This window comes from Bradyrhizobium sp. WBOS07 (genome assembly GCF_024585165.1).
GTDB classification, from domain to species: domain Bacteria; phylum Pseudomonadota; class Alphaproteobacteria; order Rhizobiales; family Xanthobacteraceae; genus Bradyrhizobium; species Bradyrhizobium japonicum_B.
The window spans coordinates 5,905,274-5,962,944 of sequence record NZ_CP029008.1 but is presented as its reverse complement, the minus strand read 5'-3'; the positions used below and the strand labels follow the sequence as shown (position 1 = coordinate 5,962,944).

The following is a 57,671-nucleotide window of genomic DNA, read 5'->3' as shown; positions in this document are numbered from 1 at the left end:
ATCGACCTCATCGGCCTTCCGTCCGCTGGCCCATTCATAGACGCGCCAGGCGTTGGTGGAGCGGGGATTGCCGGCGAAGGGGCTGCCGAGCGTAATCACCTGGCGCACGCGGTCGGGCATCATCTTGGCGAGCTGCCGTGCATAGAGGCCGCCGAGGCTCCAGCCGACCAGGCTGATCTTGCGGCCGTGCGTTTCGCTGAGCTCTTCGACCAGATCGACCATCGCGTTTTGCACGCCGTCGCGCAGGCCGTAATTGCGGCCCTGGCGCCAGCCGCTCACCGCGTAGCCCTTGCTGGTCAGAAACGAACGCAGCGCACGTGTGGACGCGTCCGAGGCCACGAGGCCCGGCAACACCAGCACGGGGTGCCCATCGCCGCGCGGCGCGAGGCTCAGCAGCGGAAGTGCGCCGAGGAATGCGCCGAACTCGTGGATCGCGCGTCCCTCCAGAAACATCAGGGTGCGGGACGGCGGACGCAGCGTCTGGGCAGTAGCGGTCATCAATGTTTCCCCTCGGAAGAACTGATAAAGGACGCCGGGACGAGGCCGGCAAAGCATCTGAATTCCAACCCTCCGGCTTCTTGATCGTTCCGCATTGCAGCATGAATCAGCCGCGCAGCCGGTTCCCGGCATTGAAGCCGGGGCGCGCCCAGGCGACAATAGGCTTGTGTGCTAATGCCGGAAGCCGTGACGCAAAAGTCACAGCCATCGGAGCAGGAATTCTACGGAATAGAGCGCCAGGCCGGCGAGGCCGCCGATCAGCGAGCCGTTGAAGCGGATGTATTGCAGGTCGCGCCCGATGTTGATTTCGATCAGCGAGATCAGCTGCGCCATATCCCACGCCTTGACCTGATCGGAGATGAAGATCGAAACGCCGCTCTTCTGATCGGCAATGAAGCTGCGCAACACCGTCACCAGCCCCTTGTTGATCTCGCCGCGCAGCTCGGCATCCCCGGCGAGCGCTTCGCCTGCCGCGACGAACATGCCGGCGAGATGATGCTGCAGCACTTGCGTTTCGCCGCTCGCGCTGCGCTCGATGAACGAGCGCGTGTTGGCCCAGACCGTGCGCGCAAGATCGGCGAGCTCCGGCCGCGCCAGCAGGTCACGCTTCAATCCGGCGATGCGGTCGATATAGGCCTGATCGGTGCCGAGCCGGTCGACGAAGCTCAGCACCATGCGATCGAACTCGCCGCGGAACGGATGCGTGACATCGCTGCGCACCTCGTTGAAGAACGCGGTGGCGGACGCCACGATCTTGTTCACCAGAAACTTGTCGGCGCGGTAGAGCCTGAGCAGGGTCGGCAATTCCGCGCGCACCTTCTCGCGGATCATCGCCATCGTCTCCTTCTGGTTCAGCGTCTCGTGCATCACCCGCAGGAGATCGTCGAACAGGATCTGGTGGCGTCCTTCCGCCACGAAGCCGCGCAGCGTGCCGGCGGCAAGCGGCGCGAGGTCGATCGCCTGGAGCTGCGATGACATGCGGCGGATGATGAAGGTCATCAAGCCGGAGGTCTCCGTGGCCGAGAAGGCCTCGGGCAACAGGCGTAGCGCGAAGCGAGCAAGATCATCGCTGCGCTTGCGGTCGCGCAGCCAGTCGGCAATGAAGGAGCCGAAATCGATCTCCTTAAGCTTGGCCTCGACGGGACCGGCCTCGAGGAAATGCACCTGGATGAACTCGCCGAGCTTGTCGGCGATACGGGCCTGGTTGCTCTGGATGATCGCGGTATGCGGGATCGGCAGGCCGAGCGGCCGCTTGAACAGCGCAACCACGGCATACCAGTCGGCGAGGCCGCCGATGGTCGCGGCTTCCGCGAAGGCGGCGATGAAGCCGAACAACGGGTGCACCGGCAGGAGCCATTTTGCCACGATGAAGAGCGCAAGCGTCGAGGCCAGCACCAGCGTCGCCAGCGCCTTGACGCGGCGCAACTCGGCCGCGCGTTCAGCATCGCCGGGGGTGTCGAAGGTGAAGGTGGCAGGTGGAGTCATCACTGCGTCACAATACTCGTCATTGCGAGCGAAGCGAAGCAATCCAGAATCTTTCCGCGGAACGACTCTGGATTGCTTCGTCGCAAGGGCTCCTCGCAATGACGGCGGAGACGATGGCGGCTGCTGCGCAAGAAACAAAAGGCCCGCCGAAGCGGGCCTCAAATTTCAGTTTGCACTCAGGGCGCCTGATCAGGCGGTCTTGTTGTAGACCTTGGCAAAATTGTCCTGAGCGGACTTCGCACCGTTGGCAGCGAGCTTGCCGAAATAGTCGGCGGTCGCCTTGGCACGCGAGACGAACACTTCGCCGCGCGAGCGGAGCAGGCCCGACTGGATCTCGACGGCCTCGCTGAACGACTTGGCGGAGGCGAGCTTGTCGATGCTCGAGAGGAACGCCTCGGCGTCCTCGTAGATCGCCTGCTGGATGTTGCGGCTGATCTTGCCGGCTTCCGCGACGGATTCGGTCACCGCGTTCTCGACGGCGGCGGTCACGCGCTCGGAGCCTGCGAAAGCCTCGGCGGCACGGTCCTTGGCGGTGTTGGCAGTCTTCTTGACGAACTCGCGGGCGGCCTCGGGAACTTCCAGATTCTGGATGTTCTTGAAAGCGTCCTTGAAGCCCTCGAAAGCGCTGTTGGTTTCAGTGGTCATGGGGTTCTCTCCATCCTCATTGGTCTGAGCTATGGGCTCACCCCGTCCGCGTTGGCCCGGGGCACGACTTATATGACATAGTTAATTGTGCAATGCAATATAGATATTGCACTGCGATATCACGAACTCGTGATTAGCCTGAACGTGAGGCATCATGATGCCTCTTTGGTCTCACAGCGCCACCGCGCTTTTTGGCGGTCCCTAGTGCTGCACTGCGCCCGGCAGCCCATAGGCCTCCATCTGGGCCTGGACCTGCGCGATGTTGTGACCGAGCACGACAATGTCATGGGTCTTGCCGTCGACGTCCCGAACGTGGTCCCGCAGCAGCGCTTCCGCCTTGAAGCCAAGGCTCTCGAACACGGCGATCGCCGCCTGCTGGTCGACCGTCATCTGAACCGACAGCTTTTCCAGGCCCGCCCCGAGTGCGAGCGCAAAGGTCTGCTGCGACAGCGCCCGCCCCACCCCCTTCCCGCGCACATCGAGCGAGACCACCATCCGGATCTCGCCGACATGGGGCGACCAGGAATGGGGATCGCGCACCAGCGTGCCGCAGCCGACGACCTTGCCGTCCTTGACCGCGAGCAGGCTCGTGATCGCGCCCCGCTCGATCTCCTTGACCCAGGCCGACAGCACTTTCGGCTCGCTGATATTGCGCGGCAGGAACAGCAAATCGTGGGTCGGCAGACCCTTGCCGAAGGCGAGCACCGCGGCCTCGTCCGCGGGCGCCATCAGACGAATCTCGATATCGCCGGCGTCCGTCGTGACGTGACGCGGATAGGAACGCTGCTCGCTCATGTCGATCTCTTTCCCAGCCAGGAATCCAGTTTCGGCCATAGCCGCTTCACGGCGTTGGCGCCCGCGACCAGCGAGACGTGGCCGCCTTTCAGGATCACCTCTTCCTTGTCCGCAGAACCGATCTTCGCGATCAGGTGCTTGGCGGCCTCATACGGCACGATGTGGTCGTGCTCGGCGACCGCATGCAGGATCGGCACCGTGATGTTCTCGAGCTTCGCCGTGCGGCCGCCGACCGACATGGTGTCGTTGAACAGCTTGTTGTCCCACATCAGGTCCTTGGTGATGGTGCGGAAATATTCGCCGGCCAGCGGCAGCGTGTCGGTCGCCCAGCGATCGAACATGCGGTAGGATTTGACGAACTCGTCGTTCCAGATGTTCTCCCAGAGCTGGATCTGGCTCACCGTGCGTGAGGCCGGGCGCAGCATCTCGAACGAAGACAGGATCATCTCCGGCGGCACGTTGCCGACGCTGTCGACGAGACGGTCGACGTCGAAATAGCGGCGGTCGGAGAAGTTCGAGAACAGCTTCATCTCGCGGAAGTCGATCGGCGTGGTGAAGCAGATCAGGTTCTTCATCGGCCCGTCCTTGTGGATGGAGCCGTACAGCAGCGACAGCACGCCGCCGAAGCAATAGCCGATGACCGAGACGTCCTGCTCACCGGAATCGGCCTGCACGCGGCGGACGCAATCCGGGATGAAGTCGAGGACATAGTCCTCCATCCGCAGGCTCTTCTCCTCCGGCCGCGGCGCGCTCCAGTCGAGCATGTAGACGTCGTATCCGCGCTTGAGCAGGAACTCGATGAAGCTCTGCCCGGGGACGAGATCGAGGATGTAGCCGCGATTGGTGGTCGCCATCACGATCAGCACCGGCACGCGGTAGATCTCGTCCGACATCGGCCGGTAATGATAAAGGTTCATGGTGCCGCGCGAATGCAGCACGTCCTTCGGAGTCGAGCCGAGCGAAGGGCCCGAGGTCGAGAAATATTCAACGCCCTTGATGCTGCGCTGGATGGCGCGCTGCACCTCGCTCTGGATCCGCTCCGGGATGGACGCGAGGTCGAGTCCCGCCGGCCCGTTCATGTCGGCTCTCCGGGCTCGGAAGGCGGGCGCTTCGTCCGTGGCGGCCGCGGGGTGCCGTCGTAGCCTTGCGTGATGCCGGAACTCGCCGCCATCCGGCTCAGCATCGCCTTGATCTCGCCGATCTGAGCCTCGACCGACTGGAGCCGTTCCGCAAGACCCGTGACCTGCTCCCGGCTCGGCAGGTTCATCGTGACGAGATATTTCTCCATGAGCTCGCCGAGCTGCTTCTGAGCACCTGCAGCAACTCCACCGGCGCGGTTCATCGCCTGCGAAAATTCCGGCGACGACATGGCCTGGTTGGCGAAAGAGTTGAACCCCTTCTCCATCTCGCCGACCATCTTCTGCCACATGGCAACGGGGTCGTTGGTCTTGTCGGTCATCGGCGTCCTCCTGAAAACGAGAGCTGCGATGCCCTTCTTTTCTCGCCATACCACACCGTTGCGCGATGCCGGTCAACCGGCAAGCGCACGCGCTGCTCGGCACGCCGCTTCTTTGTGGCGGCAAACCGTGCGATACAATACCGGTCAGCAGGAGGGACCCGTGACCACCCATCAGCCGCCCCAGACCGTCCGCGCCAACGGCATCGACATCTGCTATGAGATCTTTGGCAACGACAATGCCGAACCGCTGCTGCTGATCATGGGTCTCGGCGCGCAGATGATCCACTGGGACGATGCGTTCTGCGAGCAGCTTGCCGCGCGGGGTTTCCGCGTGATCCGCTTCGACAATCGCGATATCGGCAAGTCCAGCCATCTCACCGGCGGCAAGCGCCTGACGCCGCTCGAGCTGCTGAAGCTGCGCTTCCTCAGGATTCCCGTCGCCGCGACCTACAAGCTGATCGACATGGCGAAGGACACGGTCGGCTTGATGGATGCGCTCGGCATCAAGTCGGCGCATCTGGTCGGGGCGTCCATGGGCGGCATGATTGCCCAGGAGGTGGCGCTGTCGTTTCCGCACCGCGTCCGTTCGCTGACATCGATCATGTCGACCACGGGCAATCCGCGCATTCCACCGCCTTCGCGCGAGGCCGCCGCAATGCTGATGGCGCCGCCGCCGCGCAGCAAGGAGGAGTTCATCGTCCGCTACGGCCAGACCTGGAAAGTGTTGCGCGCCGGAAATTTTCCGGAGGAGGAAGCGCTCGATCTCGAGCGTGCCGAGCGCGTCTTCGCGCGCGGACTCAATCCGGCCGGCGTCGGCCGTCAGCTCCGCGCCGTGCTGGCGTCCGGCAGCCGCAAGGAGCGTCTGCACGCCGTGCAGGTGCCGACGCTGGTTATTCACGGCACCGTCGATCCGCTGGTCCGTCCCGAAGGCGGCAAGGACACCGCGGCGTCGATCCCGAACGCCAAATTGCTGATGATCGAAGGCATGGGCCACGCGCTGCCGATGCGGTTCTGGCCGGAGATCATCAACGCCATCGACAAGCACGCCCATGGCGCGGCGGCGCAGGCGGCCTGATCGGACTCATCAAGTATCCAGTCGAGCAACGCATATCGTAGGGTGGGCAAAAGCGCGCCCTTTTTGCGCGCTGTGCCCACCACATGCAGATGGTGGGCACGCTTCGCTTTGCCCACCCTACAGTCTTTTCGCGATCCAGATCACGTGGCGCGCGCCGCCGCCTCGCCCGGTGGCGCGGACATTGACTTCGTTGACGTCGAAGCCGGCGGTGCGAAGACGCCTGGTGAAGGCGGGGTTGGGTCCCGACGACCAGACCGCGAGCACGCCGCCCGGGCGCAGCGCCGTCTTCGCTGCCGCGAGCCCGCTCGCGCTATAGAGCGCGTCATTGCCCTTGCGGGTCAGCCCTTCCGGCCCGTTGTCGACGTCAAGCAGGATGGCGTCGAAGGCCGACCGCTGCGGGCGGATGATTTCGCCGACGTCGATTTCCCGGATCTTCACCCTGGCATCATCGAGGCTGTCGCCGAAGACCTCCGCCATCGGACCTCTCGCCCAGGTCACCACCGCCGGCACCAGTTCGGACACCACGATCTTCGCTTTGGGGCCGAGCACCGTGAGCGCAGCACGCAGCGTAAAGCCCATGCCGAGGCCGCCGATCAGGACGACGGGCTTGGCGACCTTCTCGATCTGCTTCGCTGCCAGCGTTGCGAGCGCGGCTTCCGAGCCGGACAGGCGGTTGTTCATCAGCTCGTTGGTGCCGAGCTTGATGGAGAACTCCTTGCCACGCCGCATCAGCCGGAGCTCCTCGTCGGAGCCGGGGATTTTTGCGGTGTCGATCTTTTCCCAGGGAATCATCCCCGGGGTTTAGCACGATCGGGCGAACAATCAGCCACCCGCCCAGACATCCAGCACATAGCGGTTGTTCGTGCCCATCTGCTCGATCCACCGTGCACTGGCGGCCGCGTCACCGCCGCTCTTCTCGCGGTGGATCGCGACCAGCGCCGCCTTCACGTCGGGCTCCATCTTGCCGCCATCGCCGCAGACATAGATGATCGCGCCCTGCTCGATCAGCGGCCAGAGCTTGTCCTTCTGCGCGGCCAGCACGTGCTGCACATAGGTCTTCGGTCCGTCGCTCCGCGAGAACGCCGTGAACAGCTCGGTGATGCCGCTGGCGGCCAGCGCCTTGAGCTCGTCGGCGTAGAGAAAGTCCTGATCGGGATGGCGGCAGCCGAAGAACAGCATGGATGGCCCGAGCACCGCGCCCTTGGCCTTGCGCGCGGCGCGCTCCTGCAGGAAGCCGCGGAACGGCGCGAGGCCCGTGCCCGGGCCGATCATGATAACAGGCACCGACGGATCCTCGGCAAGCCGGAAGCCGGCCTTGGTCTCGCGCACGGTGGCGTAGATCACGTCGCCGACGCGGCGATTGGCGAGATAGTTCGAGCAGATGCCCTTGTAGACCCCGCGCCCTGAGGCGGCCGGCCCTTCAACCACGCCGACCGTGATGCTGCAACGCGCGGGATCGACCGACGGCGAGGACGAGATCGAATAATAGCGCGGTGCCAGCAACGAGAGCATTTCCAGATAGACGTGGAACGGCAGTTCGCAGGCCGGATATTCGAGCAGCAGGTCGAACACCGATTTGCGCTTGGCGAGAATCTCGGCGCGGTAACGCTCGAGCGGCTCGCTCTCCTCACCGACGAAGGCCAGCAGCTTCGGCTTGGTCACGGGGCACCGGGTATGCTCGGCCATGATCTGGATCTGCTTGCGGGTCGCGACCTGCTGCAGCTCGACGAACTCGCTGAGCAGGCGGCCCACCGACACGGCCTCGCCGACCGGCAATTGGGCGCGGCGCCCCTCGGCGACCTGCAGCCTGATCTGGTCGGCGGGCAGGAAACCGAAGCGACGGGCCACCGAATCCACCAGCGTCGGATCATTGCGCGGGACGACGCTGAGGTGATCGCCGACGCGGTAGCTGACATTGGCCGGCAGCTGCACCTCGATGTGCCGCGTCGAACGCTCGGACGGATGGGGCCCGGCCTTGTTCTGAAGCTCGTCGTTGACCAGCACCTTCATCGCGACAGCACCGCCCTGCGCGACGATGGTGTTGACGGCGGTCACCGCGACCGGCTCGATCGCATAGAGCGGATCGTCCTCGGCGGTGCGGGTGAAATTCCAGTCGATGCCGAATTCCTTGGTCGCGACCTGGGCCGCGGCCGGGAACCATTTCTGGAACTGGCCGTCGAGATCGCTGCGTGCATCGCCCTCGCCGCGCGGATAGACCGCACGCGCGCCATGCTTCGACAATTGCTCGTCGATCAGGCGCGGCACCGATTGATAGGTCGCGGCCCAGTCGCTGTTGCCGCAACCGAACACGGCGTAGCGCACGCCGGCAAAGGCATCCTTCGGCAAATCGCCGCCAAGCCATTTGACGAACTGCGTCGCATTGTCAGGCGGCGCGCCGTTGTAGGAGGCGCAGATGATCAGCACGCCGCCCTGCTGCGGCAGCTTGCCGACGTAATCGTCGAGCGGGCCGAGATGCACCGCAAAGCCGTTGATCTCGGCAAGGTCGGCCATGCGCGTCGCCAGCTCCTCGGCGGTGCCGAGATTGGAGCCGTAGAGCACCAGCATCGGCGTGTTGTGGCCGGGCCGGGCCGTCGGCTGGCGCGGCGCCTTCGGCGCCGAACCGGCGGCCGCAATCGGTCCGCCATAGGCACCGCGCTCGCGATCGGCGCGCGGACGCACCTTGATCTTGAAGCCTTCCGGCTTCATCGTCAGCGTCTCCTTCAGATGCATCTGGTAGCGCTGATGGTCGATCAGCTTGAAGCGCTGCAGGATCATGCCGAGCGCGAGCGCGGCCTCGTGCATGGCGAAGCCGCGGCCGATGCAGGCGCGCTGACCGTTGCCGAACGGCTTCCAGGCATTGATCGGCCGCTTCGCTTCCGCCTCGCGGCTGAAATTCTCGGGATCGAAGGCATCGGGATTCGGACCCCAGACGGAGGGATCGCGATGCAGCGCGGTCACCAGGATCGTGGTGAACGTGCCCTTCCGAAGCTTGTACTTGCCGCCGATCGTCTCGTCGTTCAGCGGCGAGATGCCATAGGCCGGCGCCGGCGGCCACAGCCGCAGCGCCTCCTTCAGGATCTGCGTGATGTAGGTGAGCTGCGTCACCTGCTGATAGGTCGGCTTGGCATCGACGTCGGGGCCGAAGACGCGATCGACCTCGTCATAGGCCTTCTTGAGGATCTCGGGGTGCTTGAGCAGCGCATAAAGCGTGTAGGACAACAGGCCACTGGTGGTCTCGTGGCCCGCGATCAGGAACGTGTTGATCTGGTAGCGGATATTGACGTCGTCGAGCTGCTCGCCGGTCGAACGGTCGACGCCGGTCATCATCGCAGCCAGCATGTCCTTCTTGTCGTCGATCCCTTCCGCGCTCTTGCGGCGCTCGGCAATGATCTCGTCGACCATCTTGTTCATGAAGGCGACGTCTTCGACGAGGGTCTTGCGCCGCTTCTGCATCCAGAGCTGCTCGAACGGCAGGCCGCGCGTCATCATGATGGTTTCGAGCGAGCGTACCAACGACTCGACGTAGGGATGATAGTCGCTCCGGTAGAAGGAGTTGAAGCGGTAGTCGAAACCGCATAGCCCGATCGTGTCCAGCGTCAGCGCCGTCATATCATGAACGACGTCGATCTCGTCGTCGGCGTTGAGCCGCTCCCATTTCTGGACGAGTTGCTCGGCGATATCGACCATGCTCGGATGATAGGACTGCATGGCGCGATTGCCGAAGGGCTGAAGCAGGATGTTGTGCGCCTTGCTCCAGTTCGGCTCCCTGGTATCGGCCGTGAACAGGCCGTCGCCGCCGACCGCGCGCACGCGCCGCAGCGCGCCGCGCACCGTCTTGTCGAAGCGCTTCTCGTCGGAGAGCTCGTCGACGAGATCGTGGCCGGAGACGACCACGATCGGCGAGCCCATCATATCGAGCCAGAAGATCGGACCGAGCTCCTTGGCGAGCCGCGTCAGGTGCTGCACGGGCGCAGCCGAATCCAGCGACAGCATGTTGCCGACCACGGGCTTGGTCGGCGGATGCGGGATCGGGTCCAGACGATTCGTGGTAGACATTAAAAGTGCTTCCCCCTGCCTCGATATTCACCGCCGTCATTGCGAGGAGCGAAGCGACGAAGCAATCCAGACTGCCTTCCGCGAATACATTTCTGGATTGCTTCGCTTCGCTCGCAATGACGAGCGCTAGCTAAACCGCCTTCTACGCCATTCGATCAGCTTGGCGCTGACCTCCTCCGGCTTCTCCTGCTGCGTCCAATGGCCGCTGTCCTTCACCAGATACTTTTCGAGATCACCGATCAGATTCTCCATGCCGTCCGCCGCAGAGGGCGGCAGCACCGCGTCGTTCTCCGCCATGATCATCAGCGACGGCACGTGGACGTGGTGGTCCAGGCCCTTCGACCGCTCCCAATTGCGGGTAAAGTTGCGGTACCAGTTGATGCCGCCGGTGAAGCCTGTCTTCGTGAAGGTGTCGACGAACACCTTCTTCTCGTCGGTGGACAGGATCGGCGTGCGCGGGTCGACCTTGGCATCGTAAGCCGCGATCATCTGCGGGAAGGCCAGATTGGTTTTTGCCGCGGCGCCGACGCCTGCGATCGGCGGCTCATCCGGCTTCGCCGCAGGCCGCGCCAGCGGCTTGCGCATGAAGGCGTCGAAAGTCTGCTCGACCCGGTTGCCAAAAATCCTGTCCGGCTCGCGCGCGGGATCCTGGAACTGGACGATATACATCTGGTCGCCATAGCGCTGGCGAAACAGCGCGATGGGATCGATCGGGGCGCGGTCCCAATGCGGGGTGTTGACGCCGACCACACCAGCGACGCGCGAAGGGTGCCGCAAAGGCATCTGCCAAACGACGAAGCCGCCCCAGTCGTGACCGACGAAGATCGCCTTTTCGATTCCGAGATGATCGAGCAGACCGACGAGATCGCCGGTCAAATGCTCCATGTCGTAGTCCTCGACCGGCTCGGGACGGTCGGTCGCGCCATAGCCGCGCTGGTCCGGGGCGATCACGCGGATGCCGGCCTCGCTCAGCGCCTTGATCTGGTGGCGCCAGGAAAAGGCGAGCTCGGGCCAGCCGTGGCACAGCACGACCGGCGGCTTGTCGTCGGCCGGGCCAGCCTCGTAATAGCCCATGCGGATTCCGTTCGTCGACGCGAACTTGAGCGGCGGCATTTCAATCATTGCAACATTCCTACTCAGCGGCACCCTTGATGTCGGCCGCCGGCGGCGCGTAGGCCGCCTCCAGTGCGGCGAACTCCTCCGGCAGCATGTCGCACATCACCTGCACATGCGGAATGATGTTGGCGCCGACGATGAAGCCGAAATCGAGCTGGTCGCGGTAGCTCTGCACGGTGATGTTGAGCGCCTGCCCGTGTGTTGAGATCGACACCGGGAAAATGTGCAGCAGCTCGGCGCCCGCGGCATAGAGCGTCTGCCGCGGTCCCGGCACGTTGGACACCGTGATGTTGGCGGCCGGGGGCAGTACGTCCGACAGATTGGAGCGGCTATAGAGCAGCGCCAGGATCTGCACCATGATCGGCGCGCCCAGCATCGAGATGTTGGAGACCTGCGGCATCAGCGCGCGCAGGGGATGCGACATCTCCTTGGACTTGGTCGACTGCGCGATGATGGCTTCCAGCCGCGCCTTGGGATCGTCGACATTGGTCGCGATCGAGCAGATCATGCCGAACACCTGGTTGTTCGCCTCGGTGTTGCCCTCCTCGCGCAGCGAGATCGGCACCGCGGCCGTCAGCGATTTCGCCGGCAGCGTGCCATACTGCAGCAGATAGCGGCGGACGACGCCAGACGCCAGCGCCAGCACGACGTCGTTGAGCTTGCCGCCGGCCTGTTTGGCCAGCGCCTTGGCCCGCGACAACGGGATCGACACGCCGGCAAAGCTTCGTTCCGAGGAGATGGTCTTGTTGAGCATGGTCGGGGGCGACACCATGCTGGCGAGGCTCTCGCGCGACTTGGGATCGGCGACCTTGCCGAGCACGTCGGACACGCTCTTGAGCACGGTGGGGATGTTGCCGGCGAAGCGCACCGCGCTCTCGATCTGATACATCGCATTGTCGAACAGGATCGAGCCGATGTCGCTCTTGCCGGTGCGCGGCAGCTGAAGGTTCTTCGCAGCCTGCGAAGCATCGAGCGGCTGGCTGAACAGCTGCTGATAGGAATCCAGCAGGTTCGCGGCGATGTCGCGCGGCTCCTGCCCTGGTTTGCTGCCCGCCGTCGGTGGCTCGACCTTCCGCGGGATCGGCGAGATGTCGTAGATCATGTTGGTCAGCGCCGCGCCGGCGCCGCCGTCGATCGCGGCATGATGCATCTTGGAATAGAGCCCGACCTCGTTGTCCTTCATGCCCTCGAACACGTAGAATTCCCAGAGCGGGCGGGCGCGGTTGAGCAGCTTGGCATGCATCCAGCCGACGATGCGTTCAAGCGTGGCGCGGTCGCGCGGCTGCGGCAGGCTGGCGCGGAAGATGTGACGATCGATGTCGAACTGGTCGTCCTCGACCCAGGACGGATGGTCGATGTCGAGCGGCGCCTTCTCCAGCCGCGCCTTCAGGATTGGCGCGATGTGCAGCCGCGAGACGATCATCGCCTTGAAGTCTTCGAAGAAGTCGCCCTTGTAGTCGTCGGGCAGGCGGAAGATCGCCATGCTCCCGACATGCATCGGCATTTCAGGTGTTTCCAGATAGAGAAACGACGCGTCCAGCGACGACAGCTTCTTACCGTCAGCCATAATTCCCTCCCGCAACGATTTGACGGGCGCCTTAGCCGGCGCTTCTCGTCAGGCCGATATTGCCTGTTCCGGCGGGGCATATGCAATGGCAAACGGCCCTGCCCGGTCAAATGGCGAGAACTCCCCCTCCGGTTGGGCCAAACGGTCGGCCACCGCCCACAGCGCCGCAGGATTTACCCCGAGCCCGAGATGGCTCGCCAGGTGCACCTCGATGTTTTCGGCGCGGTCGGAGGGACGCAACAAGCAGGTCCGCCAGTTAACCACACCGTCGGCCCGCGAATAGATCGAGGTTGTCGGAACCGGCAGATCGCCGGCGATCGCCTCGCGCGCTTCCGCAAAATCCTCGACGCGCTCGCCGGACAGCGCCTCGTACAGCCGCGTGGCATTGGTCGCCCGCACGTCATTGGCAAAAGGGCTGCCGAGCGTGATGACGTAGCGAACCATGTCGGGCGCCCAAAGCGAAAGATCGCGGGCATAGACGCCGCCGAGACTCCACCCGACCAGGCTGACCTTGCGCCCGCTCGCGGCATGAATCTCGGCGAGTCGGGCGCGCAGCGCGTCCCGCATCCGCCCCAGCCCGCCGAGATTGCGGCCCATCCGCCAGGCATGCGTCTCGTAGCCGAGCTCGCTGAGATAGCGCCGCATCGGCGCCATCGAGAGGTCGCTGGCGAGAAAGCCCGGCAGCGCCAGCACCGGATGGCCGTCGCCCCTCGGCGCCCGCATCAGCAGCGGCGACAGCAGGAGGCTTGCATTGAGTTCGAGCAGGCCACGGGCTTCTGCGAGCAACAGGGCGAGGCCCGGCGGACGTAGCCGGCCTTTCTCCAGCGCCCCCTCCTGCCCGGACGACACTATTTTTTCTTGTCGCTGCTGCGCGTGCCGCCGAGGCCGGCCATCGTGACGAACATATCCTGAAACCGCTCGGCGATCTTCGGATCGAACGTGAACCAGCTCTGGATCAGCGATTCCGGCGAGACCTTCTCGATGTTGCTGAGCACCTGCTGCTGCAGCTTGTCCATCACCGCCGTCTGCATCGGCCCTACGTCGGGCAGACCGAAGAACTGGCGAGCCTCGAGGGGGGTGCAGTCGATTTCGATGTTTACTTTCATGTCCCCTCCGGATGAGATTCGGGCCGCTTGGCGGAGTATCGCCGCGAGTTGTGCTGCGACGCAAGCGACCTGATGCAGGCGCGGCGTGCCCCGTCCCCCAATCGGGCGGTATGGTCAACCAAAGTCGAAAGAGGCGATCTTCCATGCTGGACGGCATGGACTGCATTGCTGCACAGCGGCGCAACTTGGCGCGTTCCTTGCTGGAATGGCGCTTGCACCGGTCGAGAACTCTGGGCAACATGGATCAATCAGCCCCGCCGAACAATCAAAAATCATCGGCATGGCAGAGTGGAGAGGGTCAAGAATGTCATCAGGTCGAAGTCTGTTTGCGACGACGCTCGCCGGTACGCTTGCGTTGGCGGTCACGCCGGCGTCGAGCCAAACGCTCCGTTATGCCAACCAGGGTGACCTGAAGTCCCTTGATCCCTACACGCTCAACGAGAGCACGACCCACGCGCATCTCGGCCACGTCTACCAGGGCCTCACCGCGCGCGACAAGGACCTCAAGATCATTCCGGCGCTGGCGGAGAGCTGGGAGACTCCCGAGCCGACCCGCTGGCGCTTCCATTTGCGCAAGGGCGTGAAATTCCACAACGGCGACCCCTTCACCGCCGACGACGTCGTGTTCTCGGCCGATCGCGTCCGCAAGAAGGGGTCCAACATGCAGACCCGTCTTGCGCCCGACGTCAAGGTCGTCAAGGTCGACGACTACACCGTCGACTTCGTCCTGCCCTCGCCCAATCCCATCCTGCACAATTCGTGGGATGTCTGGTACATCATGGACAAGAAATGGGCCGAGGCGAACAACGTCGTCGATCCGACGCCGGTGGCGGCGACCACGCCCAGCTACGCCTCGCTGCACGAGAACGGCACCGGCCCCTTCATCATCGAAAGCCATCAACCCGGCGTGAAGACGGTGTTCAAGGCCAATCCCAATTACTGGGGCAAGGTGGAAGGTAACCTGAAGGAGATCGTCTTCACCCCAATTTCCTCCGACGCCACCCGCGTCGCCGCACTCCTCTCCGGCGAAGTCGACGTCATCGAGCCGGTGCCGATCCAGGACATTTCCCGCGTCGATTCCAGCCCGAACGCCCAGGTGCTGAAGGGGCCGGAGCTGCGCACCATCTTCATCGGCTTCGACCAGACGCGCGACGAGCTGCTCTACTCCAACATCAAGGGCAAGAACCCCTTCAAGGACGCCCGGGTTCGCGAAGCCTTCTACAAGGCGATCGACATCGAGTTGATCAAGACGCGCGTGATGCGCGGACTGTCGACGCCGTCGGCGCTGATGATCGCGCCGGAACTGTTTGCGCTGTCCAAGGAGTTCACGCGGCCGAAATTCGACCCTGACGGCGCCAAGAAGCTCCTGACCGAAGCCGGCTATCCCGACGGCTTCGAGGTCACGATGGATTGCCCGAACGATCGCTACGTCAACGACGCCGCGATCTGCCAGGCCGTCGTCGGCATGCTCGCCCGCATCGGCGTCAAGATCAATCTCTTGGCGCAGCCGAAGGCGCAGTACTTCGCAAAGGTGCTCAAGCAAGGCGGCTACCAGACCTCGTTCTACCTCTTGGGCTGGACCCCGAGCACGATGGACTCGCACAACGTGCTGTACGACATCATGGGCTGCCGCGACGATGCGAAATCCTCGCGCGGCGAGGCCAATCTCGGCGGCTATTGCAACAAGGAGTTCGACGCCATCACCGACAAGGTGCTGGTCGAGACCGACACCGCCAAGCGCAACCAGCTGATCAAGCAGGCCTACGACATCAGCATCACGGACTGGGCCTACATTCCGCTGCATCAGCAGGCACTGGCCTGGGGTGTATCGAAGAAGGTCAACCTGCCGCAGCGCGCCGACAATTTGGTCATGTTCCACTGGGCGACCAAGAAGGAATAGCGTCAGTCGAACACGAGGTCCCGGCGCACCAGGCGGCCGGGACCTTTCCTTTTTCCGGCTGACAAAATCGTCGGCCGCACGCACCCAAGGATAGTGGAAGGCATGCTCGCTTTCACGCTTCGCCGCGCGGTTCAGGCCATCGGCGTCATGTTCGCCGTGGGCATCATAGCCTTCTCGATGTTCCGTTTCGCCGGCGACCCCGTCAACCAGATCGTCTCGATCGACACCTCGGCGGCCGAACGCGAAATCGTGCGTAAATCGCTCGGCCTCGACGATCCCGTGCCGGTGCAGTTCGTGCGCTATTTCGCCGACGCCGCGCAGTTCAAATTCGGCGTCTCCTATCAGTTCCGCCAGCCGGTCTCGACTTTGTTGATGGAGCGCATGCCCGCCACGCTGGAACTGGCGATCTGCGCCACCGTCTTTGCAATGGTGTTCGGGATTCTGATGGGGGTCTATTCGGCGCTCAGGCGCGACACCTTGCTTGCCAAGCTGTTCCAGGCGGTTTCGCTTGTCGGCATCTCGTTGCCGACTTTCCTGATCGGCATTCTGCTGATCTACCTGTTCGCCGTGACATTGGGCTGGTTGCCTTCGTTCGGCCGCGGCGAGGTGGTCAAGCTCGGCTGGTGGAGCACGGGCCTGCTCACGCTGTCGGGACTGAAGGCATTGATCATGCCCTCGATCACCCTCGGCCTGTTTCAGATGACCTTGATCATGCGGCTGGTGCGGGCGGAGATGCTGGAGGTGCTGCGAACCGACTATATCCGCTTCGCCCGTGCCCGGGGGTTGACCACCCGCGCCATCCATTTCGGCCACGCGCTGAAGAATACGCTGATTCCCGTGATCACGGTGGCCGGACTCCAGTTTGGCTCGGTTATTGCATTTTCGATCATCACCGAAACCGTATTCCAATGGCCGGGCATGGGACTTCTGTTCGTGCAGGCCGTGCAAAACGTCGACATCCCGATCATGGCCGCCTACCTGCTGATGGTTTCGCTGATCTTCGTCACCATCAACCTGGTGGTCGACATCCTCTACACCGTGGTCGATCCGCGCCTGCGCGCGACCGTCGGCCGCGCCACATAAGGCAGCTCCGCATGTCCGACGCAGCCGCCTCCAATCCCGACGAGCAGAGCACGCCGCCCGCCCATGTCGGCCGCAGCTGGCTGAGCCGCGCGCTCGACAGCGACATCTTCTATTCGTTCCGCCGTTCCAAGCTGACCATGGTGGCGGCGGCCATCACCGTGCTGTTCTTCCTGCTCGCGATCTTTGCATCCGCGCTCGCGGTGCAGAACCCGTTCGATCCGGCGCAGCTCCAGTTGATGAACTCGCGCATCTCGCCGCTCTGGACCGCCGACGGCCAGAGCCCATTCCTGCTCGGCACCGACGAGCAGGGCCGCGACGTATTCTCCGCCATCCTCTATGGGATGCGCATCTCGCTCGCGGTGGGCGTCGCCGGCGTGATCTTCGCCGGCGCGCTCGGCATCGCGCTCGGCCTGATCGCCGGCTATTTCGGCGGCGCGGTCGACGGCGTGATCATGCGGATCGCCGACGTGCAGCTCACCTTTCCCGCCATTCTGATCGCGCTGCTGGTCAACGGCATCGCCAAATCCATCTTCGGCAACCGGCTGGATGCCACCAGCATGCTGGTGGTGCTGGTGATCTCGATCGGTCTGAGTTTCTGGGTGGGGTATGCCCGAACGGTGCGCGGCTCCGTGATGGTCGAGAAGAACAAGGATTACGTGGCTGCCGCGCAGCTGATCGGCCTGCCCGCACCGACGATCATGCTGCGCCACGTGCTGCCCAACACAATGGGCCCGATCCTGGTCATCGCCACCATCAACCTGGCGCTCGCCATCATCACCGAGGCGACGCTGTCCTTCCTCGGCGTCGGCCTGCCCGACACGATGCCTTCGCTCGGCACCTTGATCCGCATCGGCAACAACTACCTGTTCGCCGGCGAATGGTGGATCGTCGCCTTCCCGGGCCTGGCGCTCGCCGGACTGATCCTGTCGATCAATTTGCTGGGCGACTGGCTGCGCGACGCGCTCAATCCGAAACTCCGATGAGCAACATTTCGATGAGTCCGCCTCGCTCATGACCGAACCAATCCTCTCCGTGCGCAACCTCCAGGTGGAGTTCGCCTCCCGCCGCGGCACGCTGCGCGCCATCGACGGCGCCTCCTTCGACATCGCCAAGGGCGAGGTGCTGGGCGTGGTCGGCGAATCCGGCGCCGGCAAATCCGTCACCGGCCTCGCCGTGATCGGCCTGATCGATCCCCCCGGCCGCATCGCCGGCGGCGAGATTCGTCTTGCCGGCCAGCGCATCGACCATCTGCCGCCGGAACAGATGCGCCGCATCCGGGGCAAGCGGATCGGCATGATCTTCCAGGACCCCCTCACCTCGCTCAATCCGCTGTACCGGGTCGGCGACCAGATCGTGGAGACGATCAGGACCCATCTGGACCTGTCCGAATCCGCCGCCCGCCGCCGCGCCATCGACCTGCTCGCCGAGGTCGGCATTCCCGCGCCGGACAGGCGCATCGACGGCTATCCGCACGAATTCTCCGGCGGCATGCGTCAGCGCGTGGTGATCGCGCTCGCGATCTGCGCCGAGCCCGAGCTGATCATCGCCGACGAGCCGACCACCGCGCTCGACGTCTCCGTGCAGGCGCAGATCATCTCGCTGATCAAGCGGCTCGGCCGCGACCACGGCACCGCCGTGATGCTGGTGACGCACGACATGGGCGTGATCGCGGAGACCTCGGACCGCGTCGCGGTGATGTATGCCGGCCGCGTCGCCGAGATCGGTCCGGTGCAGGATGTCGTCAGAAATCCGCTGCACCCCTACGCCAAGGGCTTGATGGGCGCGATTCCGACGCTGGCCGGCGACGACAAGCGCCTCCAGCAGATCCCCGGTTCGATGCCGCGCCTCTCAGCGATCCCGCGCGGCTGTTCGTTCAATCCGCGCTGCGCGTTCGCCTTCGACCGCTGCCGGGTCGAGCGGCCGGAGCCGCTGCCGCGCGGCACGCAATCGGTCGCCTGCCACCTCTACGACAACGTGCCGGCGGAGAGCGCGGCATGAGCACCCCCTTCGTTCAGGCCACAAATCTGCGCCGGGTGTTCGACGTCTCGAAGCCCTGGCTAAACCGCGTGCTCGAGGGCGGGCACCTCGAATATCTCAAGGCGGTCGACCACGTCACCTTCGACATCAGGAAGGGTGAGACGTTTGCGCTGGTCGGCGAGTCCGGCTCGGGCAAGACCACAGTGGCGCGGATGGTCGTCGGGCTGCTGCCGCCGAGCGCCGGCGACGTCCTGATCGACGGCGTCTCGATGACCGATCCGCGGCAGGCGCCGGCGCGGCGGAAGCTGCGCCGCCGCATCCAGATGATCTTCCAGGATCCCTATGCCAGCCTGAACCCGCGCTTCCGCGTCGACGCCATCATCTCCGAGCCGATCCGCGCCTTCGACCTGATCCAGGGCGAGCGCGACATCCGGGCTCGCGTCGCCGAGCTGCTCACGCTGGTCGGCCTGCATCCCGACGACCGGCTGAAGTTTCCGCACGAATTCTCGGGCGGCCAGCGTCAGCGCATCGCGATTGCGCGGGCGCTCGCTTCCGACGCCGAGTTCATCGTCTGCGACGAGCCGACTTCGGCGCTCGACGTCTCGGTGCAGGCGCAGATCCTCAACCTGATGCGCGACCTCCAGGACAAGTTCGGCCTGACCTACATGTTCATCAGCCACAACCTCGCCGTGGTCCGCCACATGGCGAGCCGCGTCGGCGTGATGTATCTCGGCCGCATCGTCGAGATCGCCGAGGGACGAGAGCTGTTCGCCAATCCGCGCATGCCCTACACCAAGATGCTGCTGGGCGCCGTGCCCGACCTTGCCATGAGCGGCCGCCAGCGCATTCCGGTGAAAGGCGAGATCCCGAACCCGATCAACCCGCCCTCCGGCTGCGCATTCAATCCGCGCTGCCCGCTGGCGTTCAATCTCTGCCGCAAGGAGGCTCCGGAACTGATCGGCGGCGTCGCCTGCCATGCGGTCAACACCGCACCGGTCCCGGCGTGACGCGCGCGTGCCATGCAGCCTGCGCATTTGGCGGCGGCCCGTCCCTGTGATCAATTGCGCGCGCCGCAAGTGAGGTAATCGATGGCCAGCAACGTCAACCCAGATCCCTTTACGACGCGCCCCGAGATCGAGGGCACGTTCGGGGTCGTCGCCACCACGCACTGGATCGCGACCGCAATCGGCATGGCCATCCTCGAAAAGGGCGGCAACGCCTTCGACGCCGGCGTCGCCACCGCCTTCACGCTCCAGGTGGTCGAGCCGCATCTGAACGGCCCCGGCGGCGACGTGCCCGTCATCGTGCACGACGTGAAGCGCGGCCGCACCGAGGTGATCTGCGGCCAGGGCCCGGCGCCGGCACGCGCCACCATCGCGCACTACAGGAGCGAGGGCCTCGACATGGTGCCGGGCACGGGCCTGCTCGCCGCCTGCGTCCCCGGCACGTTCGAATCCTGGATGATGCTCTTGCGCGACTACGGCACGATGCGCGTGCGCGACGTGCTGGAGCCGGCGATCTCCTATGCGCGTGATGGCTACCCGCTGGTGGAGCGCGCCTGCGCCACGATCCAGACCGTCGAGCAATTGTTCCGCAAGCATTGGCCGACCTCCGCCGCCGTCTACCTGCCGAACGGCGAGGTGCCGAGGCCCGGCACACTGTTCACCAACAAGACACTGGCCGCGACCTACGCCCGGATCCTGAGCGAAGCGGAAAGCGGTGGCGGTGGCCGCGACGCCGAGATCGAGCGCGCGCGCAAAGCCTGGTCGCAAGGTTTCGTCGCCGAAGCCATCGACAAGTTCTGCCGGACCCAGGAGGTGATGGACGTCAGCGGCTCGCCGCATCGCGGCGTGCTGTCCGCCGACGACATGGCGTGCTGGCAGCCGACCATCGAGGCGCCGCTCACCTACGATTATGGCCGCTACACCGTGTGCAAGGCCGGCGTCTGGAGCCAGGGCCCGGTGACGCTGCAGCAGCTGGCGCTCCTGAAGGGCTTTGCGCTCGACGGGCTCGATCCGACCGGGCCGGAGTTCATCCATCTGCAGATCGAATGCGCCAAGCTCGCCTTCGCCGACCGCGAGAAGTTCTATGGCGATCCGAAATTCAGCGAGATCCCGATCGGGACGCTGCTGTCGGATGCATATAACGACGAGCGCCGCAAGCTCGTGACCGAGAAGGCTTCGCTCGATCTCCGGCCCGGCGCGGTCGAGGGTTTCGGCGGCGAGGTCAAGCTGCGCCGCGCAGAAGGCCAACGCGAGGCCGTTGGCGCTTTAGGCGCCGGCGAGCCGACCGTGGGGCGCTTCGGCGAGGTGCGCGGCGACACCGTGCATTTCGACATCATCGATAAGGCCGGCAACATGGTGTCGTCGACGCCGTCCGGTGGCTGGCTGCAATCCTCGCCCGTCATTCCCGAATTGGGTTTCTGCCTCGGCAGCCGCGCCCAGATGTTCGATCTGGAAGAGAACCAGCCGAGTTCGCTGGCGCCCGGCAAGCGGCCGCGCACGACGCTGTCGCCGAGCATGGCGCTGCGCGACGGCGAGCCTTACCTCGCCTGGGGCTCGCCCGGCGGCGATCAACAGGATCAGTGGATCACCCAGTTCTTCTTGCGCCACGTTCATTGCAATCTCAATCTCCAGGAAGCCATCGACGCGCCGGCCTGGCACTCCGAGCATTTCCCGATCTCGTTCTGGCCGCGCACCGCGCGCCCCGGCGTGCTCGTGGTCGAGAACCGCGTGCCCAAGGCGACGATCGCGAACCTGCGCGAGCGCGGGCACATCGTCGAGGTCGGCCCCGACTGGTCCGAAGGCCGCCTCACCGCGGCCTCGCGTGTCGGACCACGCCGGCGCGCCGCCGCCAATCCGCGCGGCATGCAAGGTTACGCCGCGGGACGCTGATAGGCAGCACATGACCTGGTCGATCATAGCGAAAGATCCTGCCACCGGCCAGTTCGGCATCGCGGTCGCGACCCGGTTCTTCGCCGTCGGCGCCCGCGTGCCCTATATCGCGGCCGGCCTCGGCGCGATCGCGACGCAGGCCTTCGTCAATCCCTATTACGGCATCGACGGGGTCAAGCTGCTGCGCGAGGGTCTCAACGTCCACGACGTGCTCGCAACGCTGCTCGCGGCGGACGAGGGCCGCGAAAGCCGGCAGGTCCACATCATGGATGCGAGCGGCGCAATCGCGGCGCATACCGGCCGCGACTGCGTCGACTGGTGCGGGCATGTCGCGGGCAGCGGATATTCGATCGCCGGCAACATGCTCGCGGGCGCCGACGTGCTCGCCGAGACGGCAAAGACCTATCTCGCCAATGACAGCCTGCCCTTCCCGCGCCGCCTGCTCGCGGCGATGCGCGCAGGGGAAGCCGCCGGCGGCGACAAGCGCGGCAAGCAATCCGCGGCGCTGCTGATTCACGGCGAGGAGGAATGGCCGGCGCTGGACATTCGCGCCGACGATCATCACGACCCGCTCGGCGAGCTCGAACGGCTCGAACGCGTCAGCCACGAGCTCTGGGTGCACTTTCGCGCGTCGATGCCGACGCGAAAGAACCCGGCCGGCAACACCGATCGCAGCGTCATCGACGCCAGCATCGCCGCAAGCCGCGCAAGACTCTCATGAGCGCGAGCCCTCTCATCGAGATCAGGGACCTGCGCATCCGTTTCCACGGCGACGACGGCCGCATCACCCACGCGGTCGACAGCGTCGATCTCAGCGTGGCCAACGGCGCGACGCTGGGCCTCGTCGGCGAATCCGGCTGCGGCAAAAGCGTGACGTCGCTCGCGATCATGGGCCTCTTGCCGAAACAAAGCGCGGAAATAACCGGCGCGATCCGCTTCGACGGCCTCGATCTGCTGCGGACGACGGATCAGACCCTGCGCGATTTGCGCGGCAACCGGCTCGCGATGATCTTCCAGGAGCCGATGACCTCGCTCAATCCGAGCTTCACGATCGGCGACCAGATCATCGAGACCATCTTGCGCCATCGCGGCGGCTCGCGAAAAAGCGCGCGCGAGCGGACGATCGAGCTGTTGCGCCGCGTCCACATCCCCTCGCCCGAAAGGCGCATCGACGAATATCCGCACAAGCTTTCGGGCGGCATGCGCCAGCGCGTGATGATCGCGATGGCGCTGGCCTGCGATCCGCATCTCCTGATCGCGGACGAGCCGACCACGGCGCTCGACGTCACCCTGCAGGCCCAGATCCTGGAGCTGATGCGCGAGCTGAAGGCCGCCAGCGGCGCCGCCATCATCCTGATCACCCACGATCTCGGCGTCGTCGCCGAAGTCTGCGACGAGGTCGCGGTGATGTATGCCGGCGAAATCGTCGAGCGTGCACCGGTGGACGAGCTGTTCTCCGCCCCGCAGCATCCTTACACAGTGGGCCTGCTCGGCTCGATCCCGCGGCTCGACCATCGCGCCGAGCAGCTTGCGACGATCGAAGGCATGGTGCCGAACATGGCGCAGCCGCCAGCCGGCTGCCGTTTCGCGGCACGCTGCCCGTTCGTGCTGGACGCCTGCACCCATACGCCGCCGCCATTGCTCGAAATCAGCCCCGGCCATCTCTCGCGCTGCATCCGCGCGCCGCTCGAACGTCTGGTGGCGTGATGGCGCTGCTCGAGGTCAACGGCCTAGTCAAGCATTTCGTCGCCCAGCGCTCGCTGTTCGGCCGGCCGCTGGCGCACGTCAGGGCGGTCGATGGTGTTTCCTTCTCGCTTCAGGCCGGCAAGACACTGGCGCTGGTCGGCGAATCCGGCTGCGGCAAATCCACGATCAGCCGCCTGGTGCTGCGGCTGATCGAGCCGGATGCCGGCACGATCCGCTTTGACGGCCGCGACCTGCTCGCGCTCGACGCCGGCGGCTTGCGTGCCTTCCGCCGCGAGGCGCAGATCATCTTCCAGGACCCCTATGCCTCGCTCAACCCGCGCATGACGGTCGGCCAGATCCTGACCGAACCGCTGGCGCTGCACGATCTCGTGCCGCCTGCGCAGCGCCGCGCGCGCGTCGCCGAGCTGCTGCGGCTGGTCGGGTTGGAGCCGCGACTGGCCCGGCGCTATCCGCACGAATTCTCCGGCGGCCAGCGCCAGCGCATCGCCATCGCCCGCGCGCTCGCGGTCGAACCGAAGCTGATCATCTGCGACGAGCCGGTCTCGGCGCTCGACGTCTCGATCCGCGCGCAGATCCTGAACCTGCTGCGCGAGCTGCAGGACCGGCTCGGCCTCGCCTACATCTTCGTCTCGCACGACCTCGCCGTGGTCAAGCACATCGCCGACCAGGTGGCGGTGATGAATCTCGGCCAGATCGTCGAGACGGCAGAGGCCGATGCGCTGTTCGCCGCGCCACGTCATCCCTACAGCCGGGCGCTGCTGTCCGCGATCCCGCTGCCACAGCCGAAGGCGAAACGAACGACGGTCCTGCTGGAGGGCGAGATCCCGAGCGCGCTCAATCCGCCGGCCGGCTGCCGTTTCCACACCCGCTGCCCGTTCGTGATCGAGCGTTGCCGCAGCGAGGCGCCGAAGCTCACGGCGGACGGCACCGGCCATGCCGCCGCCTGTCACCGAACGGCAGAGCTGCCGTCTGCCGATGCCATTCTGCCGGTAGCGGGCGGATTTTCGCCGGCGCTTGCAAGATTGGTCGCGGCTTTCAGCCAAAAGACGGAAGGCCGGAGCTCCGCCGGGGTTGGTATACAAGACACTGCGTCCACAACGAAATAGCCGAAGCAATGGGGATTGTCCGATGAAGATGTTTCGCCTGGCCGCAACGGCCGCCGCTCTCCTGTTGTCGATCGGAGCCGTGCAGGCTCAGACCACGCTTCGCATAGGCCTCGCCGAGGACCCCGATATCCTCGATCCCACGATGGCGCGCACCTATGTCGGCCGCATCGTGTTCTCCGCCTTCTGCGACAAGCTGTTCGACATCGACGAGAAGCTCAACATCGTGCCGCAGCTCGCGCTGTCGAGCGAGACCGTCGACGACGGCAAGGGCCTCGTCATCAAGTTGCGCCCCGGCGTGAAATTCCACGACGGCGAGCCGCTCGATGCCGAGGCCGTCAAGTTCTCGCTGGAACGCCATCTGACGTTCACCGGCTCGTTCCGCAAGCCGGAGCTGGCCTCGGTCGATCACATCGAGGTGGTCGATCCCCTCACCGTCAAGCTGGTGCTGAAGTCGCCGTTCTCGCCGCTGCTCGCCCAGCTCACCGACCGTGCCGGCATGATAATGTCGCCGAAGGCCGCGAAAGAGGCCGGCGACAAGTTCGGCCTGCGCCCGGTCTGCGCCGGCCCCTACAAATTCGTCGAGCGGGTGCAGCAGGACCGCATCGTGTTCGAGAAGTTCGCCGACTACTGGAATAAGGACAACGTCTTCATCGACAAGATCGTGTTCCAGCCAATCGTCGATGCCACCGTGCGGCTCGCGAACCTGAAATCCGGCGGGCTCGACCTGATCGAGCGCGTGCTCGCCACGGATCTGAAGGACGTGCGCGCGGATTCGCGGCTGAAGGTCGCGACCGCCATCGAGCTCGGCTATCAGGGCATCACGCTCAACATCGGCAAGGACAAGGCCAAGGGACCGCTCAGCCAGTCCGCCAAGGTGCGGCAGGCGCTCGACCTCGCCATCGACCGCGAGGCGATCAACCAGGTCGTGTTCAACGGCGAGTTCAAACCAGGCAACCAATGGGTCAATCCGGATCACCCCTATTATCAGGGTGCATTTCCCATCCGCAGCCGTGATGTCGCCAAGGCCAAGGCGCTGCTCAAGGAAGCCGGCGTGACGCCGCCAGTCAGCGTCGACTTTCTGGTGCCGAAGGGTGCCGAAACCGAAGCCGTGGCCCAAGTGGTGCAATCCATGGCGAGCGAAGCCGGCTTGGATATGAAGATCCGGGTTACCGAGTTCGCAACGTCGCTGAAGCAGGCCGAAACCGGCGACTATCAGGCCTTCATGCTGGCATGGAGCGGACGCATCGACCCCGACGGCAATTCCTACGTGTTCTTGCACAAGGACGCGCCGCAGAACTACAGCGCATGGAACAACCCTCAGGCCGACAAGGCGCTGCAGGACGCGCGGCTGGTCACCGATCCCGCCAAGCGCAAGGCGAGCTATGAGACGCTCGCCAAGCTCGTGCAGGAGGAGGAGCCGCTGCTCTACCTCTATCACCGCCGCATCATCATCGCGCACACGACCAGGCTCGAAGGCTACAAGCAGATGCCCGACGGCCTCGTGCGCGTGATCGGGCTGAAGTTGAAGTGATCGATCTGAAACTCAGTCCGTGTCCCGGACGCGGCGCAGCGCGGAAGCGCTGCTCCGCAGAACCGGGACCCACGGCGACGACGAACCGTGGCAGCCGGGTCCCGGTTCAGCTGTGCAACATTGCATGTTGCGGCGCGCCCCGGACACAGGTGCGACCATGCTGAACTTCCTCGCCCGCCGCCTTGCGCAGATCGTGCCGACGCTGTTCTTCGTCTCGGTGCTGATCTTCTCGCTACAGCAATTGCTGCCGGGCGATCCCGCGCTGGTGATGGCGGGCGAAGAGCGCGATCCGGCCGTGATCGAGCAGATCCGCCGCCAGTACCGGCTCGATCAGCCCGTGCCGGTCCAATACGTCTACTGGATCAAGGGCGTGCTCGCGGGCGATTTCGGCGAGTCGCTGCGCAACAAGATGCCGGTGCGCGAGCTGATCGCGCAGAAGTTGCCGGTGACTCTGCAGCTCGGCTCGATGGCGATCGTGATCGCGTTCCTGATCGGCATTCCCGCCGGCATCGTCGCCGCCGTCAAGAAGGGTTCGGCCTGGGACTATTGCGCGAACCTGTTTGCGCTGTGGGGCATCTCGACGCCGAACTTCTGGCTCGGGATCATGCTGATCTTCCTGTTCTCGATCGAGCTCGGCTGGCTGCCGGCGTCCGGCTACGTGCCGCTCACAGAGAACTGGCGCGCCAGCCTGGCGGTCACCATCATGCCGGCCTTCGTGCTCGGCAATGCGATTGCCGCTGTCCTGATGCGGCATACGCGCAGCGCCATGCTTCAGGTGCTGGAAAGCGACTACGTCCGCACCGCACGCGCCAAGGGCCTGTTGGAGCGCTCGGTGATCCTCAAGCATGCCATGCGCAATGCGCTGACCCCCGTCATCACCCTCGGCGCGCTCGAGCTCGGCACCCTGCTGTCCGGCGCCGTCCTGACCGAGCAGATCTTCTCCATTCCCGGCTTCGGCAAGCTGATCGTGGATGCCGTGTTCAACCGCGATTATGCCGTGGTGCAGGGCGTGGTGCTGGTGACGGCCACGATCTACATCACGCTGAACCTCGTGGCCGACATCGCCTACATCCTCGTCAATCCGCGGCTTCGGGGCTAGATTCATGACCGACGCCGCGCTGCCGAGCCCTCTCACGCATGCCGACGAGCTGGACAGCCCGGCCCGCCGCGCGCGTCGGCGGCTGTTCAAGCGGAAGGCGGCGGTGTTCGGCCTCATCGTGCTCACGATGTTCATGCTGCTCGCCGTGCTAGCCCCGCTCATCGTGCCCTATGATCCCATCGCGACGAGCTGGAGCCTGGTGCGCAAGCCGCCCAATGCGGCGCACTGGTTCGGCACCGACGAGCTCGGCCGCGACATCCTCAGCCGCATCGTCTACGGCGCGCGCGCCTCCCTGCTGGCGGGCCTCATCTCGGTTGCGATCGCGCTCGGCATCGGCGTTCCGCTCGGCCTCCTCGCCGGTTATCGCGGCGGCTTCATCGATGCGCTGATCAGCCGGGTCACCGACGCGATGCTGGCGTGCCCATTCCTGATCCTGGCGATCGCGCTTGCTGCGTTCCTCGGGCCGAGCCTCGGCAATGCCATGATCGCGATCGGCATTTCGGCAACCCCGATCTTCATCCGCCTGACCCGCGGCCAGGTCCTCGTGGTCAAGGCCGAGGACTATGTCGAGGCGGCGCGCGCGCTCGGCAATCCGCCGTGGCGGATCGCGCTCTCGCATATCCTGCCGAACATCCTGCCCGCGTTGCTGGTGCAGGCGACGCTCTCGATCGCCGCCGCCATCATCGCCGAGGCCGCGCTGTCGTTCCTCGGCCTCGGCCAGCAACCGCCGGCACCGTCCTGGGGCAGCATGCTGAACGCCGCGCAACGCTTCCTGACACAGGCGCCGTGGATGGCGATCTGGCCGGGACTTGCGATCTTTCTCGTGGTGCTGTCGCTGAACCTGCTCGGCGACGGCCTGCGCGACGCGCTCGATCCGCGGCAGCGGTAGAAGTTCTTCGTGGTGAGGAGCGCCCCTCGGGCGCTCGAACCATCCTTCGAGACGCGGCCTGCTGGCCGCTCTCAGGATGAGGATCTCAAATCACGACTTCCCGCATCACGCGGCGGCAATCCATCTCGTATTCCAGATCGACCACCGGCGGCCGGGCGAAATGCCAGGTCAGGCCGGAGCGCAGCGCGCCGCGACGAACCAGCTCGTCGGCCAGCGCGTGATGGAAGTCGTGGACAGAATAGGCCTGGACACCGGTCGTGTCCTTCCATCCAAAACCGAACGCCGCCATCCGATTCTCCATCTGCGAGGTGGTGAAGCGCACCTTCTCGCGCAGGCCCTCCGGGCTGAGATCGCGATAGCGCACCGTGCGCTCGACATAGGTCCCGCTGCCCTCGCGCGCCTCGGCGCCGCCGGCGATCACGAAAGACGGCGCCTTGGAGCGGGTCGGCCGCGTGAATGAGAATGCATAGAACGACGGTTCGGACGGCGGGTCGATCTCGGGACAGACATTGCTGCGCGCCACCGGATTGGTGGTGCCGTCGAAGATGCCCCATTCCGACAGCGTCTTGACATAGTGCAGGTTGAACGCGCGAAAGCCCTCCTCGCTGAAGGCCGCCGGCGAACGCAGCTCGCAGGCGCAGAACGCCGTCAGCGGACGCCCTGCTTCCTGGATGAACTTCGCCGCGAGCGCAAAGCCTTCCGCCAATGGGACCAGACGATCGAAGCGGACGCGTTCGATCTCGTAGCCGTCATCCGCGGCGGCTCCCGCTGAATATTGAAACACGGACGGGATGAAGCGGTAGTTGCCGGAGGGGAAATCACGGATCATGACGAACTCCTATTCAAGCTGCATGCGAATGCCCTTGGCACCGTTGAGAAGGCGCTTCAGGTGAAAACCGGCCAGGGAATCGTCGGCATGCGCGCCGACCAGCGCAGCAAAGGCAGGCATGGCCGCGGCGTCGCCGGTCGCCATCCTGGCAAAAGCCTCCGCATACAGCGCGGTTTCCGGCGCCTCGTATTTCGCCGGCGGCAACGGCTCGAACGCGCGCAACGGCTCGCTGCGTCCGCGCAGCATCAGCTCACCCACGGGACGCCCTTGGAAATTCTCAGCCGCCTCGGCAACGCTGGCGCTGACGCAGATGCGCGTCCCCAGATGCTTGTTGGCGGCCTCCAGCCGCGCGGCGATGTTGATCGAATCCCCATACGCGGTGTAGTCGAAATAGCGATTGCCGCCGAAATTGCCGACCAGCGCCGGACCGGCGTGAATGCCGATGCGGGTCGCACCGAAGGTGATGCCCATCGCATGTTGCCGGCCCCGAAACTCCTGCGCCCAGGCATCGAGCGCATGGGCGCAAGCGACCGCGCGCGTGGCATAATCCGGCTGATCCCCGGGCGCGTTGAAGAGCACCTGGATCGCATCGCCAATGATCTTTGCGACCGTCCCCTCATGCGCGAAGACGATCTCGGTCATGCCGCCAACATACTCGTTGAGCAGCTTGCCCAATGCCTCGGGCGGGGCCGTCTCGACCAGCGAGGTGAAGCCCGTAATGTCGGTGAAGATGGTGGCGACATCTCGCCACTGCACCTCGATTCCCTCGCCTTCGCCGCTGGCGGCCAGACGTTTGGCCAGCTCGGGCGAGAAATGACGCGACAGCGCGGCATGGGCGCGCTCGGCTTCCATCTGGCGCCGGCGCACCTCGTGCAGCATCTCGATGTGGCGGATGGTCTTGCCGATCGTGGCTTCCAGATCGGCGAAGTCGATCGGCTTGGTCAGGAAGTCGAACGCCCCGCGGTTCATGGCGGTTCGGATGTTGCTCATGTCGCCATAGGCGGAGACGATGATGGTTGACTTCTTCTCCTCGGCCTCCTGGAGCTTCGCCAGCAGCGACAGCCCGTCCATCCGGGGCATGTTGATGTCGGAAACCACCATGTCGACCTGCGGGTTCTGCTCGAGCGAGGCCAGCGCCTCGAGGCCGTCGCGGGCGAACATGATGGTCACCTCTCCGTCGCGGATCTGCCTGCGGAACTTCTGCAGGACCAGCACCTCGAGATCCGGCTCGTCGTCGACGAAGAGGATGGTCGTGCTCATGCGGCTTGCTCGAGCCTCGTGTCGATCTCCTGTCGCAGCAAGGCAAAGTCGATCGGCTTGGTGAGCAGCCCGACGGCGCCGCGCTCGATCGCCTTTCGCCGCGTCTCGGCATCGCCATAGGCCGTGATCATGATGACGGGAACGTCCGGATGCGCGGCACGCACCTTCGGCAGCATGTCCAGCCCGCTCATGCCGGGCATGTTGATGTCGGACAGGATCAGCGAGGGGGTGCGGACCTCGGCGGCACGCTTGATCGCATCGGGCGCGGAGGTGGCGAACTCCATCTGAAAGCGGCCGGCGCGCAGCTCGCGTCGGAACTGCTGCCGGAACAGCGCCTCGACGTCGGGCTCGTCGTCAACGACCAGGATGTAAGCGTTCACCACTTGCCTCCGGACATGCCGCCTGCCGCCATCGTGCGCGGCAGGGTGATGGTGGATTCGGTAATACACCGGGTTCGGTATCCACGTCGATGGCGCCGCCGTGCTGCTTCACGACGATATCATGGCGTTGAGCGATTGCCGCAGGCCGGAGGTCCACTGCAGCTGCGGCGCCGAATGGCAGATGCCGTGGCACAACGAAAAAGGGCGGCAACGGTCTCGCCGCTGCCGCCCTCTGGTTCGCGTGCGAGCCGTCTCAGGTCGGCCGCAAGGCCTTGCCGCCGAGATCGAGCTCGTTGACCTGCTTGTTCCGCTCGGAATCGGCCGCCGCGCGGTGGTCGGTCGCCAGCACCACGTACACCGCCGGCAGCACGAACAGAGTGAACAGCGTGCCGATCGACATGCCGGCCACGACGACCAGACCGATCGAGAAGCGGCTGGCCGCGCCCGCGCCGGTCGCTGTCAGCAGCGGGATCAGGCCGGTGACCATCGCGGCCGTCGTCATCAGGATCGGCCGCAGGCGGATGCGGGCCGACATTTCGATGGCCGAGCGGCGGTCGAGCCGCTCGTTGACCTGGAGCTCGTTGGCGAATTCCACCATCAGGATGCCGTGCTTGGTGATCAGGCCGACCAGGGTCAGCAGGCCGACCTGGGTGTAGATATTCATGGTCGCGGCGCCGAAGAACAGCGGGATCAGCGCACCGACGATCGCCATAGGCACCGAGATCATGATCACCAGCGGATCGCGCAAGCTCTCGAATTGCGCTGCCAGCACCAGGAAGATGATGATCAGCGCGAAGCCGAAGGTGATCGCGAGCTGGTTGCCTTCCTGAACATATTGCCTGGAGTCCGCCAGATAGTCGTGGCTGAAGCCCTGCGGCAGATTCTTGGCCTCGCTTTCGAGGAAGTCGACCGCCGCGCCGATGGTCACGCCCGGCATCGGCACCGCCGAGAACGTCGCCGAATTGAGCTGGTTGTAGTGCGTCAGCGAGTTCGGGTCGGTCTTGGTCCTGATCGAGACCACGGTCGACAGCGGAAGCTGCTGGCCGGTGTTCGTGGTCACATAATAGCCGCCGAGCGATTCCGGCGAGAGCCGGTTGATGCGCGGCACCTGCGGAATGACCTGGTACGAGCGGCCCTCGAGATTGAAGCGGTTGATGTAGTTGCCGCCGAGCAGGACCGCGAGCGTCGAGCCGAGATTCTGCATGTTGACGCCCAGATCCTGCGCCTTGGTACGATCGATCGTGACTTCGACGTTCGGCTGGTTATAGGCGAGGTCGCTGTCGGAGACGATGAACATGCCGCTCTTGCGCGCCGCGTCCTTCAGCTTTTCCATTTGTTCATAGACCGTCTGGAAGCCGGCCGTGGAGTTGATCACCATCTGCACCGGCAGGCCGCCGGGTCCGCCCGGCAGCGGCGGCAGGTTGAACGCGAAGGCCTGCACGCCCTCGATCTTGGAGAGCTCGGCCTGCACCAGCGGCTTCAAAGCGATCGACGAGCGCTTGCGCTCGTCCCAGGGCTTGAGCAGCATGCCGGCGATGCCGCCCTGCGGACCGTTGATGCCGTTCAGCACGAAGCGAAGATCGGTCTCGGGGAATTTCTGGAACTCCTTGTCGAGCTTCTCGCCGTAGAAATCGACATAATCGATGTTGGCGTATTTCGGCGCCTTGGTCACCGCGAAGACGATGCCCTGGTCTTCCTCCGGTGCAAGCTCCTTCGACGTGTGCATGTAGAGGAAGCCGACAAGCCCGAGGATGGTCACCGCGAACAGGCCGGTGATCGCCTTGTAGTCGAGCGAGCGGTCGAGCCTGCGGCCATACCAGCGCGTCATCGCGCCGAACACCCGGTTCACGAGCTTGGCGAACCGGCCCTCCTCGGTGTTTCTCAGCAGCACCGAGCACATCATCGGCGACAAGGTCAACGCAATCACGCCGGACACGATCACCGAGCCCGCCAGTGTGAAGGCGAATTCGCGGAACAATGAACCGGTGAGGCCACCGAGGAAACCGATCGGCGCGTACACTGCGGCGAGCGTGATCGTCATCGAGATCACGGGACCCACGATCTCACGCGCACCTTGCAACGACGCCTGGACCGGCGTCTTCCCCTCCTCCAGATGGCGATGGATGTTCTCCACCACCACGATGGCGTCGTCGACCACAAGGCCGATCGCCAGCACCATCGCGAGCAGCGTCAACAGGTTGAAGCTGAAGCCCAGCGCCAGCATCAGGGTGCAGACGCCGATCATCGACAAGGGAATCGTGACGACGGGAATGATGACCGATCGCAGCGAGGCCAGGAACAGGAAGATCACCACGATCACGATGATCACGGCTTCGCCCAGCGTTTTCTCCACCTCGTCGATCGAAGACTGGATGAACTTGGTCGAGTCGTAGGCGACCTTCATCTTCATCGACGGCGGCAGGTTGCGTTCGAGCTCGGGGAACAGCGCGCGGACACCCTTGACCAGCGTCAGCGGATTGCCTTGCGGCGTCGCCTGCACACCGATGAAGATCGCGTGCTCGCCGTTGAAGGCGACGCTGGCGTTCGTGCTCTGGGCGGCAAGCTCGACGGTGGCGATGTCCTCCATCCGCACGAAGCCGCCGTCCTTGGCCTTCACGATCATCTTCTTGAACTGATCGACATTGGTCAGATCGGTGTTCGTCGAGACGTTGGAGACGATCAGATAGCCCTTGGTCTGGCCTGCCGCGGATTGGAAGTTGTTGGCCTGGATCGCAGCGGCAACGTCGGTCGCCGAAACGTTGCGGCCGGCCATCTTCACAGGATCGAGCCAGAGCCGCATCGCGAAGGTTTGCCCGCCGAGAATGTCAGCCGACGCGACGCCATCGACGGTCGACAGCACCGGCTGCACCACACGCGTCAGATAATCGGAGATCGCCGAGCCCGAGAGTTCCTCGGACGAAAAGCCGAGATACATCACGGCCGTCGTCTGGCCCGTGGTCTTGGTGACGATCGGGTCGTTGGATTCCTTCGGGATCAGATATTTGACCGAGTTCGTCTTCGCCAGAACCTCGGTGAGCGCCTGGTTCGGGTCGAAATTCAGCTTGATGTAAACCTGGATCGTCGAGGTGCCGAGCACCGACGACGAGGTGATGTAATCGACGCCCTCGGCCGAGGCGACCGCCTGCTCGATTGGCGTCGTGATGAAGCCCTGGATCAGGTCCGCCGACGCGCCGGGATAGACGGTCGTGATGTTGATGACCGTGTTCGACAGCTTGGGATACTGCCGGATCGGCAGCACCATCGCCGCGCGCAGGCCGATCAGCAGGATCAGCAGGCTGACGACGACCGACAGAACCGGGCGCTTGATGAAAATATCGGTAAGGGCCATCGCGGCGATCTCGATTTCTTTGTCTCAAGAGAAGTGATCCGGCCAGGCCGGATCACTCGAGCGTCATGGATCAGTAGCGCGGCGGCTGCGCCGGAATCTGCGGAGCCGGGTCGGTCGAAATCGACACCGCCGCGCCCGATTGCAGCTTGAGCTGGCCGACGGCGACGACCTTGTCGCCCGGCTTCACGCCCTTGAGGATTTCGACGCGACCTTCGACCCGGTTGCCGGTCTGCACGAAGGTGCGCACCGCGGAGAGGCTGGTCTTGCCGTCTTCTTCCTTCTTCTCGGTGATCACGAACACCGAGTCGCCGTACAGCGTGTAGTCGACTGCCGTCTCGGGAACGGTGATCACCGCCGGCTTGTCCGGCAGCACCACCGTGGTCGTCACGAACATGCCGGGCTTGAGGATCTTCTCAGGATTGGCGATCGTCGCCTGCACGCGGATGTTGCGGGTGTCGGCCGAGATCTGCGGCTCGATCGTGGTGATCTTGCCTTCGAAGGTGCGGCCCGGATAGGCGTCGACCTTGAGCCGGACGGGCTGGCCGACCTTGAGGCTACCGGAATCCTTTTCGGTCACCGTGAAGTTGGCCCACAGCTCCGACAGATCGGTCAGCGATACGATCGCCGTACCTGCCGTCAGGTATTGACCGACCTCGACCTTGCGGACGCCGAGATCGCCGGCGAACGGTGCGCGGACCAGCTTCTGCGAGATCAGCGCCTCGGTCTTGGCGATGCCCGCCTGCGCCTGGTCATAGGCAGCCTGCGCGGAATCGACGGTCGCCTGCGGGCCGAACTGGCGCGCCGCCAGCTGCTTGGCACGGTCGAGCGACAGCTGCGCGACGGTCGCCTGGGCCTTGTAATTGGCGAGGTCGCCCTGCTCCGGCGCATCGAACAGCTGCACCAGGGGCGTGCCGGCCTCGACACGCGTGCCCGGCTGGAACTTGATCTCGGTGACGCGGCCGTTGACGTCGGCGCTGACGTCGACCTGGTGCACGGCGACGAGGCTGCCCACCGCGGTGAGCAGGTTCGGCACCACCTCGGACTTCGCCTCCGCCGCGCTGACGGCCGTCGGCGGCGGCTTGTTGTTGGCGAAGAACTGCTTGATCATCTGGCCGCGGAAATAGTTGAACCAGACGAGGCCACCGACCAGCGCGGCGAGCAGCGTGCCGACGATGATGAACCACAGCACCGGCCGGACCGGACGCTTGGGAGCCTTGTTGTCGATCGGTTCGCCCGAAATCTTGTGCTCGGTTACGATGTTCATGTCATGCACTTTCTGCAATCGCCGTCTTGCCTTCATCCGCGGCCAGATCGTGGCCCAGATGCGAAGCAATTGCGGCGTCGTTAAGTCCGATACCCCTCAGGAGAAACTCGCACAGCTGCCGCTCGAGGTCTTCGGCCTTGCCGTAGGCGAGGCAAGGTGTCGTCGACAGCCTGGTCAGCGCGGCCGTCATCACCGTGTGATGCGCAAACCAGAACAAGTTGAGCGGCTCACCGCTGCCGGGCCGCGCGTCACCGCTGGCAACGGCGCGTTCGAGCGAGGCGACGAAGACCGAGCCGATCAACGTCTCGATCTTGGCATACAGCAAACGGGCGAATTCGCCATCGTCCAAATGGCTGGTGGCCATCAGTCGCAGGCGTTGCGCTTCTTCCTGGTCGGGACCGAGGAAGTGCTGAACCATACCGCGGATCAGCTCGACCAGAGTGGCCGTCGACGGCTCCCGCTCCAGCAGTTCGATGAGCGCCGGGTCCGCCTCGCATTCGTCACTGAGGATTTCGGCGTACAGCGCCGCCTTGGACGGGAAATGTTTGAACAGCAGCGCCTCGGAAATGGCAGCGGCGGCCGCCACGCTCTTCGTCGTGGTGCCGTTGTAGCCATGTCGGGCAAAGCAACGCTTCGCGGCTCCGAGGATCAATTGACGCCTCAGGTCGCTCGTCATGCGTAATGAGCTCATGCTGGGTGAGTAAGCACTCACCCACGCTGAAGTCAAGCACTATATTGCAGCGCAACCTGCATGCGACCTGGAATCAATGGAATTTGATCGAGCCTACAGGACCCGCGTGCAGGCGTTCGGCAAGGGATGGACGGACCGCTTAGATCGGCTGGAAGCCGAGGTCGCCGCGCAGCCGGTTGACGATGTAGGTCCCGTCGCGGGTCGGCAAGATCCGCTCCAGGCCGGCGCTGTCGATCTTCACATTGGCAAAGCGCGGCCCGCCCGAGACGTCATGGACGGCTTTGGCGAAGGCCTCGACCTCGGCCATGGTCGTGACAGCCCGGCTGTCGTTGATGCCGCAGGCGCGGGCGACGCCGACCAGGTCGGCGGCGGCCGAGGTGTGGCTGGTTTGGCCACCGGTCTCGCCATAGGCCTCGTTGTCGAGCACCGCGATCGAGAGATTGGACGGCTTCTGCAGGCCGATCGTGGCAAGGCTGCCCATGCCCATCAGCATCTCGCCGTCGCCGGTGATGACCAATACCGGCAGCTTCGGCTGCGCCAATGCGAGGCCGAGGCCGATCATCGCCGCGCCGCCCATGCCGCCCCAGAGGTAAAAGTTGCGGGCATGGTCGCCCGCCGCGCACATGTCGTTGGTGGAGGCACCCAGGCCGCCGATCGCCACGACGTCCTTGCGGTTCGCCAGCAGCGTGGAGACCACCTGACGGCGGTCGAGGAGATTGGCCTTGCTCATTTGGTGAAAACCTTGGCGCCGATCAGGCGCTGCGACAGGAGGACGGCGGTCGGCGTCAGCGCGTTGTAGGCCTGCGATGCAGCGGCCTCCAACACGGCCGGCACCTCAGCCGCGTGCGAGGCACGCAGCACCTGGACGCCCGAGAGCTCGAACACGCCCTGGGTGGTCGATCCCATCGGCACCTGCCACGGATTGAACTCGCCCCACTCGCCGCGCATGGTCACCAGCGTCAGGAAAGGAAAGCGCAGGATCGGGATCAGCGACAGCATGTTGATGCAATTGCCGACGCCGCTCGACTGCATCAGCAAGACGCCGCGCTGTCCGCCGGCCCAGGCGCCCGCAAGCAGCGCCACGCCCTCCTCCTCCGTGGTCAGGGGAATGCCGCGCATCGTGGACGAGGCAAGCACACGGTTGATCAGCTTCGCATGGCCTGCATCGGGCACGTAAGGCACCTGCCGGACGTCGAAGCGTTGCAAGGCCGCGAAAATATCGTCGGGCCAGTTCGGGGCCGTGTCGGCAGCATCGGCGTGGGCGTGCATTTTCCTGTCCGGTCGGCTAGCAAGGTGCCAAGACTAAGCTGCAAGGACTGTAGACGCATGCATGCGTCGATCAGAACAACAAAAACGGCATAACGGCTTTAACCGGCGAGTATAACGGGATGAACGCAGATGCGAAGGAGCTGGCGGCAAGCTTCGACCTCGAGAAGCTGACGCCCGAGTTCTACGACAACCCCTATCCGACCTATCGTGCACTGCGGGAGAACGAACCGGTCAAGCGCCTGCGCAGCGGCACCGTGTTCCTGACCCGCTATGACGATCTCGTCACCACCTACAAGAACACCAAATCGTTCAGCTCGGACAAGAAGCGCGAGTTCTTGCCGAAATACGGCGACACCCCGCTCTACGAGCATCACACCACCAGCCTCGTCTTCAACGATCCGCCGTCGCATACCCGCGTGCGCCGCCTGATCATGGGCGCGCTGTCGCCGCGGGCGATCGCCGGCATGGAGGGCGATCTCATCAAGCTCGTCGACGGTCTGCTCGATGCCATCGCGGCCAAGGGCCGATGCGAGCTGATCGAGGATTTCGCCGCGTCCATCCCGATCGAGGTGATCGGCAATCTGCTCGACGTGCCCCATGACGAGCGCGGGCCGCTGCGCGACTGGTCGCTGGCGATCCTCGGCGCGCTCGAGCCTGTGGTGTCGCCCGGCGCAGCTGCGCGCGGCAACAAGGCCGTGACGGATTTCCTCGCTTATCTCGAAACGCTGGTGGAGCGCCGGCGCGCCAGGCCCGGCAATCCCGAGCGCGACGTGCTGACGCGCCTGATCCAGGGAGAGGAAAACGGCGAGCGGCTGACCGAGAAGGAGCTGCTGCACAATTGCATCTTCCTGCTCAACGCCGGCCACGAGACCACCACCAACCTGATCGGCAACGGCCTCGTCGCGCTGGACCAGCATCCGGACCAGAAGCAGCGGCTGATCGACAATCCCGACATGATCAAGACCGCGGTCGAGGAGATGCTGCGCTATGAGAGCTCGAACCAGCTCGGCAACCGCATGACCACCGAGCGCGTCGAGCTGGGCGGCGTCATGCTGGAGGCCGGCACGTCGGTGACGCTGTGCATCGGCGCGGCCAACCGCGACCCCGCGCAGTTTCCCGACCCTGAACGCTTCGACATCGCGCGCGCGCCGAATCGCCATCTCGCCTTCGCCACCGGCGCGCATCAATGCGCCGGCATGGCGCTGGCGCGTCTGGAAGGGGCGATTGCGATCTCACGCTTCCTGGCGCGCTTCCCGAACTATGCCATGAGCGGCAAGCCGGTGCGGGGCGGGCGGGTGCGGTTTCGCGGGTTTTTGAGCGTGCCCTGCTCGATCGGCTGAGGTAGCACAGCAAAATCTGCGAAAACAACCCCATGCACAGTAGCCAAGCACTTGATATAATTCGACATTCGGCACGGAAACGGCACTGGTAACGGTCTTATAATACCGCTAAACCACCGTCCTGTGTCGCGCGATGCAGGTGCGCAGCACCTCGTCCATGGGCTTGCCCCACCAGTCGTTGGAAAAGATCTCGATCTCGGAATAGCCGGCAAAGCCCTGCGCTTCGACGGCTTGACGCACCGATTTGATGTCGATGACGCCGTCCCCCATCATGCCGCGGTCGTTGAGGATGTCCCTGGTCGGCACCAGCCAGTCGCAGACATGGAAGGCGAGCAGGCGATCCTGGCCGGCGCGCGCGATCTGGCTCATCAGCTCGGGGTCCCACCAGATGTGATAGACGTCGAGCGCGACGCCGAGCATGCCGCTGCGGCCAGGATCGAGCCGGTCGCAGATATCGAGCGCCTGCTTGGTCGTGTTGACGCAGGCGCGGTCGGCCGCATAGGCCGGATGCAGCGGCTCGATCGCCAGCGGCAGGTTCGCCTGCTTGGCGTAGTCGAGCATCTCGGCGAGCGCTTCCTCGACCTGCCCACGCGCCGCAGCGATGTCCTTCGAGGCTGCGCTGCCCGGCCGCGAATATTGCGGCAGGCCGCCGACGACGAGGACGATGCAGGGCGCGCCCAGCGCCTTGGCTTCGTCGACGCAGCGCCGGTTGTCGTCACGCACCTCACCCCGGCGCGAGGCATCGGAGGTGAACATGCCGCCGCGGCAATAGCCTGACAGTTCGAGGCCGGCATCGCGCACCACGCGGGCGGCGCGCTCAAGGCCGACGCTTGCGACCTGGTCGCGCCAGGGATCGATGGCCCGGATGCCGTGCTTCGCACAGGCCTCGATGATGGCGACGAGATCACCCTGCTTGCGGACGGTCGCCGTGTTCAGCGACAGCCAGCGGTGGTCGGACGAAAAGTCGCGCATCAGGATTCGATTCCGCGGGTGGCGAGCACGGTTTTCATCCGCTGCGTCGCGAGTTCAGGATTGGCGAGCAGGCCGGCCTTGTCGGCCAGACGAAACAGCTCGGCCAGATGCAGCGTGGAGCGCGTGCTCTCCTGTCCCCCGACCATGGTGAAATGATCCTGGTGGCCGTTGAGATAGGCCATGAACACGACGCCGGTCTTGTAGAAGCGCGTCGGCGCCTTGAAGATATGACGCGACAGCGGCACGGTCGGGCCGAGCACGTCGTGGAAGCCGGCCTCGTCGCCCGCCGCCAGCCGCGACAGCGCATAGGACGCCGCCGGCGCGATCGCATCGAAGATGCCGAGCAGCGCATGCGAGAAACCCTGTTCGTCGCCGGCGATCAACTCCGCATAGTTGAAGTCGTCTCCGGTATACATCCTGATGCGCTTGTCGAGACGCCTGCGCATGTCGATCTCGCGCTGCTTGTCGAGCAGCGAAACCTTGACGCCGTCGACCTTGGCGGCGTTGCCGTTGATGATGGCGACCGCAATGTCCATCGCCTTGTCCAGGTCTTTGGAACCCCAATAGCCCGCCAGCGCCGGATCGAACATGTCGCCGAGCCAATGGATGATGACGGGCTCGCGGACCTGCGACAGCACGCGGTCGTAGACCTTGGCGTAATCGTCGGCATTGCGGCCGAGCTTCGCCAGCGCGCGCGAGGCCATCAGGATGATGCGGCCGCCGACCTTCTCGACTGCGGAGACCTGCTCCTCATAGGCGCGGATCACGTCGTCGAGGCTCTTGGCATCCTCCACGGCGAGATGATCCGTGCCGGCCCCCGAGAACACCAGCGCGTTGCGGCGTTTGGCGGCGCCGACCGAACGCGTGATCAGCTCCAGCGAGGTCGGCCAGTCCAGCCCCATGCCGCGCTGGGCGGTGTCCATGGCTTCGGCAACGCCGAGGCCGAGATCCCAGACGTGCTCGCGGAAGGCGATGGTCTTGTCCCAATCGACGGCGGCCGACAGCCAGGGATCGTTGTCCGCGAAGGGATCGACGACCGTGTGCACGGCCGAGAAAGCGATGCGATTGAGCGTGCCTTCGAGCTTTGCGGGGAAGGTACGGGAGGTCGCAAGCCGGTAAGTTTCGATCGAGCGATCGGCCTTCGGGAGCTTCAGCGACAGGGACGACATCGGCAGGACGGGCTTGTTCATGACTTCTGACCTCTCCCCGTCATTGCGAGCGAAGCGAAGCAATCCAGAATGCCTCCGCGGCAACGGTCTGGATTGCTTCGTCGCTTCGCTCCTCGCAATGACAGTTCAACATTGAGACTTATCCAATCATCACGCCTTGATCGGGGCGACGTCGATCCAGCGCCGCTCCTTCCAGCTCTTCAGTGCGCATTCGGCGAGCTGCACGCCCTTGGCGCCTTCGAGCAGCGTGAACTTGTAGGGCGCATCCTCGTAGACGTGGCGGATGAACATCTCCCACTGCTCTTTGAAGCCGTTGTCGTAGCTGACATTGTCGGGCACTCTCTGCCAGTCGCCATAGAAATCGTGCAGCCGCTTCTCGTCGGGATTCCACACCGGCCTCGGGGTTGCCTGCCGCGCCTGGATCATGCAGTCGGTGAGGCCCGCGACCGCCGAGCCGAGCGTGCCGTCGACCTGGAAGGTGACGAGGTCGTCGCGATAGACGCGCGTCACCCAGGACATGTTGATGTGGGCGATGATGCCGCCTTCGAGCTGGAAGGTGGCGTAGGCGGAATCGTCCGCCGTCGCCTTGTATTTCGTGCCTTGCTCGTCGAAACGCTCGGGGATGTCGGTGTTGCCGATGCAGCTCACGCTCTGGACGTTGCCGAAGAGGTTGTCGAGCACGTAGCGCCAGTGGCAGACCATGTCGAGGATGATGCCGCCGCCGTCCTCGCTGCGGTAATTCCAGGACGGCCGCTGCGCCTCCTGCCAGCCGCCTTCGAACACCCAATAGCCGAACTCGCCGCGCACCGAGAGGATGCGGCCGAAAAAGCCGGAATCGCGCAGGAAGGCGATCTTCTTCAGGCCGGGCAGGAACAGCTTGTCCTGCACCGTGCCGTGCTTGACGCCCTTGGCGTTCGCAAGCTTCACGACCTCGAGGGCTTCCTCGAAATTGGTCGCGATCGGCTTCTCGCAATAGACGTGCTTGCCGGCGTTGATGGCCTGAGTGAGCAGACCGGGGCGCGCCTGCGTGGTCGCGGCGTCGAAGAACATGGTGTCGTTCTTGTCGGCGAGCGCGGCATCGAGGTCGGTGGTCCAGCGCGTGATGTTGAAGCGCCTGGCGAGCGCCTCGACCTTGTCGGCACTGCGGCCGACCAGGATCGGGTCGGGCATGATTCGGTCGCCGTTCTTCAGGCGAACGCCGCCCTGGTCGCGGATCGCCACGATCGAGCGGATCAGATGCTGGTTGAGCCCCATGCGGCCGGTGACGCCGTTCATGATGAGGCCGAGGCGTTGGGTGGTCATGCCGGATACTCCTGAAGTGATGTCGGCTGTTCGAGCGGGCGGAGCGCCGACCAGTCCGGATGGACCGACGTCGCAAAGCCCGCTGCATGAAGCGATCCCGTCAGGAGATCGCCGTCGTGAATACAGAGCCGGATGCCCTGCCCGGCATCGGCGTAGAGATCGGGATGCGCATGGGCGAAAGCTTGCGCTTCAGCGGCGGGCGTCTCGCCAAAGCCGTCGACATAGTGATGGCCGTTGCGTTCGGCATGGGTGACGCCGAGGAAGGCGCCGAGGGCGAGGTCCTGCTGCACCGCAAGTCCGGCCTGGCAGGTGAGGTCTTCGCCGGTGACGAAGAACCTCTCGCCGTCCACGCTCCATTTCTCGGCGCGCGTCGCGTTGACGACCGACTTGTAGAGGCCCTTGCAGGACTTCGAGGAGATGCCGCGATAGCCGAGCGCCCGCGCTGCCGGGAACGCATCGTAGGAATCGTCCGCTTCGTCGATGATGAAACCGCGATCTGCCAGTGCGCCGAGCGGCGATTGCCGCGTGATGTCGCGCGGCATCGGCTGCTCGACATAGAGCAGGCGCGAAGCAATCGTGCGCAGCGCGTCGTCGTGATCGAGCCGGTCGATCAGCGCTTGCAACGCCGCAAGGTCGGCATACTGCTCGTTGGCGTCGAGCGTCACCTTGTAGTCGTAACCCAGCGTATCGAGTTCCTTGCCGATCCGTGCGAGCCGCGCCGCGTCGGCAGCGGGATCGCCCGACAGCTTGAGCTTGAAGTAGCGTGCACCAACGTTCTCGTGCCGATCGGCAACGCCGCCCTCGCCTTCAACGACATCGTCAAGCCCGACCGTATGCCTGATGGCAACACGCTGCAGCGGCACCCGACCGGAGAGAAACGTCCTGATCTCCCTCTCGCCCAGGTCGGGAGCAAGCCGGGCATCGATGCCGGCGACGTTGGCAGCCATCCCGTCGAAGAAGCTGGTCTCAACGCCGCGCAGCAGCGCATCGAGGATCGCCTTGTCGATCTCCGCCGGGCCGTAGGCCGCGGCAAGCGACGGAATGTTCTGCTTCGCGCAGGTTGCGACCTGGGCCCCGATGCAGGAGGCATGCAGATCGAACGCGGTCTGGTATCCGGTGCGCGCCAGATAGAGCCCGCGCGCGATCTCCAGCGAGCGGCGCAAACCATCGACCGTCTGCGCCGGCGACAGCTCCGGCCGTTTGTCGAACCATTTCGGCACCAGCAGCTCGGCGCTGGCACCGACGGCAACGCCCCTGCCCTCCACCTCGATCTCGACCCGCACGAACAGCTGCGGCGTCGCGTTGATCGTGATCGCGCCGAAACGGAACGGCCGCGCGAATGGCACGGGCCGTTCGAAGAAAGCGATGTCTCGCAGCTTCAGGCGGGGGGACATGGTGCTACAACGATATGAGGTGGACTTGGTGCGAGCAGTATGGCCGCGGTCGACTCGCCTCTCCCGCTTGCGGGAGAGGTCGGCGCGCGAAGCGCGGCGGGTGAGGGTTCTATCCTCTTAGGGAGTCTTGCCAGCGGAGACACCCTCTCCCCAACCCTCCCCCGCAAGCGGGGGAGGGAGCGCACCGCGCTTGATGCGATCATTGAAAATCCCATCGCCCTAATCCAGCGCACCTTGCGAGAAGAAATGCTTGCGGATGCGCTGCACGAGCTCGGTGAAGACAGGATCAGCCATCACGTCGAGCGAGCGCGGGCGCGGCAGCGGCACGTCGTAGATCGCGGCGATCGCGCCGGGACGCTCGGTCATCACAAGCACGCGGTCGGCGAGAAACACGGCCTCCGGAATCGAATGCGTGATCAAGAGCACCGTCTTCCTGGTCTCGCGCTGGATTCGCATCAGCTCGACATTCATGCGTTCGCGCGTCAGCGCATCGAGCGCGCCGAACGGCTCGTCCATCAGCATGATCCTGGGATCATGCACCAGCGCGCGGCAGATCGAAGCGCGCTGCTGCATACCGCCGGAGAGCTGCCAGGGTAGCTTCTTCTCGAAGCCTTCGAGCCCGACCAGTTTCAACAGCTCCTTGGCGCGAGGGAGATATTTGTCCCGCGGCAGCCGCTTCATGTCGATCGGCAGCATCACGTTGCCCAGGATGTTGCGCCAGGGCAGCAGCAGCGCGTTCTGAAACACGATTCCGACATTGCCGTGCGGTGTCGTCACCTTCTCGCCCTCGACCAGGATCTCGCCCGATGTCGGCGGCAGCAATCCCGAGATCAGCTTGAGCAGCGTGGACTTGCCGCAGCCGCTTGGCCCGACCACGACGAAGAACTCGCCGTCGTGGATGTCGAAGTCGAGCGGCCGCAGCGACGGCACGTCGCCGTCGCGCGTGCGGTAGGTCTTGGAGACGCCGGACAGCTTGATGCCGGATGCATCGCCGGCGCGGTCGTTCACCAGGCGCAGATGTGCGGACGGCTGCATGTCGATGGGTTTCGTCGCAGGATTCATCGCAGGCTTCTCCACCCGTCGTCCCTGCGAACGCAGGGACCCATACGCCGTGCCGGCGCGTTCCGGCACGCGGGTAGAGACCTTCCGTAACCATCACAGCCGGGGGCTATGGGTCCCTGCGTTCGCAGGGACGACAGCAGAGATTGATCGCTCACGACCCGCTCTTCGGCAGATAATCGTTGGTGTAGAACGCCTTCGGGTTGTCCTTGGCCTTGGCGTCGAGACCGCCATATTCGACCATCAGATTGACGGAGTCCGTCATGTTCTGGTCGGTGACCTGGAACGGACGCTTGCCCTTGGTCTCCGTGGTCCGATAGAGCGGAATGGTCAGCTCGAAACCTTGCGTCAGCGTGTCGATCTTGCCGCCCTTGGGGTTGGCATCGAGGATCGATTGCGCCGCCGCCTTCGGCTCCTTCTCGGCGGCTTCGACCGCTTTCGTGGTCGCCGACATGAAGCGGCGCACGAGGTCGGCATTGGCCTTCACGTAATCGGTGTTGGCGATGATGCCTGACGACACCATGTTGATGCCGTAGTCGGCGAACTTGATCGGATAGACGTCCTTGCCGGTGGCGTCCTTGATCTTCATCGACTGATCCATGACGTAGCCGAGCAAGAGGTCAGCCTGGCCGTTGATGACGGCGTTGAGCTTGGTCTGGCCGTCGCCGGCAACGGTCTTGAAATCGCTCTCCTTCAGGCCGGTCTTCTTCAGGAACAGCGGCCAGATCTGGGTCATGGAATCCGCCGGCGTGATCGCCACCGTCTTGCCCTTGATGTCTTCCGGCTTCCTGATGTTCTTGTCGGCGAAGCCCATGGCGGACATCGGCGAGGTCTGCAGCAGCACGCCGGTCGCAACCACGGGCGCCCCCTTGATGGCGGCGCGCATCATGGTGGGGACGTCGACATAGCCGAAATCGGCGGTCTTGGCCGCGACGGCCTGGGTGGTGGCGGCCGAGCCGCGGCCTTCCTGGATCTCGAGGTCGATGCCCTCGGCCGCATAGATGCCCTTGGCCTTGCCGTAATAGAACGGCGCGTGCTCGCCATAGACGTACCAGTTCAACATCAGCACGACCTTGTCGGCCGCCTGCGCCGGCATGGCCGCAAGAACCATCAGCACCGCCGAGACAGCCCCAATCAACCGCTTCATCGTTTCTCTCCCTTGCCGTCTGTTACGTCGGCCATTGGTGGCCGTTCGTTGTCTTAGTCAGGATGCAAAGATCACGTCCTCGCGCTGGCTGACATGCCAGGGAATGACCAGCTTCTCGATGCGGTCCACGATCCAGAACAGGACCACGCCGAGCAGCGCGAGGATCACGAGCGCCGCGAACATCGTCGGCAGGTCGAACGTGCCGATCGAGCGCTGCATGACGTAGCCGATGCCGGAATTGGAGCCGACGAACTCGCCGACGACGGCGCCGACCACGGCGAGCGTCACCGAGACCTTGAGGCCAGAAAAAATCGCCGGCAGCGCATGCGGCAGGTTCACCGCGCGAAACACCTGGAAACGGCTGCCCTGCATGGCGCGGGCGAGATCGACCATGTCGGGGTCGACCGATTTGAAGCCCTGCACGGCGGAGACGACCACGGGAAAGAAGCCGAGCAGGAACGCCGAGATCACCTTCGGAATGATGCCGAAGCCGAACCAGACCACGAACAGCGGCGCGATCGCGATCTTCGGCACGGATTGAGAGAACACCAGTAGCGGATAGACGTAGCTCTCCACCGTCTTCGAGCCGGCGATCAGCATCGCGACGGGGATGCCGAACAGCGCCGACAGCAGGAAGCCGCACACGGTCGCGTAGGTGGTCGGCCAGGACTGGCGCAGCAGTTCCGGCCACTCGGTCCGCAGCACGGCAACGACATCGAGCGGCGACGGGATCTGGTAGGCGGGAATCCTGAACAGCCGGATGGCCAGATCCCAGGCGACGACGATGAAGACCAGGAACAAGAACGGCCGAACCCAGGCTGCATTCAGCAGCTTGGAAACAGCGTTTTGCGGCTTCGGCTCGGCCAATTTTCACTCCCGGCAGTCTTCTTCGTTGTGGCGAGAAATTAACCCGTTGGATAAATACTGTCCAGAGCTTTCCCTGTGACGTTTTGTGCGGGGGGTCCGGGGGCTCCTCTCGTGTCCCGGACGCGCTGCAGCGTGCAACGCTGCTGCGCAGAGCCGGGACCCAGAGTCGTCGTGCTCGGCCGTGACATGGGCCCCGGCTCTGCAGCGCACCGCGAAGACGCGCTGCGCTGCGTCCGGGGCACGAGAGCGCCCCACCCTCGCTGTCGCGAAGGCGGGGAATCCAGTACGTGGCGGCTTCGCGCTCAATCACAACCGCTTCTGGAATACTGGATTGCCCGCCTCCGCGGACAATGACAGCGGAGGATCAGGAAACGGGGGATGCCAAATCCGCCGACGCTGGAATGCTTGGCTACGCCGTATGCGCCACGGCAGCGCGCGACTTCGGTGCCTTTGCGATCTCGAACAGGGCCACGGACTGTCCCGTCAGCGCAGCCAGCACGAGGCCCACCATGTGTGCGAGCCGCTCGTCCTTGGCCTTCTTGTCCAAGAGATCGCGGCCGAAGATCACGCTGAGCGTCGCCGAGTTGGAGAGGTAGAAGAAGCTGAGCGCCGCGATCGAGATGTAGAGCTGCACCGGATCGACCGCGACCTGGAAGTCGCCGGATTCGACGCCGCGCCGCACCACGGTGCGGATCATCTCGACGAAGGGCGAATGCATCGACTTGACCTTGGTCGACTTCTTCAGGTGCTTGGCGCGCGCGAGGTTCTCGGTCTGGAGCAGCGACAGGAATTCCGGATTGCGCAGGAAGTAGTTCCAGGTGAACTCGATCAGCCGCCTGATCGCCTCGGGCGGATCGAGATGCTCGAGGTCGAGCCCCCGCTCCTCGCTGCGGATCTTGTCATAGGCGCCTTCGAGCACCGCCAGGTAGAGCTCGTCCTTGTTGCCGACGTGGTAGTACAGCATGCGCTTGTTGGCGCCGGCCTTGGCCGCGATGCGGTCGACCCGCGCGCCGGCAAGACCATGGGCGGAAAACTCCTGCTTGGCGGCTTCGAGAATGCGCAGCCGCATCCCCTCGGGGTCGCGCTGCCATTTCAGAGTTCGCTTTGCCTTCGCCAAACCGGTGCTCGCTGGGTGGTCCATCGCATGTATCATGCGGGCGAGCATTTGAGAACGATCTCGTGCCCGGACGCCGTTTCGTAGGGTGGGCAAAGGCGCACTTGCGCCGTGCCCACGTCTTCTCTCAACAAGCCGCAAAGACGTGGGCACGCTTCGCTTTGCCCACCCTACTGGAGCCTCCTACTCCACCGGCTTCGGCGAGCGCTCCAGCAGCACGGTCTGCACGCCGCAGGTGCCGCTCCGCACCGTCATGATCCGCGTGCCCGGCTTGCGGCCGTTGCGCACCTCGCTGAGGTCGAGGCCGGCCGCGATCAGGCGGGCGCGGGTGGCGTCGATGTCGGCGACGCGCCAGCTCAGGCCCCACAGACGGTCATGCGCGAGGTCGCTGCCGGCGACGGGCCGGCGGACCACCTCGACGATGAGGTCGCCGCAGCGGAAGAACATCAGTTGGCCCCAATCCTGGTGCGAGCGGTCGAGCGCCAGATCGAGGCCGAGCCGCGCGCCGTAGAGTGCGGCGGCCCGTTCGGAATCCTCGGTGGTGACCACGACGTGGTCGAGCGCGTCGATCGGCGCGATGTCGGTCGCCGGGGAAAGCGGACGCTCGTCAGCCAGCTCGAGGAAGAACATGCGCACGCCGCGCGTGAGCTCCGTGGCGGCGCGTGTGCGCTTCCAGTGCAGGACGTTGCCTGTTTCGGTGTCGCTGCTCTCGACCTCGGTGACCGGATCCGGGTTCAAGGCCACCCGCTCCAGCCGGCGGTGCATCCGGCTCATGTCTGCGACACGGAAGCACAGGCTGGCGAGCATCCCCTCCTGGTCATCGAGCAGTGCCCGCATGCGATCCGCCGTCACGCTAAAGCCGCTCGGCGCCATCAACTCGATCGTCATGTTCGCGAGGGTGAACAGCACGCGATCGGCGCCCTCGCCCGCGTTCTGCCAGGCCGGCGCGCGGGCGAGCAGCGTCTGGTAGGCCGCCTTGGCCGCCCCGATGTCCCTCACCAGAACGACGACGTGATCGAGGCCGGTGATCATTTCTTCTTCCTCTGATCGCCCCTTTCATGGCCCTGGAACCCATGGGCCGAAACACGGCGTTTGTCCGGGCTTGGCATTGCCCGGTGATGGTCGTATTCCCTGACCATGCTGACCTCAAGCGCTTCGGGCGGCAGTTTTGCGAATAATTTCAGCGTCCCGCCGGAGCGGAACCGGTGCTACAGTAAGCGCACCGGCCGGGACCACAAGCGCATGACGGACAGGCAATGCAGGCTCTCTTCATCGGACAGACCTATATCGACGTCGTCTTCATCACCGACCACATGCCGAGCGGCGACGAAAAGCACGTCGCCTCGGACTACGCGGTCTCCTTCGGAGGCAACGCCGTGACGGCGGCGTTCTGCTGCGCCAAGCTCGGCATCGTGCCGGATCTCATCGCGACGGTGGCCAATGACTGGCTGGGACGCATGTTCCAGGACATGTGCGCGAAATACGCGATCTCGCTGCACGGGCGGAAGGTCAACCAATCCTCGCTTTCCTTCATCATGCCCAAGGACGGCAAGCGCGCCATCGTCCGCTGCCGCGACGACGAGCACATCCACCCCTTTCCGATGCTCAACCTCGGCGGCTGCCGCGCGCTGCATGTCGACGGCCACCAGCCGGATGCGGCGATCCACTACGCCAAGGTCTGCCGCGAGGCCGGCATCCTGACCTCGCTCGACGGCGGCGGCCTGCGCACCAACACCCACGAGCTCCTGGAATTCATCGACGTCGCCATCGTCGCCGAGCGCCTGTGCGAGCAGATGGACCTGACGCCCGAGAAGATGCTCGACTACCTCAAGAGCCGCGGCTGCAAGATCGGCGGCGTCACCATGGGCGAGAAGGGCCTCTTCTGGTACGACGAGACCGGAACGGTGCAGGTGATGCCGGCGATGCCGATCCCGCGCGAGCGCGTGATCGATACCAACGGCGCCGGCGACGTCTTCCACGGCGCCTATGTGTATTCCTACCTCGCCCATCCCGGCAAAAGCTGGCGCGAGCACTTTGACTTCGCGCGCGCCGCCTCGACCTTCAAGATCCAGCGCCTCGGCAACGAGGCCGGCCTGCCAACGCTGGTCGACATCGCCAAGGTCAGGCACGAGTTCGAGGTCAGGGTCTAGATTGAGATGGGACGCGTCTTCGTTGCGGGCAGCATCAACATGGATGTGGTGGCGACGGCCGATCGCCATCCGAAGGTCGGAGAGACCGTCGCGGGCCGGCAGGTGCTGTACTTTCCGGGCGGAAAAGGCGCCAACCAGGCCGTTGCAGCGTCACGGCTCGGCGCCGGGACGACGTTGATCGGGCGGCTGGGGAAGGATTCGTTCGGGGCCGAGCTGAGGACCTTCCTCGGCGACCAAGGCATCGATCTCGGCTATGTCGTGGAGACGGCCGAGGCGCACACCGGGACCGCGATCATCACGGTGGCGGAGGCCGATAACACCATCGTCGTCGTTCCCGGGGCGAACGGGCTGGTCGGCGCTGAGGACGTCGAGGTGGTGCCGCTGCTGAAGGGCGACGTCGCGGTCAGCCAGTTCGAGATTCCGCTGCCGACGATTGCTGCATTCTTCTGGCGCGCGCGTGAGGCCGGCGCCGTGACTGTCTTGAACCCTGCGCCGGCGCAGAAGATGCCGGGCGAGCTGCTGGCGCTGGTCGACATCCTCGTGCTGAACGAGACCGAGCTCGGTTTCCTCGGGGACAGCGAGCTGTCGGACGACGATGAGGCCGCAAGGATCATCGACGTCGCGCGAAAACTTCAGGCGCGTCAGGATCAGACCATCTGCGTCACGCTCGGCAAGCGCGGCGTGCTTGCGCTTGCCGGGCGCGAGGAGATCACCGTGCCGGGGCGCGCCGTGAAGGCGGTCGACACCACCGGCGCCGGCGACTGCTTTGTCGGCGCGCTCGCCGCAGAGCTCGCTGACGACGTGCCTTTGCGCGCCGCCCTCGCCTTCGCCAATGCCGCCGCCTCGATCAGCGTGCAGCGGATGGGCGCGGGGCCGTCGATGCCGACGGCCGCGGAGGTGAAGGCTGTTCTCGGTGCCTCCTGATTACGCCAGCGCGCTCTTCAGGTCGAAGCTTTCGTCCGCGGCCTGCTGCGGCGTGATCGAGCGGTCCATGGCCTGCAGGCGGCGGCCGAACATGTGATCGCCGGCGCGGTTGATCGATTCGATGCCGAGCAGCCTGTCGCCCTTGTAGCAGAACGCCGAGAACGCCTTGTTCGCGGGGCTACCGCGCAGCACGACGCGGTCATAGCCGGTGGTCAGCCCCGCGATCTGAAGCTTGTCGTCGCCCTGGTCGCTCCAGAACCAGGGATGGCCGTCATAAGGCTTCTTGTCACCGGTCAGCCGCGCCGCGAGACAGCGGGCGTGGTCGGTGGCGTTCTGCACCGATTCCAGTCGCAGCGATCCGCCGAAGCGCGGGCTTGCGAACAGCGCGCAATCGCCGATCGCGGAGATGTCTGGATCGGCCGTCGCAAGATATTCGTCGACGATGATGCCGGCCGCGACCGGCAGCCCCGCCTCCGCCGCGAGCTCGATGTTCGGCAGCACGCCGACGCCGACCACGACGAGGTCGGCGGGCAAATGCCGTCCGTCGCTCAACGACACGCCGGTGACCTTGCCGCCCTCCGCCTCGATCGAGGTCGCCTGGACGCCAAGATGGATGCGGATGCCGGCCTCGCGATGGCGCTCTTGAAAATACTCCGACACCTCCGCCGTCACCGCCCGCGCCATCACGCGCGGGGCGAGCTCGAGCACGTCGACCTCGAGGCCCTTGATCCGCGCGGTGGCGGCGAATTCGAGGCCGATGAAGCCGGCGCCGATGATCACGGCGCGCGTCTTCGAAGGCATGATCGCCCGCAGCGCCTCGCTCTCGTCGAGGATGCGCAGATATTTCACGTCGGGCAGGTTGGCGTTGGGCAGATCCAGCAGCCGGTTGCGCGCGCCGGTCGCCAGCACGAGATGGCCGTAGCCAAGCGCTTCGCCGGAGGCGAGATGCACTTTGTGCCCGGCTCGGTCGATCGAGGCCGCGCGGCCGGCGATCAGCTCGATGTTCTGGTCGTGGTAGAACTTTTCGGGGCGGAACATCAGGCTCTCGGGACCGGCCGAGCCCTTGATGTAAGCCTTTGACAGCGGCGGTCGCTGATAGGGCAGATGCGCCTCGTCGTTGATCAGGCAGACGCGGCCGGAAAAGCCGGCCTGGCGCAGCGATGCCGCGACCTGGTAGCCGCCATGGCCGGCACCAACGATGATCACCGGACCGTCGCTCATTGGACAGCCCATTTCCCGAAGACACGAGCGCGACCCATGCCATCTCCTCTCGCTGATTCTGGTTGCTGACCTTACGAGGAGCCGGCGCTCGTGTCCGTCCCTTGGAAAAGGCTGCCCATTTGAGCCTATCGTTTGGCCCAGTGCAAGAGCAGCAGGCGGGGATTGTCACCCCTCGGCTTCTGCGATTTAGTTGCAGCAATTACCTCATGCCGGGGATTTCAAGAATGCCAGCTCCCGTTTCAAAGCCCGACGATCCTGCCCTGCTCAAGGTCGACGGCCCGATCGCGACCATCACGCTCAACCGCCCTGCCGCATACAACTCGATCAACCTCGCGATTGCGCAGAAGCTCGAGCAGCTCGCGGCCTATATCGAGGGCGACGACGCCATCAAGGTCTTGGTGATCGAAGGCGAAGGCCGCGCCTTCTCGGCCGGCGGCGATCTGCAGACGATCGGGGCGGCCGCCGAGGCCGGCACCGTGACGCCGGTCGTCGGCGAGCTCCTGAAGCACTATCATGCCTTCATCGAGATCATAAGGCGCATGCCGAAGATCTCGCTGTCGAGCGTGCACGGCTCGGCCGCCGGTGCCGGCATGGGCCTCGCCTTCGTCACCGATCTCTGCATCGCCGCCGATGACGCCAAGTTCACGCCGGCCTATGCCAAGATCGGCGTGTCGCCGGACGGCGGCTCCACGGTCGGCATCGTCGGCACGGTCGGCTCGCGCCGCGCGCTGCAGATCTTCCTCTCCGAGGACAATTTCACCGCGCAGCAGGCCCATGAATGGGGCCTGGTCGCCAAGGTCGTCGCCGCCGCGGAGCTGAAGGCGGCGACGCGACAGCTCGCCGAGCGTCTGGCGCAGAACCCGCCGGCTGCGATATCAGGCACCAAGCAGCTGGTCTATCAGGCCGCGACCACGCCGGTGAAGCAGCAGCTCGATGCCGAGGAGCACAAGATCATCATGGCGATGAACACCGAGGACTTCCGCACCGCCGTGAAGAAGTTCACCAGCAAGGGCAAGTAGCGCCGCGCTCGCTCAACCCTTCACGGGGCCAGTCCTCTGCATGAAGTCGAAATCGCAGCCCTCGTCGGCCTGCATGATGGTCTCGTTGAACAGCCAGGCGTAGCCGCGGCGTGCTTCCTCCGGCGCAGCAATCGGCTTCAGGGCGGCGCGGCGGCGCTCGAGCTCGGCCGCATCGACCAGAAGCTCGATGCTGCGCCTGGCGACGTCCAGGCTGATCATGTCGCCGTTCTGCACCAGGGCGAGCGGCCCGCCCACGGCGGATTCCGGGGTGATGTGCAGAACGATGGTGCCGAACGCAGTGCCGCTCATGCGCGCATCCGAGATGCGCACCATATCCTTGGTGCCGCCGCGCGCGAGCTTCTTCGGGATCGGCAGATAGCCGGCCTCGGGCATGCCCGGCGCACCCTTCGGGCCGGCATTGCGCAGCACCAGCACGTCATCGGCGGTGACATCGAGATCGGGATCGTCGACCCGCAAGGTCATGTCCTCGACGGATTCGAACACCACCGCGCGCCCGGTATGCTTGAGCAGCTTCGGGCTCGCCGCCGATTGCTTGATGACCGCGCCGCGCGGCGCGAGGTTGCCGTGCAGCACGGCGAGGCCGCCCTCCTTCTTGATCGGATTGTCGCGCGAACGGATCGCGTCCTGCCCGGGCACGTCCTCGGCATTCGCCACGACATCGCGCAGCGTCTGGCCGGAGATCGTCCTGGCATCGAGATCGACGAGGTCGCCGAGCTGCGCCAGCAGCTTCGGCACGCCGCCGGCGTGATGGAAATGCTCCATATAGTGCTCGCCGGACGGCTTGAGATCGACGAGCACCGGCACCTCGCGTCCGATCCGGTCGAAGACCTCGAGATCGAGCCGGTGCGGCGAGCGATGCGCCATCGCGGTCAGATGGATCAGGCCGTTGGTCGAGCCGCCGATCGCCTGAAGCACCACCTGCGCATTCCTGAACGAGGCCGGCGTCAGCAGCTCGCTCGGCTTCGGCCCCTTCGTCTTGGCCATCTCGGCGGCAACCCGCCCGCTCGCCTCGGCGAGACGGAAGCGCTCGGCATGCGGCGCCGGAATTGTCGCGCTCATCGGCAGCGACAGGCCCATGGCTTCGATCATGGAGGCCATGGTGGAGGCCGTGCCCATCACCATGCAGGTGCCGATCGACGGCGCCAGACGCCCGTTCACCGCCTCGATCTCGGAATCGTCCATCTCGCCGGCGCGATATTTCGCCCAGAGACGGCGGCAATCGGTGCAGGCGCCCAGCACCTCGCCCTTGTGATGGCCGACCACCATGGGGCCGACCGGAATCACCACGGTCGGCAGGTCGGCGCTGATCGCCGCCATCACCTGCGCCGGCAGCGTCTTGTCGCAGCCGCCGATCACGATCACCGCATCCATCGGCTGGGCGCGGATCATCTCCTCGGTATCCATTGCCATCAGGTTGCGCAGATACATCGAGGTCGGATGCGCAAAGCTCTCGGCGATCGAGATCGTCGGAAACACGAACGGCATCGCACCGGACAGCATCACACCGCGCTTGGCGGCTTCGATGATCTGCGGAACGTTGCCGTGGCAGGGATTGTAGTCGCTATAGGTGTTGGTGATGCCGACGATCGGGCGCTCCAGCGCGTCGTCGGAATAGCCCATCGCCTTGATGAACGCCTTGCGCAGGAACAGCGAGAAGCCGGCATCGCCGTAGCTCGTCAGACCCTTGCGCAAGCCACTCGTCATCAGGTCGCTCCCTTCAGCTTTTGTCGTGGTGGTAAGGCCGGCCCCCTGATTGTCAATAACGCGAGTTGCAGGCCTGACGTTTGGTTTCCGGGCGCTTCTGAGCATCGGACGGCCCTGCCGCATTTGGCGGCGCCCGAACGCGCACGGAATCTCCCGCTTTCAGCCTCTCCCGGCGTGGATTTACACCCGCCCCGCGCCCCAATCGAAGTGAATTGAACGCAACTAAGAATGATTAGCAAGTAGTTGCGCGCCCGGCCATTCTGTGGAATCTTTATTGCGAATGACTTGCAATCGCAGGCGCTTCGCGTGAACCAAGCTCCTTGCGTCGATCGGTCCCCTTGGTTCGCGTGGGTTGGTGGATGTCGTGCTGGGAAGATCGAGCTTCAGGGTTGCAATGGCGGCCGCAATTGTCGTCGCCGGTCAGCTGGCGAGTTGCGTTTCCGCCTCTGCCGACGACGGTCCAGGTGGCCTCGCCTATGCAGCTCCCTCCCCTGGCCTCGGCGCCAACAAGCTGGCGGGCGGGTTGCCGTCGGCCCACGCGGAGATCGACACCGAGCACATTTTCGGCTTCAGCATGGGCTCCGATATCGGCAAGACCGGCGATATCGAGATCGAGTTCGAGAATGTCGGCGCGTTCGGAAAACGTTCAGGCACTTACGCAGCCTGGGCCAATCTCAATCAGGTCAAATACACGGTGTCGGATAACTTCCGGATCGCACCCGGATTTTCGCTGAGCGGGCAGCACATCAAGGGCGTGCCGGGACTTGCCGATCATCGGGACATCGCTTTCAGCGGTGGAGCGCTCGAGCTGCGCTACAAGCTGCTCGACCGCACCGTCGCGCCGTTCGGGCTGACCCTCCACGCGCAGCCCGGCTGGAGCCGGATCGACGACGGCAGCGGCATGCATATCGCACAATATGGCGCGGAGTTTGCCGCGCTGTTCGATCGCGAGCTGGTCAAGGACAGGCTGTTTGCGGCCTTCAACGTCTGGTACGGGACCGGCGGAACCCGCGAGATCTCGACCAATCTCTGGCGACACGATTCCGAGATGCAGCTCCAGGCGGCGATCTCGTACGCGGTACAGCCCGAACTCGTGTTCGGCCTCGGCGTACGCTACGCGCGGGCCTATGACGGCGGCGGACTCGACCGTTTCCTCGGCGATGCCGTGTTCGCCGGCCCGACCTTCTCCTACAGCATCTCGAAGGAAGTCGGCATCTCCGGGACATGGCAGATGCAAGTTGCAGGCAAGGCGATCGGCGACAACCGCAGCCTCAACCTGGAGCAGTTCGAACGGCACCAGGCGTTGCTGAGGATCAACCTGCATTTCTGATGTCGGGCTGCGCGAACGGCGTGGACGGTCGCTAGGCAGCGCGTCCGCTCGTTCGGATATCAGCCTCGCGCCGCAAAGCCGCGCATTCGGCCCCGTATTTCCGCGAGCCGAGTTCGCTGGCCAGGAGCTGAGCTGCGTGAATTTCCGCCGAAGCGCCTCGAACGTCATCATGCGCCAATTGCAGCTTCGCGATGCGGAGCCTCAGCCTGACGGCCTGCACTCGCCCGTCGATACTCGACCATAGCTGCCGGGCCAGATGAAGATGCCGCAGCGCAGAGTCGTAATCGTCGCGCGCATGGGCGAGGACCGATTGCGCCTCGTTCGTCAATGCCCGGATCGACGGCATCGGCCACCGGTCGGGACTTCCGGAGAGTTCCTCGATCAGCTCCAATGCCTGCTCACGACGGCCCGTGTGCGCGGCGGCAAGCGCCAGGTGCGCGAACAGAATTCCTCGCCGTTGCAGGGTCCACCAGGTCTTTCCGATCAAACTACGTTCGAGGCTGGCGTAGGCGGCTTCAGCCTCGCCACGTTCCAGCAGCAGCATGGCGCGGCCCGGTTCCGGGCACCAGCCGCGCGCGTAAGCCTTCTCATAGGCTTCGAGCGCGTCGTCGTCGTTACCGATCGCCGCGTGAACGTCGCCAAGCACGCGGTTGGCGTCGCCGATCGCCCAAGGTGCATCGCCGGTGAGCCGTGCCAGCGAGTCCTGAATGCGGGACAAGGCTTCGCCGAGCGAGCCCCTGACGCCGAGAACCTCGGACCGATGAAGCTGGCAGGAACCGGTCAATTCCATCCCGCTCTCGGTGCAGTATTTCTGATAGCCCAGCGTCCACTGGTCGGCCCTCGCCCAATCTCCGAACATCCGCGCCGCCCACAGGATGTTGCAGTAGAGGATGCCTCCGACAATGGGATCGATATCGCCGCTGGAGAGCGCCATCGCAGCGGCGAGGTCCTGGTCCGCCAGTCCTGCGCGTGTATCGCCCAGACACAGCCGGTAGAACCCGCGATAAGCAAGACTCAGCGCCTCGATGCCAACAGCGTCCTTGTGGCGGACCGTGCTGTAGGCGATGTCGGCAAGTGAAAGCGCCTGTTCAGGCTCGCCGTCGAACGCGGCGACCTTCGACTTCATCCAGAGAATTAACGCAGTCGTGGCGGGATCCTCGATCTCGCAGGCCCAATCCTCCGCTTGGGCCAGCCAGCCCTTGGCAATCGCCGCCTGGCCGCGCTCGAAATGCAAACCGGAGAGTGTGACGGCGTCGGTGACGGCGAGCGGCACGTTCCCGGCCCTTGCGTGGACGGCAACTGCACGGGCCAAGAGAGGCAGAGCCGCATCGGCCCTGCCGGTGCACTGCAAGGCCAGCGCCCATTGGCGCAAGTCGGTGCCCTCGAGCGGTTGGACGGTATCGGCCGCCTCGAACAGCGCTGCGGCTTTGTCCCAGGCCTGCGCGGCAACGGCGCGCTGTGCTTGCACCCGCAGGTCCGGGGCTTGCTCTTCGATCGTCCCGGGAGCAGCAACCTGCAGCTGCGATACGCCCTCGATGCAGAAACGATATCCCCTGCCCGGCATGTTCCGGATGACGCTATCCATCCCACCTTTGCGGAGCACGCCACGCAGCATGCTTACTGCCCGTTGCAGGGAATTGTCGGTGACCGTTACGTCAGGCCAGAGGGTATCGAGCAGCTCTTCCTTGGTGACGACTCGGTCCCGGTTACGCGTCAGGTAGACCAGCAGATCGAACACGCGGGGCTGTAACGCGACTTCCCGCTGCGCGTGAAGAAGCGCGCGGCCCGCTTCGTCGAGCTCGAAGGGTCCAAACCTGAGGGTCATATCGGTGTGTCTGGGAGAGACGGAAAAGGTTCAGACAAGGATCAGGCAATGATCAGGCGCCGGTAAGGACGATCAGCGCCGGC

Annotated in this window: 50 protein-coding genes (1 of these 50 cut by a window edge); 18 read left to right on the top strand and 32 right to left on the bottom strand. The window is 64.9% G+C overall.

The window, feature by feature from the left end:
* From DCM79_RS28345 to DCM79_RS28320, 6 genes are all read right to left on the bottom strand, one after another.
* Positions 1–498, bottom strand: the 5' portion of a protein-coding gene (locus DCM79_RS28345; protein ID WP_257177371.1) for a triacylglycerol lipase. Its footprint begins 273 nt before the window's first position; 498 of the gene's 771 nt are visible here — the first part of the coding sequence; it begins with the start codon at positions 496–498; its stop codon lies off the left edge, out of view.
* Between the two features lie 198 nt (positions 499–696).
* Positions 697–1,983, bottom strand: coding sequence for a DUF445 domain-containing protein (locus DCM79_RS28340; RefSeq protein ID WP_257177370.1), 1,287 nt, complete (start codon positions 1,981–1,983; stop codon positions 697–699).
* Between the two features lie 189 nt (positions 1,984–2,172).
* The gene (locus DCM79_RS28335; protein ID WP_257177369.1) at positions 2,173–2,628 is read right to left on the bottom strand and encodes a phasin; all 456 of its coding nucleotides are present in this window, start codon (positions 2,626–2,628) and stop codon (positions 2,173–2,175) included.
* Between the two features lie 201 nt (positions 2,629–2,829).
* A complete protein-coding gene (locus tag DCM79_RS28330; protein WP_257177368.1) occupies positions 2,830–3,423 on the bottom strand; it encodes a GNAT family N-acetyltransferase in 594 nt (197 codons plus the stop codon).
* Positions 3,420–4,502: an alpha/beta hydrolase gene (locus DCM79_RS28325; RefSeq protein WP_257177367.1), complete on the bottom strand. Its 1,083-nt coding sequence runs from the start codon at positions 4,500–4,502 to the stop codon at positions 3,420–3,422. Before DCM79_RS28325 ends, DCM79_RS28330 begins: the two co-directional genes overlap by 4 nt.
* Positions 4,499–4,882 (bottom strand): hypothetical protein, encoded by a 384-nt coding sequence (locus tag DCM79_RS28320; protein ID WP_257177366.1) that lies wholly within the window; start codon positions 4,880–4,882, stop codon positions 4,499–4,501. Before DCM79_RS28320 ends, DCM79_RS28325 begins: the two co-directional genes overlap by 4 nt.
* Positions 4,883–5,042: 160 nt before the next feature.
* Here DCM79_RS28320 and DCM79_RS28315 point away from each other — a divergent pair, with 160 nt between their 5' ends.
* The gene (locus tag DCM79_RS28315; RefSeq protein WP_257177365.1) at positions 5,043–5,957 is read left to right on the top strand and encodes an alpha/beta fold hydrolase; all 915 of its coding nucleotides are present in this window, start codon (positions 5,043–5,045) and stop codon (positions 5,955–5,957) included.
* 117 nt (positions 5,958–6,074) lie between these two features.
* Here the strand turns inward: DCM79_RS28315 and DCM79_RS28310 are convergent, their stop codons facing one another.
* The 6 genes from DCM79_RS28310 to DCM79_RS28285 form a co-directional block, all read right to left on the bottom strand.
* Positions 6,075–6,749: a spermidine synthase gene (locus DCM79_RS28310; protein ID WP_257177364.1), complete on the bottom strand. Its 675-nt coding sequence runs from the start codon at positions 6,747–6,749 to the stop codon at positions 6,075–6,077.
* A gap of 30 nt (positions 6,750–6,779) precedes the next feature.
* The gene (locus tag DCM79_RS28305) at positions 6,780–10,013 is read right to left on the bottom strand and encodes a bifunctional cytochrome P450/NADPH--P450 reductase (protein ID WP_257177363.1); all 3,234 of its coding nucleotides are present in this window, start codon (positions 10,011–10,013) and stop codon (positions 6,780–6,782) included.
* 126 nt (positions 10,014–10,139) lie between these two features.
* A complete protein-coding gene (locus DCM79_RS28300; RefSeq protein ID WP_257177362.1) occupies positions 10,140–11,135 on the bottom strand; it encodes an alpha/beta fold hydrolase in 996 nt (331 codons plus the stop codon).
* A gap of 10 nt (positions 11,136–11,145) precedes the next feature.
* Entirely contained in the window at positions 11,146–12,696 is a 1,551-nt protein-coding gene (locus DCM79_RS28295) for a wax ester/triacylglycerol synthase family O-acyltransferase (RefSeq protein WP_257177361.1), read from the bottom strand.
* 48 nt (positions 12,697–12,744) lie between these two features.
* Complete coding sequence (locus DCM79_RS28290; RefSeq protein ID WP_257177360.1) at positions 12,745–13,545, bottom strand: triacylglycerol lipase; 801 nt, start codon at positions 13,543–13,545, stop codon at positions 12,745–12,747.
* A complete protein-coding gene (locus DCM79_RS28285) occupies positions 13,545–13,802 on the bottom strand; it encodes a DUF6489 family protein (RefSeq protein ID WP_028135213.1) in 258 nt (85 codons plus the stop codon). The genes DCM79_RS28290 and DCM79_RS28285 overlap by 1 nt, the downstream gene beginning before the upstream one ends.
* A gap of 304 nt (positions 13,803–14,106) precedes the next feature.
* Between DCM79_RS28285 and DCM79_RS28280 the strand changes: the two genes are divergently transcribed.
* From DCM79_RS28280 to DCM79_RS28225, 12 genes are all read left to right on the top strand, one after another.
* Entirely contained in the window at positions 14,107–15,702 is a 1,596-nt protein-coding gene (locus DCM79_RS28280; protein WP_257177359.1) for an ABC transporter substrate-binding protein, read from the top strand.
* A gap of 102 nt (positions 15,703–15,804) precedes the next feature.
* Positions 15,805–16,785, top strand: coding sequence for an ABC transporter permease (locus DCM79_RS28275; RefSeq protein WP_257177358.1), 981 nt, complete (start codon positions 15,805–15,807; stop codon positions 16,783–16,785).
* A gap of 11 nt (positions 16,786–16,796) precedes the next feature.
* Positions 16,797–17,768: an ABC transporter permease gene (locus tag DCM79_RS28270; protein ID WP_028135210.1), complete on the top strand. Its 972-nt coding sequence runs from the start codon at positions 16,797–16,799 to the stop codon at positions 17,766–17,768.
* A gap of 28 nt (positions 17,769–17,796) precedes the next feature.
* Positions 17,797–18,783 (top strand): ABC transporter ATP-binding protein, encoded by a 987-nt coding sequence (locus tag DCM79_RS28265; protein ID WP_257177357.1) that lies wholly within the window; start codon positions 17,797–17,799, stop codon positions 18,781–18,783.
* Positions 18,780–19,769 (top strand): ABC transporter ATP-binding protein, encoded by a 990-nt coding sequence (locus DCM79_RS28260; RefSeq protein ID WP_257177356.1) that lies wholly within the window; start codon positions 18,780–18,782, stop codon positions 19,767–19,769. Before DCM79_RS28265 ends, DCM79_RS28260 begins: the two co-directional genes overlap by 4 nt.
* A gap of 81 nt (positions 19,770–19,850) precedes the next feature.
* A complete protein-coding gene (locus tag DCM79_RS28255; protein WP_257177355.1) occupies positions 19,851–21,656 on the top strand; it encodes a gamma-glutamyltransferase family protein in 1,806 nt (601 codons plus the stop codon).
* A 10-nt stretch (positions 21,657–21,666) separates the two neighbouring features.
* The gene (locus DCM79_RS28250; RefSeq protein ID WP_257177354.1) at positions 21,667–22,377 is read left to right on the top strand and encodes a DUF1028 domain-containing protein; all 711 of its coding nucleotides are present in this window, start codon (positions 21,667–21,669) and stop codon (positions 22,375–22,377) included.
* Positions 22,374–23,363, top strand: a complete 990-nt coding sequence (locus tag DCM79_RS28245) for an ABC transporter ATP-binding protein (protein WP_257177353.1) — start codon at positions 22,374–22,376, stop codon at positions 23,361–23,363. The genes DCM79_RS28250 and DCM79_RS28245 overlap by 4 nt, the downstream gene beginning before the upstream one ends.
* Positions 23,363–24,469 carry an ABC transporter ATP-binding protein gene (locus tag DCM79_RS28240; RefSeq protein WP_257177352.1) on the top strand — a complete coding sequence of 369 codons (1,107 nt, stop codon included), beginning with the start codon at positions 23,363–23,365 and terminating at the stop codon, positions 24,467–24,469. The genes DCM79_RS28245 and DCM79_RS28240 overlap by 1 nt, the downstream gene beginning before the upstream one ends.
* A 22-nt stretch (positions 24,470–24,491) precedes the next feature.
* Positions 24,492–26,000, top strand: coding sequence for an ABC transporter substrate-binding protein (locus DCM79_RS28235; RefSeq protein ID WP_257177351.1), 1,509 nt, complete (start codon positions 24,492–24,494; stop codon positions 25,998–26,000).
* Between the two features lie 157 nt (positions 26,001–26,157).
* Positions 26,158–27,099, top strand: coding sequence for an ABC transporter permease (locus tag DCM79_RS28230; protein WP_257177350.1), 942 nt, complete (start codon positions 26,158–26,160; stop codon positions 27,097–27,099).
* A 4-nt stretch (positions 27,100–27,103) separates the two neighbouring features.
* On the top strand, positions 27,104–27,988 hold the full coding sequence (locus tag DCM79_RS28225; protein WP_257177349.1) for an ABC transporter permease: 885 nt from the start codon (positions 27,104–27,106) through the stop codon (positions 27,986–27,988).
* Positions 27,989–28,073: 85 nt separating this feature from the next.
* On the opposite strand, the gene DCM79_RS28220 is transcribed toward DCM79_RS28225, so the two are convergent.
* From DCM79_RS28220 to DCM79_RS28185, 8 genes are all read right to left on the bottom strand, one after another.
* A complete protein-coding gene (locus DCM79_RS28220; protein ID WP_257177348.1) occupies positions 28,074–28,817 on the bottom strand; it encodes a hypothetical protein in 744 nt (247 codons plus the stop codon).
* Between the two features lie 9 nt (positions 28,818–28,826).
* Positions 28,827–30,077, bottom strand: coding sequence for an adenylate/guanylate cyclase domain-containing protein (locus DCM79_RS28215; RefSeq protein ID WP_257177347.1), 1,251 nt, complete (start codon positions 30,075–30,077; stop codon positions 28,827–28,829).
* A complete protein-coding gene (locus DCM79_RS28210; RefSeq protein WP_257177346.1) occupies positions 30,074–30,457 on the bottom strand; it encodes a response regulator in 384 nt (127 codons plus the stop codon). The genes DCM79_RS28215 and DCM79_RS28210 overlap by 4 nt, the downstream gene beginning before the upstream one ends.
* 253 nt (positions 30,458–30,710) lie before the next feature.
* Positions 30,711–33,806, bottom strand: a complete 3,096-nt coding sequence (locus tag DCM79_RS28205) for a MexW/MexI family multidrug efflux RND transporter permease subunit (protein ID WP_257177345.1) — start codon at positions 33,804–33,806, stop codon at positions 30,711–30,713.
* Between the two features lie 70 nt (positions 33,807–33,876).
* The gene (locus tag DCM79_RS28200; RefSeq protein WP_257177344.1) at positions 33,877–35,070 is read right to left on the bottom strand and encodes an efflux RND transporter periplasmic adaptor subunit; all 1,194 of its coding nucleotides are present in this window, start codon (positions 35,068–35,070) and stop codon (positions 33,877–33,879) included.
* 1 nt (position 35,071) lies between these two features.
* Positions 35,072–35,746 carry a TetR/AcrR family transcriptional regulator gene (locus DCM79_RS28195; protein ID WP_257177343.1) on the bottom strand — a complete coding sequence of 225 codons (675 nt, stop codon included), beginning with the start codon at positions 35,744–35,746 and terminating at the stop codon, positions 35,072–35,074.
* A gap of 154 nt (positions 35,747–35,900) precedes the next feature.
* Positions 35,901–36,491, bottom strand: a complete 591-nt coding sequence (locus DCM79_RS28190) for a thiamine pyrophosphate-dependent enzyme (protein WP_257177342.1) — start codon at positions 36,489–36,491, stop codon at positions 35,901–35,903.
* Positions 36,488–37,030, bottom strand: coding sequence for a phosphonopyruvate decarboxylase (locus DCM79_RS28185; protein WP_257177341.1), 543 nt, complete (start codon positions 37,028–37,030; stop codon positions 36,488–36,490). The genes DCM79_RS28190 and DCM79_RS28185 overlap by 4 nt, the downstream gene beginning before the upstream one ends.
* Before the next feature lie 119 nt (positions 37,031–37,149).
* Here DCM79_RS28185 and DCM79_RS28180 point away from each other — a divergent pair, with 119 nt between their 5' ends.
* Positions 37,150–38,370, top strand: coding sequence for a cytochrome P450 (locus DCM79_RS28180; protein WP_257177340.1), 1,221 nt, complete (start codon positions 37,150–37,152; stop codon positions 38,368–38,370).
* A gap of 108 nt (positions 38,371–38,478) precedes the next feature.
* Here the strand turns inward: DCM79_RS28180 and DCM79_RS28175 are convergent, their stop codons facing one another.
* From DCM79_RS28175 to DCM79_RS28135, 9 genes are all read right to left on the bottom strand, one after another.
* Positions 38,479–39,342 (bottom strand): sugar phosphate isomerase/epimerase, encoded by an 864-nt coding sequence (locus tag DCM79_RS28175; RefSeq protein ID WP_257177339.1) that lies wholly within the window; start codon positions 39,340–39,342, stop codon positions 38,479–38,481.
* Positions 39,342–40,532, bottom strand: coding sequence for a dihydrodipicolinate synthase family protein (locus tag DCM79_RS28170; protein WP_257177338.1), 1,191 nt, complete (start codon positions 40,530–40,532; stop codon positions 39,342–39,344). Before DCM79_RS28170 ends, DCM79_RS28175 begins: the two co-directional genes overlap by 1 nt.
* Before the next feature lie 129 nt (positions 40,533–40,661).
* Complete coding sequence (locus DCM79_RS28165) at positions 40,662–41,813, bottom strand: Gfo/Idh/MocA family protein (protein ID WP_257177337.1); 1,152 nt, start codon at positions 41,811–41,813, stop codon at positions 40,662–40,664.
* Entirely contained in the window at positions 41,810–43,207 is a 1,398-nt protein-coding gene (locus DCM79_RS28160; protein WP_257177336.1) for a hypothetical protein, read from the bottom strand. The genes DCM79_RS28165 and DCM79_RS28160 overlap by 4 nt, the downstream gene beginning before the upstream one ends.
* Positions 43,208–43,426: 219 nt before the next feature.
* Complete coding sequence (locus DCM79_RS28155) at positions 43,427–44,269, bottom strand: ABC transporter ATP-binding protein (RefSeq protein WP_257177335.1); 843 nt, start codon at positions 44,267–44,269, stop codon at positions 43,427–43,429.
* A 151-nt stretch (positions 44,270–44,420) separates the two neighbouring features.
* On the bottom strand, positions 44,421–45,413 hold the full coding sequence (locus DCM79_RS28150) for an ABC transporter substrate-binding protein (RefSeq protein WP_257177334.1): 993 nt from the start codon (positions 45,411–45,413) through the stop codon (positions 44,421–44,423).
* 57 nt (positions 45,414–45,470) lie between these two features.
* Positions 45,471–46,280 (bottom strand): ABC transporter permease, encoded by an 810-nt coding sequence (locus tag DCM79_RS28145; RefSeq protein WP_135162343.1) that lies wholly within the window; start codon positions 46,278–46,280, stop codon positions 45,471–45,473.
* A 409-nt stretch (positions 46,281–46,689) separates the two neighbouring features.
* Positions 46,690–47,421, bottom strand: a complete 732-nt coding sequence (locus DCM79_RS28140; protein WP_257177333.1) for a TetR/AcrR family transcriptional regulator — start codon at positions 47,419–47,421, stop codon at positions 46,690–46,692.
* Between the two features lie 156 nt (positions 47,422–47,577).
* Positions 47,578–48,426 carry a VOC family protein gene (locus DCM79_RS28135; protein WP_257177332.1) on the bottom strand — a complete coding sequence of 283 codons (849 nt, stop codon included), beginning with the start codon at positions 48,424–48,426 and terminating at the stop codon, positions 47,578–47,580.
* 224 nt (positions 48,427–48,650) lie between these two features.
* Here DCM79_RS28135 and DCM79_RS28130 point away from each other — a divergent pair, with 224 nt between their 5' ends.
* Positions 48,651–49,544 carry a sugar kinase gene (locus DCM79_RS28130; protein ID WP_257177331.1) on the top strand — a complete coding sequence of 298 codons (894 nt, stop codon included), beginning with the start codon at positions 48,651–48,653 and terminating at the stop codon, positions 49,542–49,544.
* A 6-nt stretch (positions 49,545–49,550) separates the two neighbouring features.
* Positions 49,551–50,468, top strand: a complete 918-nt coding sequence (locus DCM79_RS28125) for a ribokinase (protein ID WP_257177330.1) — start codon at positions 49,551–49,553, stop codon at positions 50,466–50,468.
* On the opposite strand, the gene DCM79_RS28120 is transcribed toward DCM79_RS28125, so the two are convergent.
* Positions 50,469–51,689: an NAD(P)/FAD-dependent oxidoreductase gene (locus DCM79_RS28120; RefSeq protein ID WP_257177329.1), complete on the bottom strand. Its 1,221-nt coding sequence runs from the start codon at positions 51,687–51,689 to the stop codon at positions 50,469–50,471. It lies immediately after the preceding gene.
* Positions 51,690–51,913: 224 nt separating this feature from the next.
* On the opposite strand from DCM79_RS28120, the gene DCM79_RS28115 reads away from it, so the two are divergent.
* Positions 51,914–52,708: an enoyl-CoA hydratase/isomerase family protein gene (locus DCM79_RS28115; RefSeq protein ID WP_257177328.1), complete on the top strand. Its 795-nt coding sequence runs from the start codon at positions 51,914–51,916 to the stop codon at positions 52,706–52,708.
* A 12-nt stretch (positions 52,709–52,720) separates the two neighbouring features.
* On the opposite strand, the gene DCM79_RS28110 is transcribed toward DCM79_RS28115, so the two are convergent.
* Positions 52,721–54,433 carry an IlvD/Edd family dehydratase gene (locus tag DCM79_RS28110; RefSeq protein WP_257177327.1) on the bottom strand — a complete coding sequence of 571 codons (1,713 nt, stop codon included), beginning with the start codon at positions 54,431–54,433 and terminating at the stop codon, positions 52,721–52,723.
* A gap of 394 nt (positions 54,434–54,827) precedes the next feature.
* Here DCM79_RS28110 and DCM79_RS28105 point away from each other — a divergent pair, with 394 nt between their 5' ends.
* Positions 54,828–55,763: a hypothetical protein gene (locus DCM79_RS28105; RefSeq protein WP_257177326.1), complete on the top strand. Its 936-nt coding sequence runs from the start codon at positions 54,828–54,830 to the stop codon at positions 55,761–55,763.
* 31 nt (positions 55,764–55,794) lie between these two features.
* On the opposite strand, the gene DCM79_RS28100 is transcribed toward DCM79_RS28105, so the two are convergent.
* The gene (locus DCM79_RS28100; RefSeq protein WP_257177325.1) at positions 55,795–57,588 is read right to left on the bottom strand and encodes a transcriptional regulator; all 1,794 of its coding nucleotides are present in this window, start codon (positions 57,586–57,588) and stop codon (positions 55,795–55,797) included.
* Between the last annotated feature and the right edge of the window lie 83 nt (positions 57,589–57,671).

Excerpts from the sequence above, each read along its gene's own strand:
- DCM79_RS28340 (WP_257177370.1), bottom strand. The coding sequence starts at position 1,983 with ATGACTCCACCTGCCACCTTCACCTTCGACACCCCCGGCGATGCTGAA.
- DCM79_RS28335 (WP_257177369.1), bottom strand. The coding sequence starts at position 2,628 with ATGACCACTGAAACCAACAGCGCTTTCGAGGGCTTCAAGGACGCTTTC.
- DCM79_RS28330 (WP_257177368.1), bottom strand. The coding sequence starts at position 3,423 with ATGAGCGAGCAGCGTTCCTATCCGCGTCACGTCACGACGGACGCCGGC.
- DCM79_RS28325 (WP_257177367.1), bottom strand. The coding sequence starts at position 4,502 with ATGAACGGGCCGGCGGGACTCGACCTCGCGTCCATCCCGGAGCGGATC.
- DCM79_RS28320 (WP_257177366.1), bottom strand. The coding sequence starts at position 4,882 with ATGACCGACAAGACCAACGACCCCGTTGCCATGTGGCAGAAGATGGTC.
- DCM79_RS28310 (WP_257177364.1), bottom strand. The coding sequence starts at position 6,749 with ATGATTCCCTGGGAAAAGATCGACACCGCAAAAATCCCCGGCTCCGAC.
- DCM79_RS28305 (WP_257177363.1), bottom strand. The coding sequence starts at position 10,013 with ATGTCTACCACGAATCGTCTGGACCCGATCCCGCATCCGCCGACCAAG.
- DCM79_RS28300 (WP_257177362.1), bottom strand. The coding sequence starts at position 11,135 with ATGATTGAAATGCCGCCGCTCAAGTTCGCGTCGACGAACGGAATCCGC.
- DCM79_RS28295 (WP_257177361.1), bottom strand. The coding sequence starts at position 12,696 with ATGGCTGACGGTAAGAAGCTGTCGTCGCTGGACGCGTCGTTTCTCTAT.
- DCM79_RS28285 (WP_028135213.1), bottom strand. The coding sequence starts at position 13,802 with ATGAAAGTAAACATCGAAATCGACTGCACCCCCCTCGAGGCTCGCCAG.
- DCM79_RS28280 (WP_257177359.1), top strand. The coding sequence starts at position 14,107 with ATGTCATCAGGTCGAAGTCTGTTTGCGACGACGCTCGCCGGTACGCTT.
- DCM79_RS28275 (WP_257177358.1), top strand. The coding sequence starts at position 15,805 with ATGCTCGCTTTCACGCTTCGCCGCGCGGTTCAGGCCATCGGCGTCATG.
- DCM79_RS28270 (WP_028135210.1), top strand. The coding sequence starts at position 16,797 with ATGTCCGACGCAGCCGCCTCCAATCCCGACGAGCAGAGCACGCCGCCC.
- DCM79_RS28265 (WP_257177357.1), top strand. The coding sequence starts at position 17,797 with ATGACCGAACCAATCCTCTCCGTGCGCAACCTCCAGGTGGAGTTCGCC.
- DCM79_RS28260 (WP_257177356.1), top strand. The coding sequence starts at position 18,780 with ATGAGCACCCCCTTCGTTCAGGCCACAAATCTGCGCCGGGTGTTCGAC.
- DCM79_RS28255 (WP_257177355.1), top strand. The coding sequence starts at position 19,851 with ATGGCCAGCAACGTCAACCCAGATCCCTTTACGACGCGCCCCGAGATC.
- DCM79_RS28250 (WP_257177354.1), top strand. The coding sequence starts at position 21,667 with ATGACCTGGTCGATCATAGCGAAAGATCCTGCCACCGGCCAGTTCGGC.
- DCM79_RS28245 (WP_257177353.1), top strand. The coding sequence starts at position 22,374 with ATGAGCGCGAGCCCTCTCATCGAGATCAGGGACCTGCGCATCCGTTTC.
- DCM79_RS28240 (WP_257177352.1), top strand. The coding sequence starts at position 23,363 with ATGGCGCTGCTCGAGGTCAACGGCCTAGTCAAGCATTTCGTCGCCCAG.
- DCM79_RS28235 (WP_257177351.1), top strand. The coding sequence starts at position 24,492 with ATGAAGATGTTTCGCCTGGCCGCAACGGCCGCCGCTCTCCTGTTGTCG.
- DCM79_RS28230 (WP_257177350.1), top strand. The coding sequence starts at position 26,158 with ATGCTGAACTTCCTCGCCCGCCGCCTTGCGCAGATCGTGCCGACGCTG.
- DCM79_RS28225 (WP_257177349.1), top strand. The coding sequence starts at position 27,104 with ATGACCGACGCCGCGCTGCCGAGCCCTCTCACGCATGCCGACGAGCTG.
- DCM79_RS28220 (WP_257177348.1), bottom strand. The coding sequence starts at position 28,817 with ATGATCCGTGATTTCCCCTCCGGCAACTACCGCTTCATCCCGTCCGTG.
- DCM79_RS28215 (WP_257177347.1), bottom strand. The coding sequence starts at position 30,077 with ATGAGCACGACCATCCTCTTCGTCGACGACGAGCCGGATCTCGAGGTG.
- DCM79_RS28205 (WP_257177345.1), bottom strand. The coding sequence starts at position 33,806 with ATGGCCCTTACCGATATTTTCATCAAGCGCCCGGTTCTGTCGGTCGTC.
- DCM79_RS28200 (WP_257177344.1), bottom strand. The coding sequence starts at position 35,070 with ATGAACATCGTAACCGAGCACAAGATTTCGGGCGAACCGATCGACAAC.
- DCM79_RS28195 (WP_257177343.1), bottom strand. The coding sequence starts at position 35,746 with ATGACGAGCGACCTGAGGCGTCAATTGATCCTCGGAGCCGCGAAGCGT.
- DCM79_RS28190 (WP_257177342.1), bottom strand. The coding sequence starts at position 36,491 with ATGAGCAAGGCCAATCTCCTCGACCGCCGTCAGGTGGTCTCCACGCTG.
- DCM79_RS28185 (WP_257177341.1), bottom strand. The coding sequence starts at position 37,030 with ATGCACGCCCACGCCGATGCTGCCGACACGGCCCCGAACTGGCCCGAC.
- DCM79_RS28180 (WP_257177340.1), top strand. The coding sequence starts at position 37,150 with ATGAACGCAGATGCGAAGGAGCTGGCGGCAAGCTTCGACCTCGAGAAG.
- DCM79_RS28175 (WP_257177339.1), bottom strand. The coding sequence starts at position 39,342 with ATGCGCGACTTTTCGTCCGACCACCGCTGGCTGTCGCTGAACACGGCG.
- DCM79_RS28170 (WP_257177338.1), bottom strand. The coding sequence starts at position 40,532 with ATGAACAAGCCCGTCCTGCCGATGTCGTCCCTGTCGCTGAAGCTCCCG.
- DCM79_RS28165 (WP_257177337.1), bottom strand. The coding sequence starts at position 41,813 with ATGACCACCCAACGCCTCGGCCTCATCATGAACGGCGTCACCGGCCGC.
- DCM79_RS28160 (WP_257177336.1), bottom strand. The coding sequence starts at position 43,207 with ATGTCCCCCCGCCTGAAGCTGCGAGACATCGCTTTCTTCGAACGGCCC.
- DCM79_RS28155 (WP_257177335.1), bottom strand. The coding sequence starts at position 44,269 with ATGAATCCTGCGACGAAACCCATCGACATGCAGCCGTCCGCACATCTG.
- DCM79_RS28150 (WP_257177334.1), bottom strand. The coding sequence starts at position 45,413 with ATGAAGCGGTTGATTGGGGCTGTCTCGGCGGTGCTGATGGTTCTTGCG.
- DCM79_RS28140 (WP_257177333.1), bottom strand. The coding sequence starts at position 47,421 with ATGGACCACCCAGCGAGCACCGGTTTGGCGAAGGCAAAGCGAACTCTG.
- DCM79_RS28135 (WP_257177332.1), bottom strand. The coding sequence starts at position 48,426 with ATGATCACCGGCCTCGATCACGTCGTCGTTCTGGTGAGGGACATCGGG.
- DCM79_RS28130 (WP_257177331.1), top strand. The coding sequence starts at position 48,651 with ATGCAGGCTCTCTTCATCGGACAGACCTATATCGACGTCGTCTTCATC.
- DCM79_RS28125 (WP_257177330.1), top strand. The coding sequence starts at position 49,551 with ATGGGACGCGTCTTCGTTGCGGGCAGCATCAACATGGATGTGGTGGCG.
- DCM79_RS28120 (WP_257177329.1), bottom strand. The coding sequence starts at position 51,689 with ATGAGCGACGGTCCGGTGATCATCGTTGGTGCCGGCCATGGCGGCTAC.
- DCM79_RS28115 (WP_257177328.1), top strand. The coding sequence starts at position 51,914 with ATGCCAGCTCCCGTTTCAAAGCCCGACGATCCTGCCCTGCTCAAGGTC.
- DCM79_RS28110 (WP_257177327.1), bottom strand. The coding sequence starts at position 54,433 with ATGACGAGTGGCTTGCGCAAGGGTCTGACGAGCTACGGCGATGCCGGC.
- DCM79_RS28105 (WP_257177326.1), top strand. The coding sequence starts at position 54,828 with ATGGCGGCCGCAATTGTCGTCGCCGGTCAGCTGGCGAGTTGCGTTTCC.
- DCM79_RS28100 (WP_257177325.1), bottom strand. The coding sequence starts at position 57,588 with ATGACCCTCAGGTTTGGACCCTTCGAGCTCGACGAAGCGGGCCGCGCG.